At 63.0% G+C, this 56,463-nt stretch carries 58 protein-coding genes (2 of these 58 only partly in view); 37 read left to right on the forward strand and 21 right to left on the reverse strand.

Annotation, left to right across the window (positions count from 1 at the left end):
- Positions 1 to 404, forward strand: partial view of a hydroxyacylglutathione hydrolase gene (gene gloB / locus KIT79_09255; protein MCW5829487.1) — the 3' portion only. 373 nt of this gene lie to the left of the window's left edge; 404 of the gene's 777 nt are visible here — the last part of the coding sequence; its start codon lies off the left edge, out of view; it ends in the stop codon at positions 402 to 404.
- On the opposite strand, the gene KIT79_09260 is transcribed toward gloB, so the two are convergent.
- The gene (locus KIT79_09260) at positions 401 to 1,930 is read right to left on the reverse strand and encodes an NAD(P)/FAD-dependent oxidoreductase (protein ID MCW5829488.1); all 1,530 of its coding nucleotides are present in this window, start codon (positions 1,928 to 1,930) and stop codon (positions 401 to 403) included. The two genes, gloB and KIT79_09260, sit on opposite strands and share 4 nt — an antisense overlap.
- A 163-nt stretch (positions 1,931 to 2,093) precedes the next feature.
- Between KIT79_09260 and trxB the strand changes: the two genes are divergently transcribed.
- The 15 genes from trxB to KIT79_09335 all read left to right on the forward strand — a co-directional run bounded on the left by trxB (position 2,094) and on the right by KIT79_09335 (position 15,504).
- Positions 2,094 to 3,044 (forward strand): thioredoxin-disulfide reductase, encoded by a 951-nt coding sequence (trxB, locus tag KIT79_09265; protein ID MCW5829489.1) that lies wholly within the window; start codon positions 2,094 to 2,096, stop codon positions 3,042 to 3,044.
- Positions 3,045 to 3,287: 243 nt separating this feature from the next.
- Positions 3,288 to 3,749 (forward strand): hypothetical protein, encoded by a 462-nt coding sequence (locus tag KIT79_09270; protein ID MCW5829490.1) that lies wholly within the window; start codon positions 3,288 to 3,290, stop codon positions 3,747 to 3,749.
- A gap of 247 nt (positions 3,750 to 3,996) precedes the next feature.
- Positions 3,997 to 4,542, forward strand: a complete 546-nt coding sequence (locus KIT79_09275; protein ID MCW5829491.1) for a hypothetical protein — start codon at positions 3,997 to 3,999, stop codon at positions 4,540 to 4,542.
- A gap of 158 nt (positions 4,543 to 4,700) precedes the next feature.
- On the forward strand, positions 4,701 to 5,582 hold the full coding sequence (rfbA, locus tag KIT79_09280) for a glucose-1-phosphate thymidylyltransferase RfbA (protein ID MCW5829492.1): 882 nt from the start codon (positions 4,701 to 4,703) through the stop codon (positions 5,580 to 5,582).
- A complete protein-coding gene (rfbC, locus tag KIT79_09285) occupies positions 5,579 to 6,130 on the forward strand; it encodes a dTDP-4-dehydrorhamnose 3,5-epimerase (protein MCW5829493.1) in 552 nt (183 codons plus the stop codon). The genes rfbA and rfbC overlap by 4 nt, the downstream gene beginning before the upstream one ends.
- Before the next feature lie 65 nt (positions 6,131 to 6,195).
- Complete coding sequence (gene modA, locus KIT79_09290) at positions 6,196 to 7,017, forward strand: molybdate ABC transporter substrate-binding protein (GenBank protein ID MCW5829494.1); 822 nt, start codon at positions 6,196 to 6,198, stop codon at positions 7,015 to 7,017.
- Positions 7,014 to 7,682, forward strand: coding sequence for a molybdate ABC transporter permease subunit (gene modB, locus KIT79_09295; protein MCW5829495.1), 669 nt, complete (start codon positions 7,014 to 7,016; stop codon positions 7,680 to 7,682). The genes modA and modB overlap by 4 nt, the downstream gene beginning before the upstream one ends.
- On the forward strand, positions 7,675 to 8,397 hold the full coding sequence (locus KIT79_09300; protein ID MCW5829496.1) for an ATP-binding cassette domain-containing protein: 723 nt from the start codon (positions 7,675 to 7,677) through the stop codon (positions 8,395 to 8,397). Before modB ends, KIT79_09300 begins: the two co-directional genes overlap by 8 nt.
- A 5-nt stretch (positions 8,398 to 8,402) precedes the next feature.
- Positions 8,403 to 8,921, forward strand: a complete 519-nt coding sequence (locus KIT79_09305) for a hypothetical protein (protein MCW5829497.1) — start codon at positions 8,403 to 8,405, stop codon at positions 8,919 to 8,921.
- Positions 8,922 to 8,943: 22 nt separating this feature from the next.
- Entirely contained in the window at positions 8,944 to 10,350 is a 1,407-nt protein-coding gene (locus KIT79_09310) for a sigma 54-interacting transcriptional regulator (protein MCW5829498.1), read from the forward strand.
- Between the two features lie 193 nt (positions 10,351 to 10,543).
- The gene (locus KIT79_09315) at positions 10,544 to 11,977 is read left to right on the forward strand and encodes an MBL fold metallo-hydrolase (protein MCW5829499.1); all 1,434 of its coding nucleotides are present in this window, start codon (positions 10,544 to 10,546) and stop codon (positions 11,975 to 11,977) included.
- Positions 11,978 to 12,011: 34 nt separating this feature from the next.
- Positions 12,012 to 12,788, forward strand: coding sequence for a sulfite exporter TauE/SafE family protein (locus KIT79_09320; GenBank protein MCW5829500.1), 777 nt, complete (start codon positions 12,012 to 12,014; stop codon positions 12,786 to 12,788).
- Positions 12,785 to 13,264, forward strand: a complete 480-nt coding sequence (locus KIT79_09325) for a YeeE/YedE family protein (protein MCW5829501.1) — start codon at positions 12,785 to 12,787, stop codon at positions 13,262 to 13,264. Before KIT79_09320 ends, KIT79_09325 begins: the two co-directional genes overlap by 4 nt.
- Positions 13,265 to 13,285: 21 nt before the next feature.
- Positions 13,286 to 13,750, forward strand: coding sequence for a YeeE/YedE family protein (locus tag KIT79_09330; GenBank protein ID MCW5829502.1), 465 nt, complete (start codon positions 13,286 to 13,288; stop codon positions 13,748 to 13,750).
- Positions 13,751 to 13,839: 89 nt separating this feature from the next.
- A complete protein-coding gene (locus tag KIT79_09335; protein MCW5829503.1) occupies positions 13,840 to 15,504 on the forward strand; it encodes an NCS2 family permease in 1,665 nt (554 codons plus the stop codon).
- A gap of 27 nt (positions 15,505 to 15,531) precedes the next feature.
- On the opposite strand, the gene KIT79_09340 is transcribed toward KIT79_09335, so the two are convergent.
- Complete coding sequence (locus tag KIT79_09340) at positions 15,532 to 16,692, reverse strand: acyl-CoA dehydrogenase family protein (GenBank protein MCW5829504.1); 1,161 nt, start codon at positions 16,690 to 16,692, stop codon at positions 15,532 to 15,534.
- Between the two features lie 37 nt (positions 16,693 to 16,729).
- Entirely contained in the window at positions 16,730 to 17,914 is a 1,185-nt protein-coding gene (locus KIT79_09345; protein MCW5829505.1) for an acyl-CoA dehydrogenase family protein, read from the reverse strand.
- Between the two features lie 123 nt (positions 17,915 to 18,037).
- Here KIT79_09345 and KIT79_09350 point away from each other — a divergent pair, with 123 nt between their 5' ends.
- A complete protein-coding gene (locus tag KIT79_09350; protein MCW5829506.1) occupies positions 18,038 to 18,487 on the forward strand; it encodes a hypothetical protein in 450 nt (149 codons plus the stop codon).
- Positions 18,488 to 18,844: 357 nt separating this feature from the next.
- Here KIT79_09350 and KIT79_09355 read toward each other — a convergent pair whose 3' ends face one another.
- The 3 genes from KIT79_09355 to KIT79_09365 all read right to left on the reverse strand — a co-directional run bounded on the left by KIT79_09355 (position 18,845) and on the right by KIT79_09365 (position 22,108).
- Complete coding sequence (locus tag KIT79_09355; GenBank protein MCW5829507.1) at positions 18,845 to 19,852, reverse strand: RHS repeat-associated core domain-containing protein; 1,008 nt, start codon at positions 19,850 to 19,852, stop codon at positions 18,845 to 18,847.
- Positions 19,853 to 20,355: 503 nt separating this feature from the next.
- Positions 20,356 to 21,396, reverse strand: coding sequence for a ferritin-like domain-containing protein (locus tag KIT79_09360; protein ID MCW5829508.1), 1,041 nt, complete (start codon positions 21,394 to 21,396; stop codon positions 20,356 to 20,358).
- 19 nt (positions 21,397 to 21,415) lie between these two features.
- Entirely contained in the window at positions 21,416 to 22,108 is a 693-nt protein-coding gene (locus tag KIT79_09365) for a TetR/AcrR family transcriptional regulator (GenBank protein ID MCW5829509.1), read from the reverse strand.
- Between the two features lie 70 nt (positions 22,109 to 22,178).
- On the opposite strand from KIT79_09365, the gene KIT79_09370 reads away from it, so the two are divergent.
- From KIT79_09370 to KIT79_09385, 4 genes are all read left to right on the forward strand, one after another.
- Positions 22,179 to 23,153 carry a hypothetical protein gene (locus tag KIT79_09370; protein ID MCW5829510.1) on the forward strand — a complete coding sequence of 325 codons (975 nt, stop codon included), beginning with the start codon at positions 22,179 to 22,181 and terminating at the stop codon, positions 23,151 to 23,153.
- A gap of 68 nt (positions 23,154 to 23,221) precedes the next feature.
- Entirely contained in the window at positions 23,222 to 24,052 is an 831-nt protein-coding gene (locus KIT79_09375) for a uridine kinase (GenBank protein MCW5829511.1), read from the forward strand.
- A 3-nt stretch (positions 24,053 to 24,055) separates the two neighbouring features.
- Positions 24,056 to 24,901 carry a uridine kinase gene (locus KIT79_09380; GenBank protein MCW5829512.1) on the forward strand — a complete coding sequence of 282 codons (846 nt, stop codon included), beginning with the start codon at positions 24,056 to 24,058 and terminating at the stop codon, positions 24,899 to 24,901.
- A gap of 14 nt (positions 24,902 to 24,915) precedes the next feature.
- Complete coding sequence (locus tag KIT79_09385) at positions 24,916 to 25,296, forward strand: hypothetical protein (GenBank protein ID MCW5829513.1); 381 nt, start codon at positions 24,916 to 24,918, stop codon at positions 25,294 to 25,296.
- On the opposite strand, the gene KIT79_09390 is transcribed toward KIT79_09385, so the two are convergent.
- From KIT79_09390 to KIT79_09420, 7 genes are all read right to left on the reverse strand, one after another.
- Positions 25,287 to 25,532 (reverse strand): hypothetical protein, encoded by a 246-nt coding sequence (locus tag KIT79_09390; protein MCW5829514.1) that lies wholly within the window; start codon positions 25,530 to 25,532, stop codon positions 25,287 to 25,289. The genes KIT79_09385 and KIT79_09390 overlap by 10 nt on opposite strands.
- Before the next feature lie 45 nt (positions 25,533 to 25,577).
- The gene (locus tag KIT79_09395) at positions 25,578 to 25,844 is read right to left on the reverse strand and encodes a DUF167 domain-containing protein (GenBank protein MCW5829515.1); all 267 of its coding nucleotides are present in this window, start codon (positions 25,842 to 25,844) and stop codon (positions 25,578 to 25,580) included.
- A gap of 71 nt (positions 25,845 to 25,915) precedes the next feature.
- A complete protein-coding gene (locus tag KIT79_09400) occupies positions 25,916 to 26,428 on the reverse strand; it encodes a DivIVA domain-containing protein (GenBank protein ID MCW5829516.1) in 513 nt (170 codons plus the stop codon).
- The gene (gene proC, locus KIT79_09405) at positions 26,425 to 27,309 is read right to left on the reverse strand and encodes a pyrroline-5-carboxylate reductase (protein ID MCW5829517.1); all 885 of its coding nucleotides are present in this window, start codon (positions 27,307 to 27,309) and stop codon (positions 26,425 to 26,427) included. Before proC ends, KIT79_09400 begins: the two co-directional genes overlap by 4 nt.
- A 146-nt stretch (positions 27,310 to 27,455) precedes the next feature.
- Entirely contained in the window at positions 27,456 to 28,241 is a 786-nt protein-coding gene (locus KIT79_09410) for a YggS family pyridoxal phosphate-dependent enzyme (protein ID MCW5829518.1), read from the reverse strand.
- Positions 28,174 to 28,755: a septum formation inhibitor Maf gene (gene maf, locus KIT79_09415; protein ID MCW5829519.1), complete on the reverse strand. Its 582-nt coding sequence runs from the start codon at positions 28,753 to 28,755 to the stop codon at positions 28,174 to 28,176. Before maf ends, KIT79_09410 begins: the two co-directional genes overlap by 68 nt.
- 3 nt (positions 28,756 to 28,758) lie before the next feature.
- A complete protein-coding gene (locus KIT79_09420) occupies positions 28,759 to 29,979 on the reverse strand; it encodes a response regulator (protein MCW5829520.1) in 1,221 nt (406 codons plus the stop codon).
- Here KIT79_09420 and KIT79_09425 point away from each other — a divergent pair.
- The 6 genes from KIT79_09425 to KIT79_09450 all read left to right on the forward strand — a co-directional run bounded on the left by KIT79_09425 (position 29,978) and on the right by KIT79_09450 (position 36,856).
- Positions 29,978 to 31,777 carry a TldD/PmbA family protein gene (locus KIT79_09425; protein MCW5829521.1) on the forward strand — a complete coding sequence of 600 codons (1,800 nt, stop codon included), beginning with the start codon at positions 29,978 to 29,980 and terminating at the stop codon, positions 31,775 to 31,777. The genes KIT79_09420 and KIT79_09425 overlap by 2 nt on opposite strands.
- A 5-nt stretch (positions 31,778 to 31,782) precedes the next feature.
- A complete protein-coding gene (locus KIT79_09430) occupies positions 31,783 to 31,965 on the forward strand; it encodes a hypothetical protein (GenBank protein ID MCW5829522.1) in 183 nt (60 codons plus the stop codon).
- The gene (locus KIT79_09435) at positions 31,962 to 34,748 is read left to right on the forward strand and encodes a hypothetical protein (protein ID MCW5829523.1); all 2,787 of its coding nucleotides are present in this window, start codon (positions 31,962 to 31,964) and stop codon (positions 34,746 to 34,748) included. Before KIT79_09430 ends, KIT79_09435 begins: the two co-directional genes overlap by 4 nt.
- Positions 34,749 to 34,813: 65 nt before the next feature.
- Entirely contained in the window at positions 34,814 to 35,392 is a 579-nt protein-coding gene (locus tag KIT79_09440) for a LemA family protein (protein MCW5829524.1), read from the forward strand.
- Positions 35,393 to 35,401: 9 nt separating this feature from the next.
- Complete coding sequence (locus KIT79_09445) at positions 35,402 to 36,139, forward strand: TPM domain-containing protein (protein MCW5829525.1); 738 nt, start codon at positions 35,402 to 35,404, stop codon at positions 36,137 to 36,139.
- 9 nt (positions 36,140 to 36,148) lie between these two features.
- Entirely contained in the window at positions 36,149 to 36,856 is a 708-nt protein-coding gene (locus KIT79_09450; protein MCW5829526.1) for a TPM domain-containing protein, read from the forward strand.
- On the opposite strand, the gene KIT79_09455 is transcribed toward KIT79_09450, so the two are convergent.
- A complete protein-coding gene (locus KIT79_09455) occupies positions 36,853 to 39,213 on the reverse strand; it encodes an MMPL family transporter (GenBank protein MCW5829527.1) in 2,361 nt (786 codons plus the stop codon). The two genes, KIT79_09450 and KIT79_09455, sit on opposite strands and share 4 nt — an antisense overlap.
- Before the next feature lie 328 nt (positions 39,214 to 39,541).
- Between KIT79_09455 and KIT79_09460 the strand changes: the two genes are divergently transcribed.
- The 3 genes from KIT79_09460 to KIT79_09470 all read left to right on the forward strand — a co-directional run bounded on the left by KIT79_09460 (position 39,542) and on the right by KIT79_09470 (position 42,300).
- Positions 39,542 to 40,423 (forward strand): SDR family NAD(P)-dependent oxidoreductase, encoded by an 882-nt coding sequence (locus KIT79_09460; GenBank protein ID MCW5829528.1) that lies wholly within the window; start codon positions 39,542 to 39,544, stop codon positions 40,421 to 40,423.
- A 47-nt stretch (positions 40,424 to 40,470) separates the two neighbouring features.
- Positions 40,471 to 41,688 (forward strand): CapA family protein, encoded by a 1,218-nt coding sequence (locus tag KIT79_09465; protein ID MCW5829529.1) that lies wholly within the window; start codon positions 40,471 to 40,473, stop codon positions 41,686 to 41,688.
- 96 nt (positions 41,689 to 41,784) lie between these two features.
- Positions 41,785 to 42,300 (forward strand): 4Fe-4S binding protein, encoded by a 516-nt coding sequence (locus KIT79_09470; protein MCW5829530.1) that lies wholly within the window; start codon positions 41,785 to 41,787, stop codon positions 42,298 to 42,300.
- Between the two features lie 36 nt (positions 42,301 to 42,336).
- Here the strand turns inward: KIT79_09470 and KIT79_09475 are convergent, their stop codons facing one another.
- A complete protein-coding gene (locus KIT79_09475) occupies positions 42,337 to 43,542 on the reverse strand; it encodes a hypothetical protein (protein MCW5829531.1) in 1,206 nt (401 codons plus the stop codon).
- A 25-nt stretch (positions 43,543 to 43,567) separates the two neighbouring features.
- Between KIT79_09475 and KIT79_09480 the strand changes: the two genes are divergently transcribed.
- Entirely contained in the window at positions 43,568 to 44,401 is an 834-nt protein-coding gene (locus KIT79_09480; protein ID MCW5829532.1) for a hypothetical protein, read from the forward strand.
- Here the strand turns inward: KIT79_09480 and KIT79_09485 are convergent.
- The 4 genes from KIT79_09485 to KIT79_09500 all read right to left on the reverse strand — a co-directional run bounded on the left by KIT79_09485 (position 44,344) and on the right by KIT79_09500 (position 48,523).
- On the reverse strand, positions 44,344 to 45,342 hold the full coding sequence (locus KIT79_09485) for a TIGR02757 family protein (protein MCW5829533.1): 999 nt from the start codon (positions 45,340 to 45,342) through the stop codon (positions 44,344 to 44,346). The two genes, KIT79_09480 and KIT79_09485, sit on opposite strands and share 58 nt — an antisense overlap.
- Before the next feature lie 18 nt (positions 45,343 to 45,360).
- Positions 45,361 to 45,717 (reverse strand): hypothetical protein, encoded by a 357-nt coding sequence (locus KIT79_09490; protein MCW5829534.1) that lies wholly within the window; start codon positions 45,715 to 45,717, stop codon positions 45,361 to 45,363.
- A gap of 73 nt (positions 45,718 to 45,790) precedes the next feature.
- Positions 45,791 to 46,453, reverse strand: coding sequence for a class I SAM-dependent methyltransferase (locus KIT79_09495; protein MCW5829535.1), 663 nt, complete (start codon positions 46,451 to 46,453; stop codon positions 45,791 to 45,793).
- A gap of 12 nt (positions 46,454 to 46,465) precedes the next feature.
- Complete coding sequence (locus tag KIT79_09500) at positions 46,466 to 48,523, reverse strand: SurA N-terminal domain-containing protein (GenBank protein MCW5829536.1); 2,058 nt, start codon at positions 48,521 to 48,523, stop codon at positions 46,466 to 46,468.
- A 256-nt stretch (positions 48,524 to 48,779) separates the two neighbouring features.
- On the opposite strand from KIT79_09500, the gene mreC reads away from it, so the two are divergent.
- Genes mreC through rodA form a run of 4 tightly spaced genes read left to right on the forward strand, consistent with a single transcriptional unit; the run spans position 48,780 to position 53,307 of the window.
- On the forward strand, positions 48,780 to 49,658 hold the full coding sequence (mreC, locus tag KIT79_09505; protein ID MCW5829537.1) for a rod shape-determining protein MreC: 879 nt from the start codon (positions 48,780 to 48,782) through the stop codon (positions 49,656 to 49,658).
- The gene (locus KIT79_09510; protein ID MCW5829538.1) at positions 49,655 to 50,221 is read left to right on the forward strand and encodes a hypothetical protein; all 567 of its coding nucleotides are present in this window, start codon (positions 49,655 to 49,657) and stop codon (positions 50,219 to 50,221) included. The genes mreC and KIT79_09510 overlap by 4 nt, the downstream gene beginning before the upstream one ends.
- Before the next feature lie 3 nt (positions 50,222 to 50,224).
- Positions 50,225 to 52,186, forward strand: a complete 1,962-nt coding sequence (gene mrdA, locus KIT79_09515) for a penicillin-binding protein 2 (protein MCW5829539.1) — start codon at positions 50,225 to 50,227, stop codon at positions 52,184 to 52,186.
- Positions 52,183 to 53,307 carry a rod shape-determining protein RodA gene (gene rodA / locus KIT79_09520; GenBank protein MCW5829540.1) on the forward strand — a complete coding sequence of 375 codons (1,125 nt, stop codon included), beginning with the start codon at positions 52,183 to 52,185 and terminating at the stop codon, positions 53,305 to 53,307. Before mrdA ends, rodA begins: the two co-directional genes overlap by 4 nt.
- A gap of 21 nt (positions 53,308 to 53,328) precedes the next feature.
- On the opposite strand, the gene nth is transcribed toward rodA, so the two are convergent.
- Both nth and KIT79_09530 read right to left on the reverse strand, forming a co-directional pair.
- Positions 53,329 to 54,003, reverse strand: a complete 675-nt coding sequence (nth, locus tag KIT79_09525; protein ID MCW5829541.1) for an endonuclease III — start codon at positions 54,001 to 54,003, stop codon at positions 53,329 to 53,331.
- Complete coding sequence (locus KIT79_09530) at positions 53,996 to 55,108, reverse strand: pyridoxal-phosphate dependent enzyme (GenBank protein ID MCW5829542.1); 1,113 nt, start codon at positions 55,106 to 55,108, stop codon at positions 53,996 to 53,998. Before KIT79_09530 ends, nth begins: the two co-directional genes overlap by 8 nt.
- 45 nt (positions 55,109 to 55,153) lie before the next feature.
- Here KIT79_09530 and KIT79_09535 point away from each other — a divergent pair, with 45 nt between their 5' ends.
- Entirely contained in the window at positions 55,154 to 56,461 is a 1,308-nt protein-coding gene (locus KIT79_09535) for a UDP-glucose/GDP-mannose dehydrogenase family protein (protein ID MCW5829543.1), read from the forward strand.
- Positions 56,458 to 56,463 carry the beginning of an SDR family oxidoreductase gene (locus KIT79_09540; protein MCW5829544.1) on the forward strand. Its footprint extends 960 nt past the window's final position, so 6 of the gene's 966 nt are visible here — the first part of the coding sequence; its start codon is at positions 56,458 to 56,460; its stop codon lies beyond the right edge, outside the window. The genes KIT79_09535 and KIT79_09540 overlap by 4 nt, the downstream gene beginning before the upstream one ends.

A 56,463-nucleotide genomic window follows, 5' to 3' on the forward strand; every position in this document is an offset into this window, starting at 1 on the left:
GAGGCGACGTGTTCGTGGGCGATACGCTGTTCGCCGGTGGCTGCGGCCGGCTGTTCGAGGGCACGGCGGTCCAGATGCACCGGTCCCTCTCCCGGCTGGCCGCCCTGCCCGCCATTAGCCGCGTCTGGTGCGCCCATGAATACACGGAGAGCAATCTCCGGTTCGCCGTCACCATCGAACCTGGCAACAGGGCGCTTGCAGCCCGTTACCAGAAGGTCCGCGACCAGCGGACAAAAGGAGTCCCGACGGTCCCTTCCACCATCGGCGAGGAAAAGGAAACCAACGTCTTTCTCCGGTGGGATTCGCCCGAAATCATCGAAAGATGCCGGGAAACGGACCCCGGCTCCGCCGCCGACCCGGCGCAGCGGTTCGCCATCGTCAGGAAACTCAAGGACCGGTTCTAGATCAGGAAGTTCCGCCGCTCGTCGGCGATGAGATCGGCGCACTCCATCCCCGACTGGCAGGCGAGCTCGGTGCCGACGCCGCGTGAACCGGCGGCGTCTCCGCACATGTACAGGCCACGGATCGGAGTCCGGTGCCCCGGCCTGTTTTTACCCACCTGGTCGGGCGTCTGGCCCGTGGTCACGGCCGCGCCGCTCGACTTTCCGATCCAGCTCGCGATTGCCTGCACCGAGAAGGTGTCCTCGAACACCACCTGCTCCCTGGAACCCGGCACCATGTCGTAAACAGCCGTCAGCATGTTGTCGATCCACTTCTTCGGCCCGTCGTCCAGTTCCACGTCTGTCGTCGGGGCGACCGCGCAGGCGGTGAGAAGCTGCATTCCCGGCGGAGCGAGACCGGGATCGAAGTTCGTCGGGATCGGGCAGTAGATCGGCGTGAACGGCGCGACCTTTCCACTTTCAAGCTGCCGGAAGGTTTCAATCATCGTCTCGTGGTTCATCTGGTTCCGGTCAATCTTGCGCGGGTACCCCCCGCAAATGCACCCGGCGCGGGTCACACCCTTTTTGAGACCGATCTTCGCCTGCACCGCGATGTAGCTTCCCTTGATCGCCTGCACCCGTTTTGCATAGGCCTCGGAAAGATACTCCTTCCCCACCATGCGGAACATGGTGTCCTGCATGGATGAGGTGGAGATGACGACCGGGGCGCGGAACGTCCGGTTCCCGCGGGCGATGACGCCAGTGGCCTTGCCGTCCTCGACGAGGATTTTCTCGACACCGGCCATCGTCATCACCTGCGCGCCGTGTGCCTCGGCGCCCTTCAGGAACGTCTGCGGTATGATCGCCGAACCGCCTTTCGGATAGCTCAGGCTGTTGTCGCGGAGAAAATGCTGGAGGTTCCAGATCGACTCCCCCGCCGACGCCTGCCAGGTGGGCAGGATGAAGTAGAGCCCCAGAAGAAACCCGATCAGCGTGTGGACAAACGGGTCTTTCGTATAGACCGACATGAACTCGTCGATGGTCCGGGTGTCCCAGTATTCGATCCGGTCCTGCGGCATCGTCACGATATCACGGAACATGCGGATGATGGACGGCAGTGCCGTCAGCGGCAGCCCCGACTGGACCAGCACCTGCAGCGCGAATACCGGAAGCCGCCGGGGATCGGACGGCATCCGGGCGTCAATGTTGAACCCTCGCACCCAGGCGATGTCCCTCGTCCGCCGGAACTCGATCGGTGTCCCCATGCCGAGACGTTTCGTGCATACGCCGAACGGCCCCTTGTTCCCGCGGATGAACATGTGGGTTCCCATGTCGATCCGGAAGCCGTCCTTCTCGTACCAGGAACAGGACCCACCCACGCGGGGATTCTTTTCCAGTATCAGTGTCCTGAATCCATGCTTTGCCAGGATCGCGCCGCAGGCCGACCCGCCCATGCCGGTACCGATGACGATGGCATCGAAACTGTCTTCGGCAGCGCGGCTGGCGGACTTCTTCCGGCTCCGGGTGGCCGGGGCGGCAGTAGCTGGCATGGCGGATCCCCCTCAACTTCAAGACTGACACAGGTGTCAGTGAGTCCGGGACTACCACAGCCCGCCCCTGCTGAAAAGCCCCGCGGAACCGGCTGGCCCTCCCCCTTGTCACCACCTGCCGGATCGGAAAGGTTTAGGCCCCTCGCTGAAAGGAAACCCATCCATGTCCGAGCGCGAAAAGATTGTCATCATCGGAAGCGGACCTGCCGGCTATACGGCGGCCATTTATGCCGCCCGCGCCAACCTCAAGCCCCTGATAATCGAGGGGCTCCAGCCGGGCGGCCAGCTCACCATCACGACCGACGTGGAAAACTACCCCGGCTTTCCCAAGGGGGTCATGGGGCCGGACCTGATGCTGGAGTTCCGGGCCCAGGCCGAGCGGTTCGGAACCCGGATCATTAGCGCCACGGTGACGGCGGTCGAAAACGCCAAAGCACCCTTCAGGGTCGTCCATGACGGAGGCGAGCCGGTGGAAGCCGAGGCGGTCATCATCGCCACCGGGGCGAGCGCCAAGCTCCTCAACACGCCGAGCGAAAAGAAGCTGTTCGGCTATGGCATATCGGCCTGCGCCACCTGTGACGGGTTCTTCTACAAGGACAAGGACGTGATCGTCGTGGGCGGCGGCGACACGGCGATGGAAGAGGCCAACTACCTCACCAAGATGTGCAAGTCGGTCACGGTCGTCCACCGGCGGCAGGAGTTCCGGGCCTCGAAGATCATGGTCGAGCGGGCCCAGAAGAACCCCAGGATGCGGTGGGAGCTGGACTCCGAGGTGGACGAGTTCCTGGGCGAGGCCGGCCACGGAAAGCCCGGCCTCACCGGCGTCAGGCTGAAGCACATCCCGTCCGGCAAGACGAAAGAGGTCGCCGTGCACGGCGCGTTCATCGCCATCGGACACAAGCCCAACACCGATTTCCTCAAGGGAAAGCTCGACATGGACGAGAACGGCTACATCAGGGTGAAGCCGGGCACGACCTGGACGAACGTCGAGGGCATATTCGCCTCCGGCGATGCAGCCGACCACGTCTACCGGCAGGCGGTCACGGCCGCCGGCACGGGCTGCATGGCCGCCATTGACGCCGAGCGGTGGCTGGCCGGGCGGGGAATAGATTAAAAAATGGCCCCCCGGAACGGGGCGCCCACCCGCTCAATTTATTAATAAATCCGGCTTTTGAAAACGCCACGGCGTGACCAAAAACACATGCTAAGGCCGGTTTCGTGGATATTTGTGAACTCTGTGGATTCCTGGCGCCCAATTAAAAAAAGTCCTTGCATCGCTTCATAGAGAACAGTAGGCTCGCCTCCACAACGCCAGAATGGTTTTGGCGAACAACACACCTTAAGGGGTAATACTCACATGTTCTCAAGCAAGAAGTTTCTCTCTCTCATTGGGGCCGCTGGCCTCGCTTTCGGCGCTTCGGCCTGCAGCAGCAGCTCGGGCGGCGGCAGCATCACGGGCGTCTGCGTTGATGATATCGACTTCCTGGCGGCCGTGATTACGGCCACCTACTCGTTCATCGCGGGCGAAACCGAGATTCCGGATGAGGTCGTTGACCAGGACGTGCTGGATGAGTCTGCTCTCATCTCGATCTGCGCCGAAGTGGGCGTGACCGATGCCAACCCGACTGTTGAAGCCGATGCGGCAGCCCCGGCCGACATCGAAGGATCGGACCCCTCTGCCGAGTGCACCGGCATTCCGGTCGAGATCGACGAGACGACGTTCGAAGCGTCCGGCACCGCCGACATCACCGTCTACGGTGAAAACGACTTCAGCGAAGAAGACTGCGACGACCTGGAAGGCACCTACGACACTCTCTAAGAGAGTTTCGACTAGTTGCTGATCAAAACCGGACGGGCGTCCCCACTGGGGGCGCCCGTTCTGTTTTTGGGAACCAGAAGATTAAAAACAGCCCCGGCAAAGCGGGCTCCTCCACATTAGACCACCCAAAAACGCCCAAATCCACATTAAAAAGGTCTTGCAACGGCCCATGGAGAGCGGTAGGCTCGGTTTCACAGCACTAGAAGGGCTTTTGGTGAAAACACCGGGCCACAAGGGGTAAGAACACATGTTTTCAGGCAAGAAACTTCTCTCTTTCATTGGGGCAGCCGGGCTCATCATGGGCGTGGCGGCCTGCGGCGGCAGCGGCGGCGTGGCGGCCTGCGGCGGCAGCGGCGGCGTGGGTGGCACGATCACCATCGCCTGTGTGGACGGCACGGTAACGCTTTGCGCGAATGGCAGTGTCATCTATTCGCTCGTGACACCGGCGGGAGTCACGGTACCGCCCAGCTCCGGCCCGGTTGATTACACGGAAGTGGTCAATGCGCTGGCCTGTGGCGAGCTTGGCCTGTTCTACGATGATATCGACGAATGCGGCGATCCGGGTCTTGAGGACGAGGATGGCGGCGTCTGCTCGGTCACGATCTCGGACAACCCCGATTATGTGAACGAAACGTCGGCCTACTACTCGCTTGATGGCAGCGTTGATATCACCGCTGACGGCTCGCACGACTTCTTCCTGGACGAATGCGATGACCTCGACAATACCGAGGAACTGACGGAAGTGGATCCCTACGAGATCGCCACCGAGTGCGACGACTGCTCGGACGACTGATCCAGTCATCGTCCGAAAAGCCAGACGGGCGTCCCACCGGGGCGCCCGTTCTGTTTTGTACGCCACCGGATATCGACCTCGCCCCCCGCTCCTGCCATAATCCGCTTGAGTCATGATTTCCCGGCTGGCTTTTTAGGCAAGGAAGGCGGTTCGCGCTGGTGAAAGGTATTGTTCTGGCCGGCGGTTCGGGCACGCGCCTCTATCCGCTGACGATCGGCGTGAGCAAGCAGCTTCTGCCCGTTTATGACAAGCCGCTTGTCTACTATCCGCTGTCGGTCCTGATGCTGGCCGGGATCCGGGAGATCCTCGTCATCTCGACGCCGCAAGACCTGCCCCAGTTCGAACGGCTTCTGGGCGATGGTTCCCGGTGGGGGCTTTCCTTCAGCTATGCACAGCAGCCAAGGCCCGAGGGAATAGCGCAGGCGTTCATCATCGGGGAGAAGTTCATCGGCAGCGATCCGGTGGCGCTCGTCCTGGGTGACAACATCTTCTACGGCCACGGCCTCGCCCAGACGCTCCAGAAGGCGGCCCGCCAGGAGAAGGGAGCCACCGTATTCGGATATTACGTCCGCGACCCCGAGCGGTACGGCGTCGTGACCTTCGACAGCCAGGGTCGAGCCACTGATATTGAAGAAAAGCCCAAAAATCCCCGGTCACGCTATGCTGTCGTCGGCCTTTATTTCTACGACAACGACGTCGTTCCCGTCTCCAGAAACCTGAAGCCCTCGGGCCGTGGCGAACTGGAAATCACCGACGTCAACCGCGAATACCTGCGCCGGGGAACGCTCAAGGTGGAACTTCTCGGCCGGGGCACCGCCTGGCTCGACACCGGCACCCACGAATCCCTGCTGGCTGCCGCCAATTTCGTCGAGGTGGTCGAGGCCCGGCAGGGCCTCAAGGTCTCCTGCCCGGAGGAGATCGCCTACCGGATGGGTTACATCGACGCCGCCCAGCTGGAACGGCTGGCTGCTGATCTCTCGAAAAACAGCTACGGCCAGTATCTTCTGGATATCCTCAAGACGGGCAGACAGGTTCCGTGAAGATTACCGCCACCCCGCTCCCTGGTCTGCTCCTGATCGAACCCAGGGTGTTCGGCGACGACCGGGGATTCTTCCTGGAGAGTTTCCGCTCCGACCGGCTGGCCGAGGCGGGAGTTACGCTTCCGTTCGTCCAGGACAACCATTCCCGGTCCCGAAAGGGTGTTCTCCGGGGGCTGCATTTCCAGATCAAATACCCCCAGGGGAAACTGGTCCGGGTGACACAAGGCGAGGTGTTCGACGTTGCCGTCGATATCCGGCCCGGTTCTCCCTCATTCGGCAAATGGTACGGGGCGCGTCTCAGCGCCGAAAACCACCTGGAGCTCTGGATACCGCCCGGCTTCGCCCACGGCTTCGCCGTACTGACGGAAACCGCCGATTTCCTCTACAAGTGCACCGACTACTACCGCCCGGATGACGAGGGCGGGATCCTCTGGAATGACCCGGATATCGGGATCAACTGGCCACTGGCTGATCCGCAACTGTCCTCCAAGGACCGGGCCTACCCGTGCCTCAAGGATATACCCAAGGACCGGCTGCCGCAGGGCTGAAACCTGTCTTGCTTCGGTGTCTCCGGATGAAATAGATAGGCTCGCGCCCTGTCAAGGAGTCACAGATGAATCCTGCCCGTATCTTCAAGCCGTTCCTGTTCCTGCTGGCGGCGGCAGCCCTGACCGGCTGCCAGAAATCCCCGAATCCGCAGGCCCCGGCAAAGGCTCCGGAACCCGTGACGTTCAAGGTCGGCGCGGCGGCGGACCTGCACTTCGCATTCGAGGAACTGGGCTCGCTGTTTGAAAAACAGACCGGAAAGAAGCCGGTTTTCGTCTTTGGCTCCACGGGCCAGCTGGCCCAGCAGATCAACAACGGCGCACCGTTCGACCTGTTCGTGGCCGCCAATGAGTCGTTTGTCGATGACGTCATTGCCGCCGGTGTCTGCCTGCCCGATACCAAGGCCATGTATGCACGCGGGCGGATTGCCATCTGGACCCGGAAAGATTCCACCATCCCGGCGCCGGAGAAGATCGAGGCGCTGACCGGCGCGGCCTTCCAGAAGATCGCCATCGCCAATCCGGAGCACGCACCCTACGGAAAGGCGGCAAAACAGGCAATGGAATCGACCGGAACCTGGGAGGCCATCGAGCCGAAGCTGGTGTACGGCGAGAACGTCCGGCAGACGCTCCAGTTCGCCGAGTCCGGAAACGTCGAGGCCGCCGTCGTCGCCCTCTCGCTGGCCATTGTCACGCCCAATGGTGTCTGGGAACTGGTCCCCGAGGAACTTCACAAGCCGATCGACCAGGCACTTGCGGCCTGCACAGGTGGCGACAACGTGGAGACCGGCAAGGAGTTCGCCCGGTTCATCAACTCCCCTGAAGGGCGGGCGGTCATGAAGCGCTATGGTTTCGTGCTACCGGGAGAGCAGATCGCACACGCCCCATGATACAGTGGAGTCCGATCCTCCTCTCGCTGAAGGTTTCGGCCATTGCGACGCTCGTGGCAGCCGTGGTGGGGATCATTCTCGCCATCCTGCTGGCCACCCGGAAGTTTCCCGGCCGTGACCTGCTGGATGTCCTCTTCACCGTTCCGATGATTCTCCCGCCGACCGTGCTCGGCTACTACGTGCTGGTCGCCGTCGGACGGCGCAGTTTCATCGGCGGCGTCTGGGAAGACATTTTCGGCTCGCCCATCGTATTCACCCAGACCGGCGCCGTGCTCGCGGCCATGCTGGGCGCGCTGCCGTTCGTGGTGAAATCGTCCCGTACCGCATTCGAAGGCGTGCCGCCGGTGCTGGTACAGGCAGCCCGGACGCTCGGCGCAAACCGGCTGCGCGTCTTCTGGACCGTCCGGATTCCGCTCGCCTGGCCGGGAATCATGGCGGGGATCATGCTTGGCTTCGCCCGTGCGCTCGGGGATTTCGGCGCGACGCTCATGGTGGCGGGAAACATCCCCGGCAAGACCCAAACGGCCTCGCTCGCCATCTACGATGCCATTCAGGCGAACCGCGAGCGTGAGGCGCTCGCCATGATCGTGGTGCTGACGGCCGTTGCCGTTTTCATGCTGTATGCAGCCAACAAGCTGACCGGAAAACCGCATTCCCATGCCTGATACCCTTGCCGCAGTGCTGAACTATGCCGTCCCTGGCGATGGCGGGTTCACGCTGGATGTCGGCCTTGAAGTTCCGCCGGGGCTCACCGTGCTGTTCGGGCCATCCGGTTCAGGCAAAAGCACCGTGCTCGCACTCATCGCCGGACTCCGGCGTCCGGCGTCCGGCCGTGTGCAGCTCGGCTCAAACATCTGGTACGATTCCGGAACCGGAGCCGATACACCGGTCCACAAGCGGGGCATATCCTTCGTGTTCCAGTCGGCGGCGCTGTTTCCGCACCTGAGCGCGCTCGGCAACGTCGAATACGGGATCAGCCGCGAAATCGGCCGGAACGAGCGCCGCGACCGGGCCCTGCACATGCTGGAACGGATGAAGGTCCCCCATCTGGCGAAACGCAAGCCAGCGACATTTTCCGGTGGCGAGGCGCAGCGCGTGGCGCTCGCCCGCGCCTTCGCCCGGTCACCCTCGCTGGTCCTGCTGGACGAGGCGTTTTCGGCACTCGACCGGGAACTTCGCCGGTCACTGGGGGAAGACGTCCGCCAACTCATCGGCGAGGCCGGTATTCCGGGGCTTCTCGTCACCCATCACCGGATGGAGGCGCTCCAGCTCGCCACCCGTGCTATCCTGATCCGCAACGGCAGGATCGAGGGGACCGGAGCCATCGAGGAACTTCTGCCCGCCGGGGGCGGGTACTTTGATGACGAAAGCGGAGGATAAGGATCATGAAGCTGTATTACAGGGTTCTTCTGGTTCTTGCTTCCCTGTCGGCATGCAATACCGGCCCCCAGAACGAAGGGAAGATGATGCCTCGCCTGCCGGTTCCATCCGAGGCCCGTCCGATCACCACGCAGCCGGTGGAGATATTCTCCGGTGATGAAAAGCGGCAGTCACTCACCGGAGAAAAACTCGCCTCCACGCCGCCCGACTATTCCGATGACCAGCGCCGCGCCTGGCGGCTTGAAACCCTGACAGGCGCCGATCCGGCCACCGCCACTTATGAAATCACCGGCCGGCACGGGATCGTCGTGACGCTCAAGGCGGGGAAAGATACCGGCGCACTCATTCCGGCCCTCCTCCTGAACCAGAGGGGCGAGGCCCTGGTCGTCATGCTCGATCCCGCCAACCCGTTCCCCGAGTACCATGGACAGGGCGGGCGAATCGAACGGACCAACGATCCCTTCATCCGGATCCCGGCAGTGACGAGAATCCGTGTCATGACTGCGGAGCCCGCTGCGCCCTGAATCAGGAGCACGGACCTTCCGCATGGAACTGGATTTCCGTAAAGACCCCGCGATCCTCGCCGCCGTGGTGGACGCCATGGCCGATGGTGTCTTTACCGTGGATGCCAGCGGCAACTTCGCGGCCTGGAGCGAGGGCGCCGAGAGAATCACCGGCTACCGGAGCGAGGATGTGGTCGGCCGGCCCTGCACGATCCTGGAAGGCCCCAACTGCAAGGGTTTCGGCAACCTGCGGGAACTGATGAGCCAGCCGCCGCCGGTCCCCGCAGGAATCTGCAACCAGGAGTGCAAGGTCCTCTCCCGTGACGGACGGGAGCTGCATCTGCACGGCAATGTCCGTGTACTTACCGATTCCGCAGGCAAGGTGCAGGGGGCCGTCGGCACCTTCGCCGACATGACCTCCTTTGTCACGGCCAACGAGCGCATCGCCCTGCTGGAAGAGCAGTCCCGCTCCCGGCATGCGTTCGAGGGGATGGTCGGGAAAAGTGCCATCATGCAGGAGGTGTTCCGGCGCATCCGGCTGGCGGCGCAGAGCGACGTGACGGTGCTCGTCACCGGCGAATCCGGAACGGGAAAGGAACTGGCGGCTCGGGCCGTCCACTCCCTGAGCGACCGCAAGGATAAGCCGTTCATCGCCGTCAACTGCTCGGCCCTGCCGGAAACCCTGCTGGAGAGCGAGCTGTTCGGCCATGTGCGCGGAGCCTTTACCGGGGCGATCCGGGACAAGACGGGCGTATTCCAGGCTGCCGACGGGGGAACGCTGTTTCTGGACGAGATCGGCGACGTCAGCCCGCTACTCCAGCTCAAGCTTCTCCGGGCGCTGGAAACCCGCGAGATCCGCCGCGTCGGCGACGACCGGGCGACTACAGTCAATGTCCGGCTGGTCACGGCCACCAACCGCGACCTTGCCGGTCTTATTGCCGCCGGGACCATGCGGGAGGATTTCTACTACCGGATCCGCGTGTTCGAGATCCGTCTTCCCTCCCTGAGGGAACGCCGCGAGGATCTGCCGCTGCTGGTGAACCATTTTCTCGGCGAGGCGGCCAGGGGCCGCCCGCGCCCGGTGACCGGCATCAGCCACGACGCCCTGCAGAAGATGATGGACTACGGCTGGCCGGGAAACGTCCGCGAACTCCGCAATGCCATCGAGCATGCGCTGGTCACCGTCCAGGGCGAGCAGATCACCCTGTTCGACCTGCCTCCCGAACTGCGGACGGCAGAACCGCCGGCAGCTCATGCCGGGACAGCCAAACGCCACCGGGCACCGAAGGGCCCCGCCAGTTCTATGGCCGAACGGATGCGGGCGCTCGAAGCCCTCCGCCAGTCACACGGCAACCGGACCGAAGCAGCCCGTCTGCTGGGCATCAGCCGGGTCGCCCTCTGGAAGAAGCTCAAGCGGCTCGGCATAGATGCTGACACCGCCCCAGAGTGATAACCCTTACAGTTAACAATCTGGTTTACACTATGTTAACTTTTTAGGTTAGCATACCGGTATCATTCGCCTTTTAACATATCCGAAATACTGAGATAACTGACTGATAAAACTCATGATTTCCGGATTTCATCGCTGATACCCTGAGGGTGGCACACCGATTGATATAGCGGGGTGAGAAGGAGCCCAGATCATGATTCTCAAGCAGTATTACCTCGGCTGTCTCGCCCATGCCTCCTACCTCGTCGGGGACAGGGAAACCGGCGTGGCGGCGGTCATCGATCCGCAGCGGGACGTGGACCAGTACATCGCCGACGCCAAGGCCAATGGCCTCAAGATCAGGCATGTGTTCCTGACCCATTTCCATGCGGACTTTCTGGCGGGCCATCTGGAACTGAGGGACCGCGAAGGCGCGGCGATCTATCTTGGTGCGAGAGCAGGAGCGGAATACGCCCACACGCCCCTGAAAAACGGCGACGTGCTTGAGTTCGGCAAGGTGCGGCTCGAAATACTGGAAACCCCCGGCCATACGCCCGAGGGCATCTCCATCGTCGTGTATGACCTGGAAAAAGACGCCCGGAAGCCCCAGGCGGTCTTCACCGGCGATACCCTGTTCATCGGCGACGTGGGCCGTCCCGATCTGCTCGCCTCCATCGGCGTCACCGCCGACGAACTGGCCAGAATGCTTTACCATTCGCTCCACGAGCGCCTGATGAAGCTCCCTGACGAAACCATCGTCTACCCGGCCCACGGTGCGGGTTCCCTGTGCGGGAAGAACCTGAGCAGCGACACTTCATCCACGATCGGCATCCAGCGGAAGTTCAACTATGCGCTCCAGCCCATGAGCGAGGAGGAGTTCCGCAAGATCGTCACGGCGGACCAGCCCGATGCCCCCGCCTACTTCGTTCATGACGCCATTCTGAACCGGAAGGAACGCCAGACCCTCGACGAGGCGCTCGAAAAGGGCCTGAAAAAACTCGCCATCGATGATGTGCTCAGGCTCCAGAACGCCGGCGCGCAGGTGGTCGATGTGCGCGATCCGGCCGAGTTCGAGGCCGCGCACCTCAAGGGCTCTCTCAACATCGGGCTGGGCGGCAAATATGCCACCTGGGCGGGCACGCTGCTCGACAAGGAACGGCCCATCGTCATCATCGCCGAGCCCGGCCGGGAAAATGAGGCTGCGACACGGCTCGGACGGATCGGGTTCGACAACCTCGCCGGTTACCTCCACGCCTGCATGGAAGCCTGTCAGGCCCGCCCGGAACTGGTGGAAAAGACCGAGCGGATCACTGCCGGGAACCTCGCCGAGGCGATGGCCTCGAAAAACCCGCCGCTCGTGGTCGATATCCGCAGCGAGAAGGAATGGAGCGGACGCCGGATCGGGGGCAGTATCAACCTGCCGCTGAACCGGTTGCGCGAGCGGGCCGATGAGCTGTCCAGGGACCGCAGCATCGTGGTTCACTGCGCCAGCGGATACCGGTCAGCCATCGGCGCGAGTATCCTGCAGCAGATGGGGTACACAAAGGTGGCGGACCTCGTGGGCGGCATCGCCGCCTGGGAGGCATCCCGCGGGGAACCGGCAGCGGCGGCCAGCTGCTCCATCGCCGCCGGAAAACCCGCCGCCTGATCCGGACCAGCCGCTGCCAACGGAGGAAAGACCCTTGCTACTTGTCGCCGCCGCCCTCTCGCTGCTGATAGGCCTCTCCCTCGGGCTTCTGGGGGGCGGTGGGTCGATCCTCACCGTTCCGATCCTGATCTACGCGCTCGGCATGGCCGAGAAACCTGCCATCGCCACCTCCCTGCTGGTGGTATCAGTCACCAGCGCGGTGGCAGCCATCCAGCACCACCGGAACGGAAACGTCTGCTGGAAGAACGCCATTGCCTTCAGCCCGGCGGCGATGCTGGGCGCCTACGGAGGCGGCCGGGTAGCCCAGTTCATACCGGCCTGGATTCTCCTGCTTCTCTTTGCTGCCATCATGATCGCGACGGCGGCAGCCATGTGGTTTGGACGCGCCGAAACCGCCGAGCAGGCTGCCAATCCCTGCGGCGTCCTCGGCAGCGGAGGGAAACTGCCCTACGGCCGGATAGCGGCCGAGGGACTGGCGGTCGGCACCGTCACTGGTCTCGTGGGCGCGGGCGGCGGATTTCTTGTGGTCCCTGCGCTGGTGATGATGGGCGGCCTCATCATGAAGGCCGCCATCGGAACGTCGCTTGTGGTCATCGCCCTCAAGTCCGCTACCGGATTCGCTGGCTATATCAGCCACGTCACCATTGATTACCGGCTCGCGGCGGTCGTCACCGCCGCGGCAGCGGCCGGGTCGCTCATCGGCGCGCCACTGGGCAAGCGGATCAGCGCCCAGTCGCTCCGCAAGGGGTTTGCCGCGTTCGTTTTCGTAATGGCCCTGTTCATCATCTACAAGGAGGTTCCCAGACCATGATTGAAACCCTGTTCGTTGAGCGTTGGCCCTGGTGGGCCGGCGGGCTCGCCGTGGGACTGTTCGTCCTCGTATTCGTTCTTGGATCAGGCCACCTGCTCGGTGTCTCCACCGGATACGCCGACGCCTGCTCGGCCGTCTCCGATCCGAAAGTCCGCAAGTCCTGGCGGCTGCCGTTCATCGGCGGTATCGTCCTGGGCGGGCTCCTGTCGGTCCTCCTCGCCGGAAGCTACCACCCGACGGCACTGATGGGGCTGCTGGACGCCGAACTGGCGCCTCCCCTCTGGGCAAAGACCCTGATCTTCACCGGCGGCGGCATGCTGATCGGCTATGGCGCACGGCTCGCCGGAGGCTGCACGTCGGGCCACGCCATCGTCGGTGTCGCCCAGATCGCCCGCAGTTCCATCATCGCCACCATCGGCTTCATGATCGCTGGAATGGCCGTCACCAATATCATGTTCCGGCTGATTGCCGGATAACCTCGCGGAGGAACACCACATATGCGCACACTCAAACTGCTCGGATTCGGAATTCTGTTCGGCTTCATCCTGTCGAGAATCGGCGCCACCGACTACACGGCCATCGCCGAAATGTTCCTGCTCCGCGACTATCACCTGATGGGCGTGATGGGCACGGCCATCGTCACCGCCGGGATCGGACTCCGGCTCCTGCAGAAATCGGGAATCAGGACGGCTGAAGACAAGCCTGTGGAACTCTGCCCAAAGCCCGCCTCGCCGGGGAACCTCTGGGGCGGACTCCTGTTCGGAGCCGGGTGGGGTATCACCGGTACCTGTCCCGGCACGGCCTTGAGCCAGCTCGGCGAGGGAAAAGTCATGGCGGCCTTCACCGTGCTCGGCATCTTCCTCGGCACGATGCTCTACATCCGCACCGGCAAGGACGTGGAGAGCTGGCTGAAGGGCTCCGCCCGCCGCAGCGAATCTCCCCCAAAACCGGTCGCGGCATAAGCCCGCTCCCCTCCGTCCCGTTCCCCGGTTAGGCTCATCCCCGCTGGCGGCCCTGCTTCCGGAGCAGAAAGCCAGCGGGGAGAGTGTTCATGGGGACCGTGCAGGATTCCGCCGCCGGCAACGCGCAGCCGTGGTTTGTCAAGGGCGACATTGACGGGTTTTTCGGCCTCGCCATCGACAACCTCATCCAGTTCATCCTGATCCTGGGGCTTTGCACCGGAGTCCTCGGTTTTCCGGTGGAACTGGTGCTGGGCACGGTCATACCGGGCGCGGCTGTCTCGATCCTGGTCGGGAACCTCTACTATGCCTGGCAGGCCCGGCGGGTGTCGGCCGAAACCGGCCGCACGGGCGTTACCGCCCTCCCCTACGGGATCAATACCGTCTCGCTGTTTGCCTACGTGTTCCTCGTCATGCTGCCGGTGAAGCTCGCCGCACAGCACGGCGGCGCATCCACCGAAAGTGCCGCCCGGCTCGCCTGGCAGGTGGGCGTCGCCGCCTGCTTCGTGTCGGCGGTGTTCGAATCGGCCGGGGCCTTCGCCGGGGACTGGATCCGCCGGCACACGCCGAGGGCGGCGTTACTGTCCACCCTCGCCGGCATCGCCATCAGCTTCATCTCCATTGATTTCGCCATCCGGACGTTCCAGTCGCCGCTCGTGGCGATCCTGCCGCTCGGGGTGATCCTCACCACCTACTTCGCCCACACCCGGATGCCGCTCGGACTGCCCGGCGGTGCGTGGGCCGTGGGGCTGGGGACGCTCGCCGCCTGGCTGCTCCGGGGCCTGGGCCTCGAAACGCCGGTCGATCCCGCCCGCATCGGCGAGGCCGCCGCCCACGCCGGTTTCCACCTTCCCCTGCCGGTCATCGGGGATCTGCTGGCGGGCCTCACGAACCCGCTCATGCTGGAATACCTCGTCCCCGTGATGCTCCCGATGGGGCTCTTCAACGTGCTGGGGTCGCTGCAGAATCTCGAATCGGCCGAGGCCGCCGGGGACCGGTTCCCGACGCGGCCCTCCATGCTGGTGAACGGGCTCGGTTCCGGCGCCGCCGCCCTGTTCGGCTCCTGCTTTCCGACGACGATCTACATCGGCCATCCGGGCTGGAAACGGCTCGGCGCGACATCCGGCTATTCGGTCCTGAACGGCATATTTTTCACGGTCCTTGCGCTCTCGGGACTGACCTTCCTCGTCAATGCCTTCATCCCGATGGAAGCGGGCATGGCGATCGTCCTGTGGATCGGCATCATCATCACCGCGCAGGCATTTGAGGCGACCCCCCAGACCCACGCGCCCGCCGTCGCCGTGGGACTGTTCCCCGCCATCGCGGCCTGGGGACTTCTTGTTCTCACGCAGACGCTGGGAGCCGCCAGCTTCGCCACCGGGGATTCCGGACTCGCGGGCCGGGTGCTGGAAAACAGGGGCGCGTTCGCGGCGGCCGGACTGAACCTCGACGGCCTCACTGCCATCTCGCAGGGGTTCATGCTCACCTGCATGGTCTGGTCGGCCCTGAGCGCGGAGCTGATTGACCGGCGGTTCCGGCGCGCCGCGCTCTGGGCGTTTGCCGGCGGGGGGCTCGCGTTCTTCGGGTTCGTTCATGCCGGCGAGACCGGCCCGTCGGGCGGGATCTACCGTATCGGGTTTGGGACCGGCTGGCAGTGGGCGCTGGCCTATTTCGCCAGCGGCGGGTTTTTCCTGTCCATGGGACGCTGGGCAAAAGGCCAGCAAGACGACAGCGGGCAGGAAAAGCCGCCCGCCTGACCTTCAACTTCTCTGAAGCCTGGGGACTTAAGCGCTCTTCAGCGACCGCTCGAAGCTCGCCAGTTTCGAGAAGCGGCTTATGTGATGGTCGGCGTCGCCGAAAAGTCCCTGCAGGACGCGCACCCGCTTGAAGAAGAGACCGGCGTCCTGCTCGTCGGTGATTCCAATGCCGCCGTGGAGCTGGATCGCCTGCTTCTGCACGACCCATCCGCCCTCGGTCAGGTAGGCCTTCGCCGCCGAAATCTGCTCCTTGCGCTCGGTCTCGTCCGTCTCGTCGGCCTTGATCGCCGCGAGGATCATCATCGACTTGCACAATTCCACCTGGGCGAACATGTCGGCCGCCCGGTGCTGGAGCACCTGGAACGATCCGATGGGACGGCCGAACTGCTCGCGCTGCTTGAGGTACAGCACCGTCCGCTCGAACAGTTCCTGCAGGCAGCCCTGCGACTCGGCGCAGGCGGCGGCCGCCGCCCGGTCAACGAGCCGTTCCAGCACGGACAGGGCCTTTCCCGCCCCGCCCAGAAGCCGGTCCGCACCCACCTCGACACCCTTCAGCTTCAGCCAGCCGGTCTTGTGGCCGTCCATGCCACTGACCGCCGTCCGCTCAAGACCGGCGGCGTTGCCGTCCACGATGAAGAGCGAGAGGCCGTCCGCGTCGAACTGGCCGCCACTGGTGCGGGCCGCCACGACGATCTGGTCAGCCGCGTGGCCATTCAGCACCCACCGTTTCTCGCCGGTGATCTTCCAGCCGCTGCCGGACTTCTCGGCCTTCGTAAGGCAGTCGTTCAGGTTGTAGCGGCTCTGGTTTTCCGCATAGGCGAGCGCCAGCGACGTTGCGCCCTCGATCATCGGGGCGAGGAACTTCTCCTTCTGCTCCTTCGTGCCGGCCGAGGCGATGGCCTCGCCGCCCAGGATCACCGACGCGATGTAGGGCTCTGGCACCAGCCCGCGGCCGAACTGTTCCAGGATCAGCGCCGCGTCCACGAAGCTCCCGCCGAAGCCGCCGTCCGCCTCGGAGAAGGCGACGCCCATCCAGCCGTTGTCGCCCATCTTCTTCCATACGGCCTTGTCCCAGACGGCGGCGGTCGTCCGGGCCTTGCGGAACCGCTCGACGTTCGACTCGTTCTTGACGAACTTGCCGACCGCCGAAACGAGCATCTTCTGTTCATCGGTGAGATCGAAATTCATGGCACTGGCTCCTAACTTGTGGTGTCGCGTTGCCGGATCAGGCGCCCGGAAGCTGGAGAATCAGCTTGGCGATGATGTTCCGCTGGATCTCGTTCGATCCGCCGTAGATCGTCGTCGCCCGCAGGTAGTTGAACTGGGAGGCGACCCACTGCTCGTGCATCGGCAGGATCTCGCCCGAATCGAACCACCCCAGGGCGTTGTGACCCATGGCGTCCATCATCAGTTCGTAGCAGTACTGCTGGATCTCGGAGCCAACGATCTTGAGGATCGAGCTTTCCGGTCCCGGGGCGCGGCCGAGCTGCGCCGAGGCGAGCGTGCGGTAGTTGGCCATCATGAGCGCCCGGTGCCTGATCTCCAGCGCGGCGATCCGCGCCCGGAATGCCGGGTCTTCCAGCAGCGAACCGGTGCCCACCTTCGTGTCGCGGGCGATCCGCTTGATGAGGTTGATGTAGCGCCGGATCTCGCCCACCCCGGCGATGGTCGTCCGCTCGTGGCCGAGCAGCGCCTTCGCCATCGTCCAGCCGCCGTTTTCGGGGCCCACGCGGTTGGCCTGCGGAACACGGGCGTTCTCGAACCAGGTCTCCGAGAAGGCGAGCGTGCCGCCGGTGGTCATGAACGGCTTGACGGTGATGCCCGGCGTGTTCTTGACGTCGCACAGGAGGAAGGTGATCCCCTCCTGCTGCTTGCCGTCGAACTTTGTCCGGCAGAGGACGAAGATCCAGTCGGCATACTGGGCGTGGGTTGTCCAGGTCTTCTGGCCGTTCAGGACGTAGTTGTCTCCGTCCTTCTCGGCCTTGAGCTGGAGACTGGCGAGGTCCGAGCCGGAGTTCGGCTCCGAGTAGCCCTGGCACCACACCTCCTCGCCGGCGAGGATCTTCGGCAGGTAGCGGGTCTTCTGCTCCGGCGTGCCGAACTGGATGATGAGCGGGCCCACCATCGCCAGCCCGAAGGGCGAGAGCGGCGGCGCCGAGGCGCGGGACAGCTCCTCGTTGAAGATGAACCGCTGCGTGGCGTCCCAGCCGGTACCGCCCACCTCCTTCGGCCAATGCGGGGCGACCCAGCCCTTCTTGTACAGGGTCTTGTGCCACTCCATCTGCTCCTCGTGCTCGAAGTGGGCGCCGTTCTGGGCCTTCTTGCGGATCGGGGCCGGCATCGCCTGCTCGATCCACTGGCGGACCTCTTCCCTGAATCTGATCTGCTCGGGGGTAAACGACATGTCCATGACGGTACCGGTCTCCTGGTCGTGATGCTTATTTGGATGGGCGCGCCCGTGCGCGGCCCCTATGAGTAGCCCAAAGCCCCAAGGCCCGCCAACGGAAAACCGCCGTGAAAACTCCGATTTCTTTTGCCGTCAGGTGACAGCGGCGTCAGGGGCGAGCGGGCCTCTTTCTACGAGGAGAACTACCTCGCCAACCTCATCGCCTGGGACTGGCCGCGCATCTCGGAGAAGATCGCGCCCGTCCTCGTCCGGATGGTCCGCTACCTGCTCCTGATGCCCCACCGGCTGCTGCTGGGCTGGCTACTGGTGCTGCTCACGCTGCAGGCGGCACGGGAACTCGCCCGCCGGGACCCCGCCGCTCCTGCCTTCGCGCCCCACCGGCTGCTGCTCGCTTCCGCCTGGATGTATCTCGCGGCCGTTTACCTGATGTTTCTCGTCTCGCCCTGGTACGGCGACATGCAGGTCCGGGCCGCCTTCGACCGGATTCTCACGCATCTGGGGCCGGTGATGGGAGTGGCGGCTGTCCTTCAAAATAGCTGCACACCACCCTACTCGTCCCATTCATCCGGAAGCTGATACAATCCGCCTACGTCCCTGCAATGAGTTCGTGGATTTTGAAATTCAGGAAAGTAATAAAAATAAAAGTAAGACGCATATCTCTCATGGATTTTCGGGTAGGCATCATCCAATACACATCTACTAATAGCTCCCTTATTTGCACATTCGGCAGTTGAGAATTCACCATTCAACTGTGTTTCACAATCCTCACGAATTACATTTTCGCCGAAACTGAAATTTCCGTCGGCTCCAGACTCCAAAAATATATTCAAGCAGTAGTTTTCGACAGGAACATTGCACGAAACCCACTTAAAATCCGTATAATCACACCCAAAGATACAAAAGACCATTAGGGTGCCACACAATCGAAGACTTTCAGTACGGCCATTTCCCCCACGGCCACGACTCCTGATTGTGCCCAATGCCAAATTTTTCATGATGTCCTGCCTCCAGGGGGTTTGATCGACCATGCCAGTCTCCACTGAATACCAGGCTCGACAAACCTGTCGCTACATGCAGCGGGATGTAGGCATTTCCAAGCACGCCAACCTGGGATGCGAAATGAACAGACTCGTCGTACATCTTTCCGCCATAGGTATGGCGTGCTGGACTCCCCGCACGGCCCTTTGGGGATTTTATCAGTACCGCATGCCCCAAGGTCTGGGCTGGTGCATCGCCAAGCACGAATCCGGCGCCCGAGAATGCAATCACCCCGGTGCCATCGACAGATTCGGCATGGATGCCAACATGCTTCCCCTGCATCGCACCGACTGCAATCGCGGCAACGCCAGCCGTCAGTCCGAATAGTGTCGTTCGGGCCCCGGTCAGATATCCGTGGAACCCCACGCCCCCCTGCCGCTGGGTCGATGCGTAGGTTGCCGCGTCTGCACCGATCACAAATGGGTTTGCCGCCATCTGCCCAAGTATATCCCAGAACGCATCCGACAGCCCAAAGCCGGGCAAGGGAATGGGGAGAATTGCCATGAAGAGTGCCTGCATGACGATGCTGATCACGCTGGATAACACTTTCAGAACGAACTTCTTCACCCACTTCCAGAACCCGTACCCGTCCACATCCACCCGGTTCAGCGGGTTGTTGAGCACGTAGCTGAACCGGTTCAGATCCTGCGGCTCAAATGTCCGCCCCTGCCAGTCCTGCACCTGCTCCCGGATGCCGTCCGCAGGCGCGGCTCTGCCCGACTGGAACCCCCATTCGACAAGCCGCATCGCCTGAAGCGGAGCGGGTTCGAGTTGCCGGGGATCGGCGGAGATGAACCGGCCCACGAGGGGGTCGTAGTAACGGTTTTCGAAGTTCATGAGGCCAAGCGCGGCGTCCTGCCGCTTGCGGGTGAATGTCAGGTCATTGGCCGGTCCGGTATTCATCGCCAGTCCCACCATCTTGCGCCCAGTATATCACGGCCCCCTGATCCCCATAATCAGAACTGATTTCTGTTCTGGATAACCCTTTCCCGGCATTCCCAAGGGGCAAGACCGCCTGGCGGCCGCGCCTCACCTCAAACGAGGCGTGGTGAGCCGTGGTGAAGCGTGGTGGCTGTAATTAACTGTTTTCACTTACTATTTTGGCGTGATCTCCATCACCTTCTACCGGCCTGACCCATGGTGAGGTGTGGCGAAGCGTGGTGAGCCGTGGTGAGGCGTGGCGGCGGCCCGGTTCACCGGCCGGGCGCAACACGGCTAACAGCCTGAAAAGCAGGACACTAATTTCCTGAAACCGAAGCAATTTGCGAAACTTTCAAACCCCTTCAGGGCCGGGCCTGCTGCTTTTTCAATGGGGCGTGCGGACCCATGTCCGCCACCCATTATACCACGGGGGCCGGAACGGGCCGGTGAGGTGTCAGGCAGGGAGCAGGGCCTGGCGGCCCGGCTCAGGTGTTCGACAGGTCGCGCTCGGCGGGCGCGGTGCCGCCGTTCGCCAGCCGGATCTGGTGCGAGCTGTGGATGTCGAGGGCCGCGGGGTCGGCGGGCACCCGCTCGGTGGCGGCGGCAAGGGCGGCCTGGAACATGGCCACCCAGTCGTCCTTCGTCTCCTCGGTGGGAAACAGGAACTCGTTGGCGATGTTGAGCGCCATGATGGCGGGGCTGCGCTCCTCGTCGAGATCAATGCCGAGCACCTTGAAGGCCGCCTTCATCGCCATCACCTGCTTGGAGCGGCCCAGTTCCATTACCTTCCGGGGCTCGATGCCGAGGGTTTCGAAATCCTTCTCCAGCATCTTCGTCTCCCACATGGCCCAGAACAGGATCCGCGCCTGGAAGACCATCATCGCGCTCACCTCGGCCTTCGACATGCCCCGGATCATCTCCGGCAGATACTGCATGCCAAGGCCCACGTGCCGGGCCTCGTCGCGCTCATAGTATTTCATCAGCTCGGCGATGACCGGCTCGGCCTTCAGTTCCCGCACGGTCTGGAAGATCGTGAGCGCCATCGTCTCGATCATGAGCTGCATGCCGAGCAGCTTGTAGGCGAGGTTCGGCGTGTCGAGCACGAGGTCCAGGAGCGCCTGCGGCGGGCGGTCCATCCGCTTGGGGACGTAGCCCAGTTCCTTCAGGTAATCGTGCATCACGTAGAAGTGGCGGGCCTCGTCGAACGCCTGGCTCGTGGCGGCCATCTTCGCCTCCAGCGGCACCAGCCCGTCGGCGAGCTGGGCGCTGATCTTCCACGCGGCGAGTTCGCCCCACATGATGATGGCGAAGATGCGCGAGATGGCCTTGCGCTTGTCGTCGGGGATATTGATGCCGCCGTGCTCCCTGAGCAGCATCGGGAGGATATCCTTCCCGTCCCAGGCGAGATCCTGTCCCTTGTGGTAGATGTTCTCGCACCTGGCGAACCGGCGGGCCTGCTCGGCGTCGCGCTCCATGTCGAACATGTCGTAGCGAATCTGGGTCTTTCCGTATCCGGCAATGGCCATGATGGAATCTCCTTAAGCGTCAGGGTTTCAGGGCGACGGCCCCGCGGAACAGGACCTGCTTGATGTCCTCGAACATGAGGCGGGCTTCCTGCCCGTTCTCCATGAAGTTGCTGTGGACGACGAACCCGGCGATCACCGCCTGCACCAGCGCGGCCGCCCGGTCCAGGGGGAGCATCAGCCGGCCGGCGTCGGGGCCGAGCGCCGCCCGGATCGTCTCGCACACCAGCCGGTGCTGGAGGCGGTCGAACTCCCGTATCCGCTCCCGGAGGCGTTCGTTGAAGTTGGCCGTGGACCACATCTCCATGAGGAAGGCGACGCGCTCGCGGTTGGCGATCAGCAGGTCGAACAGGGCGTCAGCGGCCGTGAGCAGCCGCTCGACCGACGGGGCCTCGACACGCGAACGCTCCAGCACGCCCGCCGCGATCCCCTCGCTCATGCGCGTCACGGCGGCGATGAGGATCTCTTCCTTGGAGGCGAAGTGGTAGTGGAGAAGGCTTTTCGACACCCCCGCGGCGAGCGCGATCTCCTTGGTGGAGGCGCCTTCGTAGCCGTGGCGGGCGAAACACTGGATGGCCGCCTCGACGATGCGGTCCACCGATTCGGGAACAGAATCAGCACCCTGCGCCGGTCTGGCGGTTTCGGCATCGGTTTGGCGGGGGTTCGTGACCACGGATTTCTTATAAACTGGCCAGCCAGTCAGTGTCAACAACATTCATCCATAACAACCTTAATCCGTTGTAATTATTGGAATCTTCAGCCTCCGGTGCTACAGGCCACCCGCCATGAGTCGCCGCAAGAAACTGTTTGTTACTGCCGCCATCGTCCTGCTTGTTGCCCTGGGAATGATGCTGCTCCGCCAGCGCCCGGCACCCAAGACCCCGCGCCAACGGGAACGGGCAGCCGAATCCCGGCGGGATCCGGTCCGCGAGGCCAGGCCCCTCGCCAGCGCCAAGCCCCCCGAAGCCGGGGAAGAGGCGGAGGAGGAGGAAAAGCCCAGGTCCCGCTGCGGCAGGGGTGCCGGCCGGGAGATCCGGCTCCAGCGGCTCGATGAGGTCATCTGGATCAAGACCAACGACGAGCTCTTCGAACTGCCCGAGGCCTATAGCGGCGATCACCGGGTCCGGGCCACCGGCAAGGAACAGGAGCGCGAGCGCAAGCGCCCCAGGAAGGAACGGCGGATGATCCGCCTCCATTCGCTCATCCCCACCGGACAGGGGAGCATCGCGGCCATTGATCTCGTCCCCTGTTTCGGTGACGCCTGGCGGTTCCCCATGGCCGAACTGGACGAGAACCCCGACCGCTACGTCCTGATGCAGAACAAACGCGGGGTGCTGAAACTGACCGACCGGGTGAAGAACTCCCCGATGGTGGTGAAAAACCTCTATTCGATCGACCTCATTCCCTACGGCGACCCGCGCCTCGACGGCCCCCGGCCGGGGATCATCGAGAACGACGAAGAAGACCGGATGCACCTCGTCATCGACGCGCCGGGACAGGAACTGAAGACCCTCACCCGCGTGAAGATCCGCTCCTGCGGCGAGGAGGGATGCCCCATCACCGACTTCCTGCCGCCCGACGTTACCGAGGACTACTGCATCGAGAACAAGCCGGGCATGCGGCTCCGGATGCGGCCCGCGATCCTGACGAAAAGCCGCGTATGGATACCGGAGCGGGGGCCGGGCCTCCTGTTCTACCCCGGCGGGGTGAAGGGAGCCGCCGTGAACCAGCCGCTGTCCCTGGGGCCCTGCGATCCGTGAAACTTGCATCCCCCGGGATGGCCGTTATGCTCCGCCGCTTCCGGTAACGGGAAAAGGAAATCTCCCCAATGGCCGACATCATCAAGGAAGGCGAAAAGAACCGCACGCACATCGTCGGGCGGTTCATGCGCGAATCCCTGCTGAGCAAGGAACTGCTCGCCAGCACCGAACCCCAGCGCGAGGTCCGGCTCCTGCCGGAGGCGAACATCATCGGGGTGGGCGGCCACTCGATCATGGACCGCGGCAAGGCGGCCGTGCTGCCGCTCTGCGACGCGCTCGTCCGCGCCAAGGCGAAATACAAGATGATCGTCGGCGTGTCCGGCGGCACCCGCATGCGCCACACGATGAGCGTGGGGCTTGATCTGGGGCTTCCCACGGGCGGGCTCGCCCAGATCGCCGGGGCGGTTGAGGAACAGAACGCGGCGCTGCTGCAGGCCATCCTCTCGGCCCACGGCGGCGTTGCCATGTGCCGCGAGCATTTCCCCGAGCTTCCGATCTACCTGGAAGTGGGCATCCTGCCGATCGTGATCTGCATGCCGCCCTACCACTTCTGGGAGGAACCGCCCAGGAAGGGCCGCCTCCCGATGAACGGACCGGACGTGGGCCTCTACCTTACGGCCGACGTGGTGGGTGCCAGGAGCCTCATCTTCATCAAGGACCAGAAGGGCCTTTACACCGACAACCCGGATACCAACCCGAACGCGAAGTTCATCCCGGAAGCGACGTGCGACGAGATTCTCAGGGCCGACTACCCCGAACTCATCATCGAGGAAAAGGTACTGGAATACATGAAGAACGGCCGCCACATCCGCGAGATCCAGATCATCAACGGCCTGGAGCCGGGGAACCTGGAACGGGCCCTCAACGGCGAGCATGTGGGCACGATCATCCGCGCCTGATTCCTGACGCCCTGCTCCCACAGGCTGAAAACAGGCGACACCCAGCGAAGGAACCACCCAAACGTGAGCACGACCCCCGAGCGCAGAGTCATTGAATCCCTGATCGACGAGAAAAACGCGCCGGTCACGGCCATCCTGCCCAATACGAAGGTCATCAAGATCGGCGGCCAGTCGGTGATGGACCGGGGCCGGTCCGCGCTGTTTCCACTGGTGGACGAAATCGCCCAGTGCGCTAAAGACGGCTTCCACCTCCTGCTCGGCGCTGGTGGCGGCACCCGTGCGCGGCACGCCTACCAGATCGGCCTCGACCTGGAGGTACCCACCGGCGTGATGGCCCGTATCGGCTGCGCCGTGCCCCGGCAGAACGCCCGGATGCTCCAGATGCTGCTCGCCAAGCACGGCGGCGTCTACATCATGCCCGATGACTTCGAGAAGCTGCCCCTCTATTTCCGGCTGGGCTGCATCCCGGTCATGTCCGGCATGCCCCCGCACGAATACTGGGAGAAACCGAGCCCCGGCACCCGTATCCCGCCGAACCGGACGGACGCGGGTGTATACCTCGCCGCTGAGGCCCTTGGCGCCCCCATGTGCTTTTTTGCCAAGGACGAGGAAGGACTCTTCACCGATGATCCGAAGAAGAACCCCAAGGCCGAGTTCATTCCGAAAATCCATGTACGCGAACTGATGAAACGCGATCTTGATGACCTGGTGGTCGAACGGAGCGTGCTCACCTATCTGGACCGCGCCCAGTCCTGCAAGCAGATCCAGATCTTCAACTCGCTCAAGCCCGGCAATCTCACCCGCGCTCTCAAGGGCGAGCACGTGGGAACGATCATTTACGCCGACTGAAGGTGGACGGGCTCATGCGTAGCCGCCATTCGCTTCCACTTGCCGCCGCCTTCCTTGTTTCCTGCGGCGCCAGGACTGCGCCACAACCGGAAACACCCAGCCTCCGGTGCCCGGAGATATCGGTGTTCGTCCGGGAGGGGTGCCCCCACTGCACGGCGGCCAAGGCCTATCTGGCGGAGTTCGCCGCCCGCGAACCCGGCCTCAAGGTCAGCTATCTCGATGTCCGCGCCAATCCGGCAAACCGGGACCGGCTGAAGACGCTCGCTGGCGAGCACGGGATCGAAACCATCGGCGTGCCGTCGTTCCTCATCTGCGGGGACTTTCTGGTGGGATTCAGTGAAACGGCCACACCGGCCGAGATCGAGCGGCGGGTGAAACAGCCCGCCTACCCCTGATAGTCGGGCGAACCGGGAGCCGGTTCATACCCGTCGTTGTTCTCACGACATATCTTGCAGAGAATCATGCTGGTGGGACCGGCTTTGGCCGGGTTGGTGCAGCGGAAAATCATCGCCGACATCCGGTCATTGTGCGAGGTGCCTTCTGGCAGCGCCGCCACGGCCGCCTCGTCGCGCACCTTGTAGACGCACTTTCGCAGGTCATGTCCGGAGCCCTTGGGACGCAGTTCAGCCATGGGACCAGTATATGCTTGCCGGATACGGCAGGGGCAAACATCCCCCTACCAAGCCAGCCGTTCGGCGTCGGCTGCGGCAATACCGGCAATCCGGAGCCGCTTGTCACGGGATTTGTGGCCGCTCTCCAGCGTGACCTGTGAACTCCGGATCCCCAGCACTCCGGCGATCAGATCAGCCAGCTCATCATTTGCACGGCCTTCCAGGGGCGGCGAAGTCAGGGCCACCTTCAGTACCGGACCTGACGGCATCTGGTGGATACCCTGCACCCCTGCTCTCCGGGCGCGGGGCTGGACATGAACGTGGAGGAAAATTCCGCCCGCCGGATCATCCGTCCATGGCGCGGAGCGGGTGCTGGTCACGAGTTCCCTGGGTGCAAAGACGGTCAGCCCGCCTGCTCGCCCTTCTTGATGAAGGCGACCTTCTTTTCGATCTGCGCCCGCTCGGCCTCGCTGGACGACTGGGCCTCAAGCAGCTTCTGGTGGAGTTCCAGCTCGGCGCGCAGGTGTGTTTCAAACTGGAGACGGAGCCGCTTCAGTTCCTGTATCTGCCCCTGAAGATCGGCCATGCGGTTATGCGCGTCCTTGACCAGCGCGTCGGCCTTCAGTTCGGCTTCGGCAACAGTGAGCTCGGCCTGTTTCTGGGCATTGCGGCGCATCTCCTCAACGGCCCGCTGCGCGGTCACAAGCGTGTCCTTCAGCGTCTGCTCACGGGTGCGGTGCTGCAGGATTTCCTGCTCCTGGCGGGCGATCGTCTCCCGCATGGTATTGTTCTCGCGCACCACGTCGGCATAGGCGCTCGCCACGGCCTCCAGGAAGTTTTTCACTTCCTGCTCGTTGAAACCGCGGAATGACCGGTTGAATATTTTCTGCTGAATCTCCATCGGAGAGAGTTTCATCGCCCACCACCTTTGCGTGCCGTCCGCCGTTTCGGGGCGGATGACGCCTTGTTAACCTTCTTGCGCTGCATTGTACCCGCTGTTGCCGCAGACCCCAACTGGCGCGACCGCTCCGTGGCTGCCTTCACGGCAGCTATGAACGCAGACCGCATGCCGTGCCGTTCCAGCTCGGCGCATCCGGCAATGGTCGTCCCGCCAGGGGAAGTCACCTGATCCTTGAGCTGGGCCGGATGCCGGCCGGTCGCAATGACCATCCGGGCCGCGCCGAGAACGGTCTGCGCGGCCAGCTTCAAGGCAACATCGCGGGGAAGGCCCGCCAGCACGCCGCCATCGGAGAGTGCCTCGATCATCTCGAATACGTAGGCGGGGCCAGACCCGGAGAGACCGGTCACAGCGTCCAGATCGGATTCCTTTGCCACTTCCACCACTTCGCCCACGGCAGCTAGCCACTTGCGGATTCGTTCCCGCTCCGGAACAGCGACTTCAGAAAAACAGATGCCGGACGCGCCCTCGCCCACCAGTGCCGGTGTATTGGGCATCACCCGGGCAATGCCTCCCGAAAACCAGGTGCGGAGCGTGGCGATGGTCGAACCCGCAAGTATCGAGATCACGGTCTTGCGCGCAAACCCCTTTGCATAGGCGGGCCCCGCCTCCGGCAAGGTCTGGGGCTTGACGGCGAGCAGCAGCACCTCGGCCCGGAACGAATCCGCCGGACGGCCACTCACCTGCACCTTGAGATCATGCCTGAGCTCATCGCGCCGCGTTGCCAATGGCTCAATAATGATGATCTCGGATGCCTTCAGCGTGCCGGCGCGAACAAGCCCGGATGCCAGGGCTCCGCCCATGGCTCCGCCGCCCGCTATGGCCAGTTTCAGTGACACCTGACAGATCCTGCTTCCTTAGTATCCGGCACCTGCGGAGCACCGCTCCCCGCCATCAACAAGCCGATGGCGGATACACGGTACAGACGAGGGCCGTCACTGTCGTTCGTGGGTGGGGCAGAAGGAACCGAAGGACCGGAGGAAACTCAGGCGGGTTCACGGTCCGGCCGGGAGCCAAAGATGGCGGTCCCGATCCGTATGTGCGTTGCGCCTTCAGCGATAGCCACCTGGTAGTCATCCGACATGCCCATTGAGAGCACCGGGGGACCGTCGCCAGCTGACATATTGAACCTTCCGGACAGTTCTTTCAAGCGACGGAATACCGGGCGGGCCTCGTCCGGGCTTCCCCCAAGTGGCCCCATGCACATCAGTCCCCTCAGATCGACAGCCGCTTTCTGGCTTTGCGCCGCCTCCATAAGTGCGGGCAGATCCGGCTCCCGTGCCCCGGTTTTGCCCGCATCGCCTGAAAGGTTCAGTTCGAGAAGTATGGGCTGGCGAATCTGCCGGCTTTCAGCGACGCGGGCAATTTCGTCTATGAGGCGTACCGAATCGACCGAGTGGATCAGTGCTGTCCGGCCCACCAGGTATTTCACCTTGTTCGTCTGCAGGTGGCCGATGAAATGCCACCGCACCGGCGCATCCGCGAGTTCGTCCGCCTTTTTCCGCCACTCCTGAACGTAGCTTTCGCCGATATCGGACAGGCCGGCAGAAACCGCCTCCCGCACCGCCGATGCCGGATGGAACTTGGAAACGCCGATGAGCGTGATCTCCGACGGACTGCGCCCACAGGACCGGCAATGGGCGGCAATTTCCTCGCGGACAAGGGCAATGCGGCGGGCGATACCGGTCACGGCTGCGCCGCCCTCACCCGGGAAGCACGCCAAATGCGGCGAGCATCCGGGCGGTCTCCGCCATCGGCAGGCCAATGACATTGGTATAGGAGCCGCTGATCTTCTCTATGAGAAAGGCCCCGGCACCCTGGATTGCATAGCCTCCGGCCTTGTCCATCGGCTCTCCGGTCAGGACGTATTTTTCGATTACCGGACGGGAATGGCTGAAGAACCTCACCCGGGTCCGGACGGAGCGGACTTTTTCCCTGACGCCGTCCGTGACGGCGATGGCAGTAAAAACCTCATGCTCGCAGCCCGAAAGCTGGCGCAGCAGACGGACCGCGTGGTCATTGGAGGCCGGCTTTCCCAGAATCTGCCCGTCCAGAACGACCGTGGTGTCTGCAGCAAGCACCACATGGCCTGTTGCGTTGTATTTCGCGATCACCGCCCTTGCCTTCTCACGGGCAAGGCGCCTCACCATGTCCACCGGAGTTTCCGTGCGACGAAAAGTTTCGTCAATGGCAGGAACGAGAACCCGGAACCGGTAACCGGCTCCCGACAGCAGTTCCCGGCGGCGGGGAGACGAGGAAGCGAGGAGAAACAGCGGCGATTTCAAGCGTCAGGGTCCTTTCCGCCTGGTGGCCACCGCAATGGCCTCCAGAAACCGGTCCGTATCATAGGGCTTCATCATCCGGATCACGCCATCGTCGGCAGTGCTGCCGGTAACATCGTCACCCGTGATGAGAATCGCCGGGAAAGCCGGCTGTTCCTTGCGCACGATCGAGATTACCTCCGTGCCCGTGAGCCCAGGCATGTTTTCATCCACAATGATGAGGTCGAAACTCCCGGCTTGCGACTGGAATATCTGTACCGTTTCAAGTCCGTCGCGGGCGAGGGTCACCTTGTGGCCGAACTTTTCCAGCAACCGGGAACCAAGGAGACGGTTGGGTTCATCGTCGTCGGCCAGGAGGATTCGTACCGGGCCGCCCGGCGCCTTCAGCGGGGCTGATCCAGCGGGTGCGGCCGGGGCGGTTTCACCCGAAGCCGCAACCAGCGGCAGCTCAATATGAAAAGTTGCGCCTCGCAGGGGTTGCCGGGGCGCAAGCCTGAGCCGCCCGTTCTGGTCATGGGCGAGACGCCAGGCATGGCTGAGACCGGGACCGGATATCTTCCCGCCGGTCCGGGCCGAATAAAAGGGATCGAATATCCGGGGGCGGTCGGCTGCAGGGATGGCGGGGCCGGTATCAGTCACAGCGATTCGCACAACTCCGGAACCGGCCGGCTGCTCCAGGGAGAAGACTATTTTTCCTTCTCCCCCCATCGCCTCCGCGGCACTCAATGCCAGTTCCGAGAGCATTTGTACAAACAGCAGTTCATCCACCCGGACACCCGCGACGCCAGGACTTTCCGTGGCCATCACGGTATCAACCGTCACCTTCGGGGGCATCCGTTTCCGGACGGCGGTGGTGGCGCTCTCCAGCAGTGTCCATGCATCCAGGGCCCGAAACTGCGGCCTCACCGGCCGGGAAAAGCCGGTCAGCGCAGCGGTGAGCTCCGCTCCACGTCGTGTGGACTGGTCGATCAGATTGACCAGTTCCGCGGCGTCTGGCGGCAGGCCGCCCTGGATTTTCAGAAGCGCCGCCGTGTTCATGATGCTGTTGATGACGTTGTTGAACTCATGGGCAAGCCGCCCCGCAAATGCGCCAAGGGCGTCAAGACGGGCATCCAGATCGCCGGCTTCCTCCGGGCAGTCCGGTCCGCTTCCCATTCCCACCGGCGGATCTTTTTCATCGGCACTCATGGCGAACTTCCCGCTTTTCTTCTCTATACTGCCGCCCATGTGGACTGTTCAACCGGGCTGGCCCCGCCGCCTGTTCGCCCTGATATCTCTCGCCCTCACCTTCCTGCCGTTTGCCGGATGCAAACCGGCACCGGTAGCGGCCCCGCGGTCCGAGCCCGCTGCCGCGCAGGCAGCCTCTGACGAAGGGGAAACCTGGCTTCTCGACCGCGAGACCTACCCGGCCGTTCTTGCCGCCATGCGGCAGGAACTGGACCGCTCGCGCACCCAGCTCAAGGCGAAGGATTTTCCGGCTCCGTACTTCACTGCCTACCGGATCAACGATCTCCGGCAGGTAAATATCGCCGGACGCGCCGGTGGCCTGCATACCGACAGCTCGACCCGTCAGCGCGGACTTTATACGGAGGTCCGCGTGGGGGACTATGGCTTCGACAACACCGGAGGCAGCCGGTACCAGTCGGGCGGCGGTTTCGGTTTCATGGGCTGGAGCCGCCCGCCGCTCCTGTCACTGGACGCCGACGTACAGGCGATCCGTTTCGACCTGTGGTCAGGAACCGACCAGGCATACAAACAGGCCGTCTCGCAGTTCTTCCAGCGGCGGGCGAGTCATGTCAGCCGGGTGGACCGGTACAAAACGGGGAGTTTCGCCCGTGCCCAGCCGGTGCAGTTCGAGGGCGAACCGGTGCGGTTCGATCCGGACGCCGCCCGCTGGCGGGACCGGGTACGGCGGCTGTCGGCCAGGCTGCGGGAGACGCCCGAAGTACTGGACGCCGACGTACGGTACACGGCCTATGGCGTTGAGCGTTATTTCGTGAACAGCGAGGGAACGGCCATCGCCGAGGCCTTCACCAACTATTCCATTTTCATCATCGCCCAGGGACGTGCCGACGACGGCCAGCAGGTGGAAACCGTTCGGCCCTACTACGGACGCACACAGGAAGATCTGCCTTCATTCGATCAGCTTCTCAAGGATGTGGAATCAGCCGCCCAGGAACTTGTGCAGATACGTAACGCCCCGGTCCAGACGCCCTATACGGGTCCGGTCATTCTCTCTCCATCGGCGGCGGGCGTCTATTTCCATGAGGCGGTCGGGCACCGGCTCGAGGGAGAACGCCAGGATGATGATGAGGGCGGCCAGACGTTCGCCGACAAGCTGGACATGGAAATCATTCCCACGTTCATCGATGTTTTTGACGATCCCACCCAGGACCGGGAGAGCGGCATCACGCTCAACGGCCATTACCGTTATGACGATGAAGGGGTTCCCGCACAACGGGTCGAGCTGGTGCGATCCGGGGTTCTGAAGGATTTTCTCCTGTCGCGATCGCCCATCCGCAATCGTGACCGGTCGAACGGGCACGGCCGGGCCGGCGTCTTTTCGGCACCGATGGCACGCATGGGGAACCTCATCGTCCGCTCCAGCCACACGCTGCCCAAGGACAGGCTGTTCGAGGAGCTCCGAGCCGAGGCCACGCGGCAGGGCAAGCCTTATGGTCTCTATGTCGAGGAGGTGGACGGCGGCGAGACGAACACGAGCCGCTGGGGGGTCCAGTCGTTCAAAGGGGTCGCCCGCAAGCTCTACCAGGTGGACGCCGCCACCGGGAAACTCACCCTCGTACGGGGGGCCGATATCGTCGGCACACCGCTGGCATCCATCCGCAAGATCACCGTCACCGGTGATGACTACCATGTGTTCAACGGCTTCTGCGGGGCCGAAAGCGGCTATATCCCCGTCGCGGCCGTGGCACCGAGCGTGCTGGTGACGGAAGTCGAGCTCCAGCGCCGGAGCGAGGAGCCGCTCACCCAGCCAATCCTGAAACCACCCACGGTCACGCGCTGATTCCAATGCGATTCTGGGCCGGCAAGCTGATTGAGGTGTTCGGGATCGGGCTGGTGGGGTTCGGTCTTGTGCAGGGCTTTTTCGAGCGCGACATGTACACCGAGCTCGGAATGCTGATCGCCGGGGGGACCGTGTTTTACATCGGCTACATCATCGAAGGCGGCGGCAGGGGAAACTCCGCGGGATGAGCCGTGCCGAAACAGTCGCTGGGTTTTCCCCCCGTTACGGGCGGTGGGCCGAATCGAACACGGAACGGGCCGCCAGCATCGCCGCCGATCCGCCTGCAGTAACGCCGGAATATCTCGAAACCCGTTTCGCCGGGATGAGCGGCGGACCATCGAACTCCCGGGACGATTTCTGCCGTAACCTTCGCACCCTCAAATACGAGGCGATGTATTCCATCTGCGTGCAGGACTTCTGCGGTCTGGTGACGCTTGGGGACTACTCCAGAATCCTCGCCCAGATCACCGCCACCGGAGAGTTTGCCGTCGATGCCGCGACACGCTGGGCACTGGCGGAAGCGGAACGGCAATGGGGCCCGCCCGTCTATCCCGGTTTCGACGGGAAATCCGCCACGGCGCAGTTCGCCGTACTTGGCCTGGGAAAACTTGGCGCCGGCGAACTCAACTTCAGCTCCGACGTGGATCTCATCTTTCTCCACTCGACCGTGACCGGCGAACCGGAAAAGGGTGCAACGGCGCTGCCACCGGCCGACTACTTCAGCCGTGTGGGGCAGATGCTGTCACGGGCGCTTTCGGACCGGACCGGCGACGGTTTTGTATTCCGCGTGGACCTCAATCTGCGGCCCGAGGGCAAGGCTGGCCCGCTGGTGCTGCCGCTTGAGGCGATGGCGAACTACTACGAGATGTTCGCGGCCGCCTGGGAGAAATCGGCGCTCGCCAAGGCCCGGCCCGTGGGCGGCAGCCGTGCACTGGGCGGACTGTTCCTGAAGCAGATGGAGCCGGTGATCTACCGGCGCTATCTGGATTTCGCGGCGGTGAGTTCGATCAGGTCCATGAAGGGACTGATCGAGGACCGGGAGAGCCAGAAAAAGCAGGGGACCATTTCCGTCAAGCTGGGCGAGGGCGGCATACGCGATCTCGAGTTTTTCGTGCAGGCGCTGTGCCTGCTTTACGGCGGGAAGATCCCTGACCTGCGCACCCGCTCGGCAATAGAGGGATTACGGCAGCTCCGGCTGAACCGGCTCCTGAGCCAGGTGGAACACGACCGGCTGCTGGAGGCGTATTTGTTCCTCCGGCGCACGGAAAACCATATCCAGATGGCCGAGGAAGAGCAGGCCTATGACCTCCCCGCCCATCCGGAAGCGCTGGAGAACCTCGCCCGGTCGATGGGATTCACTGGTGGCGCCACTGCCGCCACGGAGCCGTTCCTGGAAGAACTCACCGACCACATGAAGACGGTCCGGCAGAGCTTCGACGCATTTTTCTCCGAAAGCAGGGACAGCCGGATCGGACAGCGGCTCCGTTCCCAGTTCAACCTGGCAGCGCTGTCCAGGGACATCGAGGAACAGCTTGACGCCATTGCGCGCCGCCTAGAGGGCGAAATCAGCCGTACTGCCGACGCCGAGATGGCCCATACGAACCTTGAGCTTCTCATGGATACCATAGGCCGGAGGATGAGCTTCTGGGGGACGCTCCTGGACAATCCCGCCCTGTGCGAACGGCTGGTATCGGTACTGGGCTCCAGCGATTTCCTGTCGAAAATCCTGGTTCGCAACTGGCGCATGCTGGACCGGATACTGTCCGCGGATTCGGCCGACGCATCGGCTTCGATCGGGACACTGCGCGAATCGTTCGCCGGCATCCGTGCAGGGTGCGCACCGGATGCAGGTGCAACGGAAGTGGCCGAAGAGGAGATCAACTGTCTCCGCACCTTCCGGAACCTGCATACGCTGGAGGTCGGCTTGCTGGATCTGGCGGGCGACATCGACACGCCCGAGGCCTCCCGGCGGCTGACATGGATCGCACGGGTTTGCCTCGAAGAGGCACTGAAACTGGCCCTTAAGGATTCCCTCCACCGGCATGGCGAACCTGTCGACGAGGAAACCGGCAAGCCCGCCCGGTTCGCCATCATCGGGATGGGGAAGCTCGGCGCCGGAGAGATGAGCTACGGGTCGGACCTCGACGTGATCTTCCTTTTTTCCGGTGCCGGGGAAACCCGGACCACCCGCGAGGGGCAGAAGCAGCTGGCCAACATCGAGTTCTTCATACGTGTGGCGCAACGGCTCATTTCGTACCTGACAGTGAAGACGGCCGAGGGCTCCTGTTACGAAGTGGATGCCCGCCTGCGGCCCTCCGGCAACGCGGGGCTTCTGGTGACGAGTTTCCGCCAGTTCTGCACCTACCACGAAAAGAGCGCCCAGACCTGGGAAAAGCAGGCGCTCCTTAAGGGCCGGTTCGCCGCCGGTGACGAGCCGTTCGGGTCAGAAATCGAAAAGGCCATCCGCCACATACTCATAGAGGCGCCTACAGGCAGTATCGCTTCCGAGATAGCCCATTTGCGGTCACGGATGGAAAAGGAACTCGCAAAAGAGGACATTCGCCACAAGAACCCCAAGACGGGCAGAGGCGGAATCGTCGATATCGAATACACGGTGCAGTATCTCCAGCTCCGGCACTTCCGGCAGCACCCGGACCGGCTCTGGCTGGCCTCCACGCTGGACGCGATCCGCGAGCTGAACGGACTGAAACTTCTGCCTGACGAAGACGCTCAAGTGCTTCTGGACGGTTACACATTCATCCAGAGGCTGAGCAGCCGCATGCGGATCGTGCAGGACCGGCCGATGAAGGACATAGATCTGGAACCCACCGAACTCGACGCCCTCGCCTACCGGATGGGCTACTCGGGTGGAGGCCGCACAGAAGCCCGCCGCCGTCTCATGGATGACTACCGGCGCCATACCGAGGCGGTACGTGACGTCTATCTCCGTACGCTCGGTATCCGGGAGTAGCGGCTCCCCCCCTTGCCCCATCCGCCACGAATGGCCATGTAGTCAGCGGAGGTTTTCCATCCATGATGAAAAGGATTTCACTGCTCGCGGCAACGCTGGTCCTCCTGACCGGCTGCGGCACCTACAACGATATTGTCGCCAGGGACGAAGGTGTAACAAAGGCGGCTGCTGACGTGGAAGCCCAGCTCCAGCGGCGAAGCGATCTCGTGCCCGGACTGATCGCCTCCGTGCAGAAGGTTGCCGACCAGGAAAAGGACGTCCTTACCGCTGTCACCGAAGCCCGGGCGAGGGCCTCCCAGATGCAGTTCTCCGGCGACGTGCTGACCGATCCGAATGCCATGAAGGCGTTCCGCGAGAATGTGGCGGCCCTGCGCGGCGCACTCTCCCGCCTCCTCGTCACAGTCGAAAAGTATCCCGATCTCAAGTCGAGCGAGGCATTCATGAGCTTCAATGCGCAGCTGGAGGGAACCGAGAACCGCATCGCCGTTGCCCGCACCCGGTACAACGAGGCGGTTGCCGCGTACAATACCCGTATCCGCCAGATACCGGGCAACCTTTTGGCAGGGTGGTTCGACTTCAAGCCCAAGGTGGCCTTCGAAGCGGATGAGGCTGCAAAAACCGCCCCCAAGGTGGAGTTCCGGTAGCAGGCGCCGGTGAAGATCTTGCGACCGGGCTGGTTCATTGCCGCACTGCTGGCGGGCATTCCTGCTTCCGCCCTGGCCCGGTTCGAACCGCCGCCCCCTCCGAAAACGTATGTCCATGACGGCGCAAAAATGCTCGATGACGGGACACGTACCCGCATCGAATCGCTCCTGGAGGAGCTGAACCAGCGTCGGAAGATCCAGTTCGTCGTGGCAACCTTTCCGTCGCTCGCGGGAGACTCCCTGGAGGAAGCAAGCCTCCGCACCGCGGAGAACTGGAAAATCGGGCACAAGGGAGTTGATTCGGGACTCCTGCTCGTCATTTTCCGCGACGACCGGCAGTTGCGGTTTGAAACGGGCTACGGCCTTGAGGGTGTCTTTACCGATTTTGCCGCCGACCAGATCATCCGCAAGGTGATCGTGCCGAGATTCCGCGAAGGCGATTTCTCCGGTGGCATCAGCGCCGGAGTCCATGCCGCTGCCGATGTGCTCATCACGGGCAAGGTGGATTTCGGACCTGACGAACGGGATACGGCCGGCAGTCCGGCTGCCATCGACACCATCATTTCGCTGCTGATCATGGGGTTCATCCTGTGGAGCATTTTCGCCGCTCCGCGCCGCCGCTATCCGTATTACGGGGGCGGCTTCGGGAGAGGCGGCGGCTTCGGGGGTGGTTTTGGCGGGGGCGGAGGCGGATTTGGCGGCGGGGGCGGTGGTTTCGGTGGAGGCGGCGCCAGTGGCCGCTGGTAGGAAACAGTCGTGAACGAACTGCTCGACATGATGGTTCAGACAGACCGCCCGACAGCAGCCGGGATCATTCTGCTCGCGGCACTGCTTGTCCAGCCGGTCTGGTTCGCCGCTGAAAGGCTCCGTGACCGGCCCCTGTGGCAGCGGCTCGGCATGGGAATCGCCATCGCCGGTACAGCCGCAGGTCTGATCTGGATTCCCGGAGCCGGGTTCTATTCACTCGGACCGCTCATGGCGCTGAACCTTTACCTCTGGCTCAGGCACCGCCGCTACGAAAAGGAATCCCGGGCCATCGAGGAGGAAATCGAGAAGGGGTTCCTGAGCCGGTCCGGCCGCGAGGACATCGAGGCGATGATCCGGGATGTGGAAAAGGCCTCCAGCGCCGAACTGCGCGTGCTGGTGGAACTGGATCATGAAGGCGATCCGGCAGAACGCGCCCGCGATCTCTACCACCGGCTTGGAATGGACCGGACCCGCGACGGGACCGGTGTCCTGTTCTATTTCGAGGTCCGCCAGCGGCGGTTCGCCATCTGGGGATCGCTGCCGGACTCACTGGCCGCCCGTGCCGTGCAGCTCGGTGAGGAGGCATTCCGTCAGGAACGGTTTGCCGACGGGATCGTTTCCATGATCGGCGAACTGCTGGACCATCTGGCGAAACAGTTTCCACCGCGGGCGGACAATTTCAACGAACTGCCGGACCATGTGATCGTGATACGCTAGGCTTGCTTGCCCTTGTGCGTGCGGGCGATGGCCCCTGCGTAGCGTGCCTCCAGATCCTTCTTCCCCGGCTTGAATATCCAGATCAGCGCCTGATGCATGCTGAGGTCTCCGATCAGGGAACCGATGATCGTCGAAACCGTGAGTATCCCGAAATGATAAACCGGGATGAGGTCCGAGATGAGAAGGACTGAAAATCCGCCGATGAGAATTGCCGACGAATAGAGGAACGCCTTGCCACGGGTGTTGGTCGTGTAGTCGATCGCCTCTTCGTAGGTATGGCCGTCCTCCATCGACTGGTTGAAGCCGATCAGATAGTGGATCGTGTTATCCACGAGCCCGATCGCGATGGACGGCGACATGCAGGTGGCAAGGTCCAGCGGAATCCCCAGTGCACCCATGACCCCGAAGGTGAACATGACCGGAAGGATATTCGGGATGAACGCCACAACCGCCCGTGAAAAGCTCCGGAGCACGATCCAGAACTGGAGCAGCATGAACAGGGCCGACACGGACAGGGAATTGATCTGCGACGAAGTCACCTTGTCGATCATGTTCGACATGAGCCGGACGACACCCGACACCTTCCCCACGAAGTCGGGCTTGAGCTGGTCATTGATGTAGATTTCGGTGGCGCGGATCAGGTCGGTCAGTTCGTTCGATGTCAGCGCCTTTACCCGGGAGGTGATCCTGCCGGCCGAGCCGTCGGACGCGATGAAGCGCGTCAGCAGGGGCTCCCGCCTCCGGGCGTGCGGCATCAGGCGGAGCACGCCGTCTACCTCTTCTTCCCGGGTCGGCAGCGTCCGGCCGCCGCCAAACAGGGCCCGTTTGCCTTCAGCCATGATGTCGGATGGCCCCAGCACGCCCGTGATCTCCTCGCGGCGATCAAGGAAGTTGGCGATCTTGTCCATCTCCCAGTAGTGCGTGACCTTGTTCAGCCGGCCCCCGGGTTCCCTGGATTCGATAAACACCTCGAACGGCATGGTGCCGCCCAGGTTTTCCTCGAAAAACCGGTAGTTGCGCGTGAACTCGGTACGCTCGGCGAAGAACTTGATCGGGTTTGTTTCCACCGTGATCCAGGTGGCGCCCCACAGCGAAACGCCGAGGAACACGAACGAGGCGATGACAACCGGCCAGGGACGGGTCCGGTTCAGCCTGGAGACCGACCGGAGGAACCGGTCCACCCACCCGCTCTCGACGCTCGCCCGGACTTCAGGGCGCGGGGGCCGGGTGAGCAGCAGCAGGACCGGCGTCAGCGTGATGGCCGAGAAGAATGCGGCCAAGATGGCGACTGCCGTCAGGATGCCGGTCTGGACCACCGGCAGCACGTCGGCGGTCGCCAGCGCCAGGAAGCCGATGGATGTCGTGAGGCTGGAGAAGAAGCAGGGGCGAATCATCCGGCCCATCGTGACGATGACGGCCTCCTCCTTGTCCGGGTGCTCTTCAAGGGTGTGGTAGTAGTGCGTTACGATATGCACGGCATCGTTGACGCCGATGACGAGAATCACCGGGATGACAATCGAGCTGGCGATCGTGAGCGGCGCACCCGCTGCGGCAAAGAGGCCGAGCAGCCAGATGCTCGATACGATCATGGTCAGCGCCGGGATCAGCACGCCGATGAGATTCCGGAATGTCAGCATCAGCACGATTACCGTGAACGCCAGCACTATCGGCGTCAGCAGCACCATGTCCCGCAGGACGGACCGGTACAGCTCCGACGCATAAACAGGCGTCCCGGCCAGCCGCACAAGTCCCGGTGCCTCTCCGGCAGCATCGCGGGCCTGCTCCATGAGCCTGGTGATTTCCAGCCGGTGACTGGGGTTGTCCGGATCGCCCTCAATCACAACGTAAACGAAGGCGGTCTTCAGGTCCGGCGAAACCAGGAGATTCCGGTAGACGTTCGTGCCATTCAGCTTGGCCAGCACATAGCGCCGGTCGGCCTCGGAAAGCTGCGTCTTCTTGACGATCGGTTCGCCCATTTTCGGGATCGAACCGGACAGGTCGATCGAATCGAGATCGGTCGCCGTCGCCGCCGAGATTGCGGCTATGACACCGGGCTTTCTCCGTATCTCGCTCACGAGGCGGGTGATGTATTCGAGCGACGGCTGGCCGAGCGCATCACCATCGGTATGCGAGAAGATGACGAATTCATCAGTGCCAAACTTCTTCTGGAGCGCCTGGTAGGCCTGGAGGTCAGGATCACTCTGGAGGAAAAAATACTCCAGTTCCGTCACGATCCGGAGCCGCGACACCGCCACGCTCAGGCAGGCAGCCGTAATGGCGATCTGGATCGCCAGCACCCAGGTCCGCTTGCCAAGGAACCAGCGCGCCATGCGCTCATACACATTCCGGTCGGTCACAGGGAAACAGCCTCCACCGGCGCCCGGATTCATCGGGCGCGGAAACCCCCTGAAAATCAGGTGTTCTGCTGTTTTTCACAGGTGGAAGCGGAAGGCAACAGCCTTCCGGTAACGTCCAGAGTACCGGACGTGAATGGATGTTAACGGTAACATGCGGGAGCTTCCGGGGCCGCCACGGTTTCCAGGGAAGCCTCCAGCGGGCGTATCCCTCTTGCCCTTCCCTGCCGGAGCCCATACGGTTGGCTCCGCCGGAATGGCTGCGGCAGGCCGCAGCCATTCCGGATATCTGTCGATAACGCTTACGATAAGGAAGAAGAGGAACGGTTCCATGAATCTGCTCAAGGGAAAAACAGTGGCAATTACAGGTGCAGGCGGCGGTATCGGACGCGCCCATGCGCTACTGGCGGCCAAGGAAGGCGCGCAGGTGGTCGTGAACGATCTGGGCGGTTCACGCGATGGCACCGGTTCGGGGACGACGATGGCCGAAAAGGTGTGCGAGGAAATCCGGGCCATGGGAGGCAAGGCGGCGGCCAACTATGGAAACGTCGCCACGGCCGAGGGGGCCAACTCCATCGTTGAGACGGCGGTCAAGGAGTTCGGCAAGCTGGACGCCATGATCTGCAATGCAGGCATCCTGCGTGACAAGTCCTTCAAGAACATGAACGACGAGCTGTGGGATCCGGTGATGGCGGTCCACCTGAAGGGCACCTACTACTGCGCCAAGGCGGCGTGGATGCACTTCCTCGACAAGCAGATCAAGGGACGGCTCGTGTTCACCAGTTCCACTTCGGGACTTTTTGGCAACTTCGGCCAGACGAACTACGGCGCGGCCAAGGCCGGAATCTGGGGGCTGATGAACTGCCTGTGGCGCGAAGGCGAAAAGGCGGGAATTACCGTCAATGCCATCTGCCCGGTGGCACTCACCCGCCTCACCGAGGATCTGGCCGGTTTCAAGGGCGATAGCGCCCCCATGGCCGAACTGAAACCCGAGCACATATCGCCAACCGTCATCTGGCTCTGTTCCGACCAGGCGGCAGGCGTCAGCGGCCGGACGTTCCTTGTGAAAGGCGCCGAGGTGGAACTCCTGACGCTGATCCGTGAACCCGGAGCCAAGACCAGCAGCAAGGATCCGTGGGATCCTTCCGAACTGGGACCGCGCCTTGCCGACGCGGTCAGGAAATCGCAGTTCAAGGCGAGCTGGTCATCCTGATCCAGCCCTTCTTGCCCCAGTTCCCGTTCCGGCGCTACGAAGTACGGATGCAACGCTTCCGCCACTTCGTAGCGCCGGTCCTGCTTCTTCTGGCCGCCTGCGCCGCCAAGCCGGAAAGTCCGCCTGCGGGCCCTGCCCCCCAATCCGGGGCTATTCCGGAAATTCATGACGAAACCGAACAGCCTGTCCCGGTGACAGTCTTGCCAGTGGAACCGGAATCCGCCGCACGGCATGGAGCGGTCACCATTGCCGCCGCCGGAGACGTGACGCTTGGAAACCATTTCAAGGTATTTGACCCGGAACTGAAGCAGAAGCGCGGGCTCACCGGCGACGATATCCTCGACTACCCGTTCCTGCATGTTCGCAAGTGGTTCAGGGAGGCTGATATCGCCATCGTGAACTACGAGGGCACATTCACCACCTCCACCGAGAAAACGGTCAAGAACTTCACCTTCAAGGCAGATCCGCACGAAGTGGACAAGCTGAAACGTGCCGGAATCGATGTGGTGTCTCTGGCCAACAATCACGCCTCCGACTTCGGGGAAACCGGCCTCAGGGATACGGCCCGGACGCTCGACCAAGCCGGTATTCTCCACTTCGGAGCGGGGGAAAACCTCGCCGCCGCCCGCCGCCCGGCACGGCTGGAAGCGAACGGGCTTGGTGTCTGCTTTACCGGTTACCTTTATCTGGGGCTCCACTCCATCGAGCCGGACGTGGTCTGGGCGGGAGAGGCCAAATCCGGTGTTGCCGGCGTGCCGAGCTACGAGGGCAACGAGGCAGACATGGCGGCGATGCTCACCGAAGACCTCGCCGCCATGGGTAACCGCAGGGATTGCGACTTCCGGGTGGTGTTTTTCCACTGGGGACGCGAGGGAACCCACGAACTGATGCCCTACCAGCGGGAACTGGCGACAATTGCGGTCCAGCACGGGGCCGATGCCGTGCTGGGCGCACACCCCCATGTCCTGCAGGCGGTGGAATACCTGGAGGGCCCTGCGGGACTGGTGCCCGTTATCTATTCGATGGGGAACTTCGTTTTCGCCGGGAACTGGAACCCGAAACGGAAGGATTCCGTGATCGCGCTTCTCCTTCTGGAAATCACCCCGGAGGGCCGCCGCCGGACGATGGAGTTCGTCCCGGTCTACTCCGACCGGTACCCCGAGTTTCCCTTCCAGCCCTGGCCGCAGGCCCCCGAAAAGGCCGAAAAAACTGTCCAGCGGATGCTTTGCTGGGCCCAGGCCGCCACGGTGGAGGAGTGCGAATAGGTATCCCTCTTGCCTCTTGCCAGGGGCGGCGGGTATCCGTTAGGTAACGTCCGCGCCGGAAACCGGCGTCAAAACGGCCCAAGAGGTTTGCCCCGGATGGCCCACTTCATCACCGACAAATGCACCGGCTGCACCATGTGCATTCGCGTCTGCCCGACCGGGGCCATTACCGGCGACAAGCGGGACATCCACCTCATCGATCCGGACCTGTGCATCGACTGCTCGACTTGCGGGATTTACTGCCCCTATGACGCCATCGAGGACGGTCTTGGCGTGATTGTCCCGAAGATCAAGCCCAAGGATATCCCCAAGGCCTATGTGGTCGACGAACTGTGCTCGGGATGTGTTTTCTGCGTGGACGCCTGCCCCTTCGACTGCATCGAAATGGTGGACAAGCAGGTTCCGGGCGAGGCCGGCAACTTCAAGATTGCCTGGGTTGACCAGAAGAAATGTGTTTCCTGCAAACTTTGCGCGCAGGTCTGCATCAAGGACGCGATCCGCGTCGAGCGCCCTACTGTCTTCCAGAACGAGAGCTACCAGGGGTTCCAGCGCCCCGAGGAGCACATGATCTCCCTGAAGAAAATGATGCAGGTTCCTGGCACTGCCGCCTGAGCGTACCGCTTCCCGCTGACCAGCCCGACCTGTGATCTACTGCCGCTGTACTGACGGCTTTGTCCGCTTGCGCCCCGGTTTCGCCTTCTTGCTGCCGAAATCACGGCGGAGCCGCTCATGCTCGGCGACGGCGGCGTCAGCCAGCGGGCCGGAATCGGCGAAATAGACATTTTCGTCGTTCAGCTCGTTCGCCGGCCGCGTGTAGTTGAAGCTTCCCGTGGCGAGCCGGCGGCCGTCAACGACCAGAAACTTGTGATGCAGTTTGCCCGGTGGCGGACTCCGGAGCACCTCGCATCCGGCCTCCTCAATCCGCTCATCGGGGCTCCACGACTGGCCTGCCTGGCCCGCGTCAAACAGTCCGATGCACCGGACCCCTCTCCGGGCCGCCCGGATCACGGCATCGGTGAGAGCCGAGCTTTCCGAAAAGGTGAAGATCGCAAACCGCACTTCCTCAGTGGCACCGTCAACCATCGCCACCAGTTCACTCTCGGCGTCGGAGGCTGGGGTAAAGAGCACACGGTTGCGGCTTCCGCCCGAAAGCTCCACCCACCCGGGCAGCTTTGGTTGCCGTTTCACCCGGCGGCCAAAGGCTCCGCTCCATGCTTCCATGAACTTTGTCCGGTAGGCCCTGACGATCTGCGGTCCGGTGATGATGACCGCGTTGTTGAAGTTCACGCGCGCATCAGTCCTCGTGAAATTCATTGATCCGGTCCAGACCGCCTCGTTCTTCAGCCCGTAGTCACGCACCACGAACTTGTGATGGAAGATTGCCGGATTGTAGTCCGGCCGGATGTCTATCCCGGCACGCCAGAAGTCGGAGATGATCTGGCGGTTCACGTCCAGCGAATCGGGCAGCACTTCGGGGCCGATACCAGCGGTCACACCGGGCCTGCTTCCGCCCGTCTCCGGCAGGGGGGCTTTTGCCAGCAGGTAGTCCATTTCCACCACCACGCGAACCTTGAGCCGCCGCCGGTGGGTCGAAAGCCCCCGCACCCGGTCAATGAGTGCGCGGGCCAGTTCCGGGTGATCCCATTCCTGCACGAGGATATCGAGACTGCAGCAGGCGTCTGCGAGAAAGGCCGTCAGCTCGCTCTCCAGATCGTCCGGAGCCCCGCGGGATTTCGGTCCGGCGAGAAACCGGACCGTGCCATCTGCCGCATGGACAGCCGCCCCCGCCCCGTGCAAGGCTATGGCCAGCACGATGAACAGCCGGAAATCACAAAGGTTCTTACGCAGGCTCATGGTCCTCGCAGTATTGCTTACCGGTATGTCAGGACGTGACACACCGGTCCGGGCGGCCAGTGATCCGGTCCGGATCGAAACGGGCGTTCATCTCCTGTCGGTCGGGCCCATCGAACGCGATTCCTACTACGCCGACTACTATCTCTGGTTCCGGTGGGAAGGTGATCCACGTCTCAACTCCTTCGAGATTATCAACGGCATTTCGGCGGGCAACAACTTCCAGAGTGTACCAGTTGAAATCCGCACGACCAGCGATGGCTGGAACGTCGAGGTCTATCGCCTTTCGGGACTGTTCAAGCGGTATTCGGACTCGAGGAAGATCGTGCTCCAGATCGAGAACACGGTGAACGAGATCGACACGGTGGTCTATGCGGGGCATCCTCCGACACTGGAACCGACTGTCGGAGCGTCCGGATGGACGCTGACCCGGCCGTCGTGGATCGAGAAAATACATACTTATCCGACCGCCTTCGGCGATGGTCCCGGGCCGCCCACCGAATCAAGTTATTCGCGCCTTGAGCTGGACATCCGGCTCATACCCCGAATGGATGCTTTCCGTGGTCTGGGCCTCGTGGGCTCCATCCTCGCCTTCGTGCTCATCGCGCTTACGGGGCTTCCCCGGTTTGATGTATCGGCAGCGGACCTTTCAATCGGCGCCGGTGGCGTGTCGCTCCTGGTGGGGCTCTCCGGACTTGCCGGTTCGACGGGGGCCCTGTGGGCAGGGGTCGTGGGGCTGGCTGCCGCCGCCTGCGCCGGAGCTGCCCGCCGGTTCGGGGCGCGGGACGTACAGGCGCTCGTTCTTTATATCGGCTCGCTGGGCCTGGCCGCGTATGCGGTAGTGCTCGCCTCCCTCTTCTGACCGGACCTTCCCTTGCGAAGGCGGGTGCGGCTTGTCCCGGCCCGGCACACCGGCAGCAGCATGCAACTGGCGCAAGTCACGCGGTCCGGCTTGGCCGGACAGTCGCCCAAGATACCCAGCCGGCAGAGGGCGAAGTCGTAACGGAGCGGGTCATCTGGGTCCAGCAGCCTGAGCGAGGCAGTGGCCTCCTGGGCAGCCGCCCATCCGTTGGTCGCCCGGTCCGTAAGTCCCAGGTAGCGGACGATGCGTGAGAGGTGCGCGTCGAGCGGCAGCACAAGCTGGGACGGCTGGATAAAATCCCAGAGCCCGACGTCCAGCTCATCCCGCCGGACCATCCAGCGCAGAAAGAGGTTCATCCGCTTGCAGGCCGATCCGTCCGCTGGGTCGGAAAGCAGGAAACGGGCCGACGCCGGACCCGGCAGCAGCCCGTCCGCGTATACCGGCGTGCAGTCGCTCGCCAGCATGCTCCGCACCCAGCCGGACAGGGCCGGGCCGATGTCAGAGTCGCCGGTCTTATAGAACTGCCGGAAATGCTCACCAAGCCTCCCCCACCGGGCGAGCGAAAGCCCCGTCCAGTGCAGCAGCAACAGGACGTCATCCCCCGAATTGAACCGGTGGCGAAAGGGCGCCAGACGGCGACGGACTTCGTTCCGGTCGAAATCGCGCAGGAAGGCCGCAGGGGACGGGCCCAGAATCTCCAGCACCCGCTCGATTGAACCGAAAATCGTCCGGACATTGCCGTAGGCAAGAGCGGCCGACAGCAGCGCAACGGTTTCGCGGTCTTCTGGGAGCCGGTAACGGTGCACATACCGAAGCGGATCGGTTTCGAGGAAACCGGCATGGTGATACCGGATGAACAGCGGCTCCAGAAACGACTTGAGTTTCGCGGCACGGGCCGCTGTGAGACGGCTTCGGGGTGGATTTTCCAGGCCGGAGGCCATGACGAAAGGGCCGCCGCGCTATTGCGGTGCCCCGGCTGGTCCGGCCGGCTCGACCGGTATGGACGTTGCTTCCGGCAGGCGGCGGGCACCCTTGCGCTCCAGCTGGAAAATAACGGGAGTCTTGATTTCAGCCCGGTCCACCTCATCCACAACGATACCGCGGAAGGTGTCGTCCGTTCCCTTTTGCGAGTTCAGCACCGGCCGGTGAACGATAGCGCGAACGGTAGTGCGGCGGTGCTTGCCCTTCACATTGGTGAAAACCAGCCGGTCACCCACCGTCAGCGGCTGCTCCGGCATCAAACCGATAACAAGGACTCCCTTGTCGTCCAGGGTATAGGCATGGAGCCCTTCAAAAAACAGTTCGCCGTCACTCATGACTCGTGTTCCTGCCAGTTCGCCGGTATTCGCCCTCTTGCGGTTTCCATACTGCCTTCAGCCTGCCGGGAGGTCAACGCGCCGCCCTCCGGCAGACGACACGGACGGCATTTTCCCGGTGGCGGCGGGGTTCCAGCCTCACGACCGATTCGATTTTCCACTCCGGGGCCGATGCTGCCAGTTCGGCCCGTTCAGATGCCTCAAACGCCGGCCCCCGGATGAACAGGGCCCTGCCGTCAGGGCCCAGGAGCTCACCGGCGAGGTTCAGGACAAACGCCGGAGTACCCAGTGCCTGCGCCGTCAGGCGCGAGAACGAGCCGGGTTTGCCGAACAGTCCCTCCTTCACTGATTGCGGCGTAATCCGTATGGCGAACGCCCGGTAGTTGTCCAGCCCCAGAAGGCGGGCGGCATGCTCCTGGAAGGTGACCTTTTTCTGGCGGGCTTCGATACTGATGACACGGACGGAGGGGATCGCCCAGGCGATGACGAGCCCCGGGAACCCGGCCCCCGATCCCACATCGGCCACCGTGGAGCCGGCCGGAATCTCCTGTGCAATATCGAGTGCGTCCAGAACGAGGGCTTCGAGAATGGCCTCTTCATCCGGCAGGGCCGTGAGCCGTACCGTCCGGTTCCATTTCAGGAGTTCGCGGGCGAGATCCGCAAGCGGACCAGGCCCGGTGCGCGGTGAACCGGCGGCGGCCAGCCGCTCTGCAACGCGCCGGTTGAGCGCATCCATGCGCCCGCCACCTCAGGAGGCCGCGTCGGCTTCGTCCCCGCCGATCAGCTTGTCCACATCCATCTTGTAGTCGACGGTGGTTTCAGCCTTGATCTTGTCCAGAAGCTGCTGCTGGATTTCGTTCCGCATATGGCGGGTGATCTCCTCGCGAAGCTCCGACATCTGCGCTTCCTTCTGGGCAGGATCGGGATCCTGCCGGGACTTGAGGCGAATCAGCACGAGCTTGTCCTCCACCTCGAAGGGACCGGCCGTTTCACCGGGTGTCTTGAGATTGAATGCCGCCAGCTTTAGCGCGCCGGACTTTCCGATCTGGTTCACCACATCACGGCCGGAGGCACCAGCGGCCGAACCGGAATCGCTGCGCGAGAAGACACCCGTATCGCCCGAGGCCGCTCCCTTGAGAAGCCTGGCCGCACGCTCGGCCGATCCACCGGGCCCGCTCATTGCCTTCCGGGCCTTGTCGAGGTCCGCGGCGATCCGCTCCCGGGCAAGCTGCTTTTTCACCCGCTCGGTAATCTGTTCACGGACCTCTTCCAGCGGACTCGGTGCAGGCGGCATCACATCCTTGAGCTGATAAACAATGACCCGGTTGCCGATCCGGGCCATCCGGGGAGCATCTCCCGGCTTCAGTGTTCCAAAAATTGCCTCTTCGTCGTCCTGGCCCAGCCTTCCGATTCCGGCGAGTGCTTCGCCACGGGAGAACGGCGGCGAGACGATGATTTCGGGCGCGCCATCACCGCCCGTCGCGGGCAGGCCGCTGGACCGGACCTTGTCAAGAAAGGCGGCCGATTCGATATCCACCACTGCCTGCGCCCGCTGGTTGGCAAGCTTGCGCCGGATCGCATCCTTCTGGTCATCGAATGGCTTTCGCGCACCAGTAGCGAACTTCTCCGAGACGTGAATAAACCGGTATGCACCCATCGACTCGAAGATTTCCGATGTATCGCCGAGGGCAAGCGTCTTGGCCTTCCCGACGATATCCTTGTTGAAGTACTTGTCGCTGATGAGTCCCAGGTCACCGCCACGCTTGAGCAGCTTCTCGCGGCGGTCGGTGCTCACCTCATTGGCCACGGCGGCGAAATCCTCACCCCCACGGACACGGGCGAGAGCCTTTTCAATGATGTCCCCGGCCTTGGCCTTCTTCTCGTCCGCAGAAAGCTTCTTCAGCGCCTCGTCTTCGGGGTTGCCGAGGTCAAACCCGACGACCATTTCCCGCACCCGGAAGTTTTCCTCCGCGAACGTGAACTCCTCTGCATTCTGGTCATAGTAGGCGCGAATATCCGCATCGGAGATATTCTTCACGTTGTCGCGGTCACGGACTTCCTTGCTGGCCGGATTGAAGTCGGCATAACGGACCACCCGGCGCTCGGGCCGGAAAAACTCGACCTGGTTCTGGTTGTAATAATTGCGGATTTGCTCCTCGGTGGGCTTCATCGAGGAGGCCAGTTCAGCAATTCCGGTGCTGACGAACTCAAGCGCAATCTTGGTATTGCGGTCCAGCCATTCCTGCTCCACATGAGCCCGGCTCGGCCGGACTCCATCGTAGAAGAGATTCGTCAGCTTCTGCCGGATCAGATCCTCGCGCAGCTCATTCTCGAACTTTTCGGCCGTGGTCCGCCGCCGCTGCAGCCATTCCTGGTAGTTCTGGAGCCGGAATACGCCTTTCTCATCATGAAAAGCGGGGGTTTCGCGCACCATGCGCCTGATTTCCTCGTCGCTCACATTGAGTCCCAGCTCGCGGGCCCGGTCGAGCGCCCCATACCGGAATATCAGCCGGTCTATCGAGAAGCTCTTTACCTGGGGAAGGAAGTAGGACTTGAGCTGTTCCCACTGGTCGCCATACTGCTCCTGAAACCGGTATTCCATCTGGCGGTAGGCTTCGAGGAACTCCCTGACCGTAATCTTGTGCTTGCCATTGATGACGGCGAAAGTTTGCTCTGCGCCCTCGCGGCTGCTCCGCCCGACATTGGGTACGACCATGAACCCGATGAAAAAAGACCCCGCCAGAAGCCAGAGGAGGATCTTGGAACCCAGTGACTTGAAACGCTGCGATACGGTCTGCTTGGCCATTTGAACCTTAACCTGACAAAAACAGCCAAAAGGCTGGAATTTCCACGGGATAGGGCGGGGCTCCACCAGCCTGAATCCACCAAACCCGGGACCCCTCTAGTGGCCGGGAGAGCGGCCCCTTGTCAATCCCGCCCTTTGCCCCTTCAGGACACTGGCGCTCTGCCGCTGGACCGGTAATAAACATGCAGAAGGCCAAGGGCAGGGAACCGGAGAGCTTCACCGCCCGGTTAAGGAAAGGACTCGCTTCCGGCCATCCATGTTCGCACTCTGGAACCGCCCTGCTCCCCGCCTGATATTTCTGACGCTTGTTGCGATGGGAGCCTTTGCCACGAGCGTCTCCCGGCAGAACCAGATCGGCCCCATCCCGGCACTGGTACTGGACGCTTTCTCCCTCCTGCAGATGACGGCCGCAAAGACAGTCAGCCTCACTGGCGAAGCAGGCAGCCGCTACGTGTATCTTGTCGGTGTGCAGAAACGCCTGGACCAGCTGGAAACGGAACGCGGCCACCTTCTTGCCGAACGGGCCGCGCTCGTCGAACTGGCGCGGGAAAATACCCGGCTCCGCGAACTGATCGGTCTCAAGGAAAAACTCGGCGGCGATCTCGTTGCCGCCCGCGTCATCGGGATCGCCGACGAGGAAAAGGCGACACTTACCATCGACCGTGGTTCGCTCTCGGGAATCCAGCCAGGACAGGCCGTTCTCGCCAACGGCGGCGTGATCGGGCAGATCTGGTACGCCGGACGGCTTACATCCACTGTGCTGCTGCTGGAAGATCCCCGAAGCCGGGTGCCTGTCTACAATGCCCGTTCACGGGCCCGGAGCATCGTGACGGGCGGTGGAGCAGGCGATCCGCTGGAAGTAAACCGCGTCCGCCGTACCGATGACGTTCAGCCGGGCGACCTGCTCATTTCGGCCGGGTCAGGGCTGATCTTTCCCCGTGGCCTCCCTGTGGCGATGGTAACTGCCGTGGGAAATCCCGGCGTCGGCCTTACGCTGCCCGTGACGGCTGTTCCGGCAGCCAGTGTCAGGCATCTGGATGAGGTGCTGGTGGTACGGGCGCGGGCCGAGGCCGGAGACGAAACGGAGGAAACCCCGGCTGATATCCAGCCACCTGCCGAAGGAAACCCGCCATGATTGATCCGAATGCCGATCCGGTGTGGCGCGGGTTTTTCCTGTACGTGCTGGCGGGCGCCATCTGCCTGATCCTCCAGCAGACAGTCCTCATACCGTTCCTGCCGTGGCTCACCATCCAGCCGCTGGTGGTACTCACTGTCCATGCCGGCTTCCGCCGGGGTCCATTCGAGGCAGGCTGGATCGCTACCGTGCTGGGCATCCTGTGGGATGTGACAGGGAGCGGCCTGTTCGGTGCCTGCTGGCTGCGGCTGATGTTCGTCCTCCTGGCGGTCCATTTTGGCCGCCGTTTCCTGCGGGACACACTCCCTTTTCTGCTGTTTGCCGTCGTTCTGGCCACGGTGATCGAACGGGCGGCGATCATACTGCAATATACCGGGTTCGCCGGCTTGCCATCCGGTCCCGCCGGAAGCCTGTCAAACCTGCCGGCGTCCGTGTTTTTCAACCTGATCCTCACCGTAGTCCTCTCGGCGCTGATCGAATGGGCCTTCCGGATCCGTCCATTCCGGCTGTCGGAGGCTGGCATCTCGGTAACCGGCCCAGGCGGTTTCGGGCGCGAAAGGTAGGAAATGGCTTCCTACCTCGACACTAGCGAAATCCTGAAACGCCTGCAGGGTCGGGTTACGTTTCTGGTGATCCTGTTCGCCATTCCGCTCCTGCTGCTGGTGGCGCGCCTGTTCGTGCTGCAGATCGTACACCACGAGTTCTACGCGGGGCTGAGCCGGGACAACAAGCTCATCAGTGAGCGGATTGCCGGATATCGCGGCATTGTGAAGGACCGCCACGGAATCACTCTGGCGGAATCGCGGGCGGGGTTCTCTCTCGTGCTGCTGCCGGACCAGTTCCGGGCGCCCCGGCACGACAAAATCCGCAGGGCAGAGATAGATGCCGTCATCACCCAGATCGCCGGACTGCTGGAGGATGAGCCGGAGAATATCCGCCGTTTCATCGCCTCATGGAAGGGCCGGGACCGGTTCTTTTACCAGCCTTACCGGCGCGATCTCACCTGGGACCAGATGTCCCGGATCGAGGAAGCGCATCTTCCGCCTGCCTATGCCGATGTCGTTACCGATCCGGTACGGGACTACCCGTTCGGACGAAACCTGTCGCACGTGCTTGGTTACGTGGGCGAGGTAAACGAAACGGAACTGGCGCAACTCCGCGAGGCCCACCCCGGCAAGGACTACCGGCAGGGTGACTGGATCGGGAAAGCCGGTCTGGAGCTCACCTTTGAACAGGATCTCCGGGGCCAGCCGGGATACCGCGAACGGGTAGCCAATGCCCGTGGCGAACTGGTGGAGCCCGAGGATCTCGCGGAATTCGGCATCTCCGGCGAATACATCCCGGCACAGGCGGGGAACTCGCTCGTGCTCACCATCGACGCCGAACTGCAGACGTACGCCTGGGAACGGATGCTCGGCACCCGTGAAGGCGCACTGATCGCACTCGATCCGCGGAACGGCGAAATCCTGGCCATGATCGACAAGCCGGGCTTTGACCCCAACCAGTTCTCGATCGGAATATCCGGTGCCGCGTTCAGCGCGCTGCTGAACGATCCCGACCGTCCGCTTTTTTCCCGCGCCATACAGGGACGCTACCCGCCCGGCTCGACCTACAAGATCGTCACCCAGGCCGCCGCCCTCCAGGAAGGCGTCATCGGCCCGCACACGTCCTGGCTGTGCACCGGCAAGAAAAAGTTCGGGAACCGCGACTTCGGGTGCTGGAAGAAGGAAGGACACAGCACCATGGCGGCGCACGATGCGATGAAGCACAGCTGTGACGTCTACTTCTACAGCGCCGGGGCCCTGCTCGGCATCGACAAGCTGGCCTACTGGTCGGGGCACTTCGGCCTCGGCAAGCCCACCGGAATCGAACTCCCACGCGAAACTGCCGGTGTGAACCCCAGTCCCGAATGGAAACAGCGGACAATGAAGGAACCCTGGTACTGGGGCGAGGTTATCAGTTCAGCCATCGGACAGGGTTACACACTGATGAGCCCCCTCCAGGTGGCCAAGATGACATCCGTCATCGCGGCAGGCGGGCGGGTCTTCCGTCCGCATCTGGTCCGCCAGGTCCAGTCCCCAACCGGAAAACTCATCCGCACCATTCCCGTGGATCCCGAAATCGTCCTCCCTCTCCGGCCGGAAGTCATCGATACGGTAGCCGACGGAATGCGGGCCGTCGTGAACGAGCCCGGCGGAACGGCCTACCGCGTTCACAGCAAGGAAATCGTGATCGCCGGGAAGACCGGAACCGCGCAGGTCACAACCATGGACGTCCAGCGCCAGTACAAGGAGCAGAAGCTGCCTCTGCCCTACGAGCTTGAGGATCACGCCTGGTTTACCGCCTTCGCTCCGGCCGGGCCGTACGAAACGCCGGAGATCGTCGTCGCCGCGCTCATCGGCCATGGCGGATCAGGAAGCCGTACGGCTGCGCCGGTCGTGGCCGATGTCATCGCGGAATGGAAGCGGCTGAAGGAGCGCCGGCAGCTTGAGGCAAGCGCCGCTGGTGCCGGGGGCGGACACCGATGACGGGAAGGACCGGACCCTCGCGCCTGGACGGCTGGATCATCTGGCCGCTCGCCATGATTTCCGTCGCGTCGGTGATCAATCTCGTGAGCGCAGGACAGACCATCGCCGGCAGGCCCGTCTGGATTTCGCAGGTGGTTGCCATCGCGGTTGGTGCGGTGATCTTCGGGATCGTTTCGCTGGTGGACCTGAAGTCCATCGAGCGGTGGGCCTACTGGCTGTATGCGACTGGCATCCTGGTGCTCGCCTCAGTGCATTTCGTGGGATACAGCGCTGGCGGTGCAAAAAGCTGGCTCAGGCTGGGTCCGGTGGGGCTTCAGCCGTCAGAGCCGATGAAAATCATCCTCATCATCACGCTGGCACGATTGCTGGTCCGGCAGGGACTGGAACGGCCCGTGGGACTGAGCTCCCTGCCCAAGATACTGGCACTTGCATTACCGCCTCTCGCACTGATCCTGAAGGAGCCGGACGTCGGGACAGCGGTGATTTATGCCACCATGATCGGAACGCTGATCCTCTTCGCAGGGATCGACACGACGCTGAAACGTCTTGCAGCCGGTTCGATGATCCTCGTTATCGGTGGCCTGTCCTTCTATGTCTTCATTCTGGATCGCGACCCGCTCCAGCACCTGAAGGCACACCACCGGAAGCGGCTCGTCGCACTTGTCGATCTTGAATCCGATCCCAAAGGTGTCGGCTACCAGCAGATCCAGGCCAAGATCGCCATCGGCTCAGGTGGCACAGGGGGCCTTGGATGGATGCGCGGCAGGCAGAGCCAGTTTGCCTACGTGCCCAAGCAGCATACCGATTTCGCCTTCTGTGTGCTGGCCGAGGAGTGGGGATTCACCGGAGCGCTCGCCGTGATCACCTGCTTCTGGATCCTGATACTCCGGGGGGCCGCAGCCGCCCGCGAATCCCGCGACCCGTTCGGGACGCTCCTCTGCGTGGGGGTCGTGTCCCTTCTTTTCTGGCACATGGTCATCAACCTGGGAATGAATCTCGCCGTCATGCCGGTCATCGGCATTCCGCTGCCGGTCATATCCGCTGGAGGAAGCTCCGTGCTGACACTGTTCGCCGGAATGGGCATCATCGCGGCGGTTTACCGGGACCGGTTCCATTTCTAGCCGTAGTGCGGATGGCCGGCTCTACTTGAGCCCCGGCCCGCTTTTCACACCGACGCGGGGGCAGATATCCGCCAGGATGCAGCCCTCGCAGCGGGGCTTCCGTGCCGCACAGGTGTCCCGGCCGAGAAAGATCAGACGGTGGGAAAAATTGGTCCACTCGTCTTCCGGCAACAGGCCCATCAGCTCGAACTCCACCTTGACGGGATCCGTGTGACGGGTGAGACCCAGGCGGCGGGAGAGCCGTCCCACATGCGTATCCACCACGAGTCCGGGAATATCGAAGGCGTTGCCGCGTACCACGTTGGCTGTCTTGCGGCCGACACCGCGAAGCGAAATGAGGGCGTCCAGTTCCACCGGTACCCTGCCACCGAACCTTTCAACGATATCCCGGCAGGCCTCCTGTATTGATTTCGCCTTTGAACGGAAGAAACCGGTCGAGCGGATCAGCTTCTCGATTTCCCCGATATCGGCACGGGCGAATGCCTCTGCCGTGGGGAACCGGGCAAACAGGGCTGGTGTCACCATGTTGACCCGCACATCCGTACACTGGGCCGACAGGATTGTTGCCACGAGCAGCTGGAGCGGCCCCTCATGGACAAGCGCGCACTCGGGATCCCTGTACCGGCGCTTGAGACGCCGGACCACTTCCAGGGCACGGGTCCGCCTGGCCACGGCTGTTTCACGGGATTTAGCCATTACCAGGCCCCGCTTGAGCGAACAGGGAGCGTACCGGATCCGGAAGCGCCGTCTCTGGTACCGCTGCAAGCCCTCCCGACATGTCCGCACTGCTGTAGGTGTTCCAGAACATCGCCGGCCCCTTGCAGCCACGCGCACGGTGCAGCAGCGCCGCAAGAGTTTTCCCCGTATAAGTGGTTTCGAGACTCAACCCTTCGCTCTCCCCGGCCCGGCGGACCGCCTCGCGTGACGCCGCCGTCGGGTCGCCATAGCAGCGGCCCAGATAGCCGGTCTCGAACCGCAGCCGTGCACGGGAAACGGGAGGTAACGGACGGCCCGTGAGCGACTGGAGCTTTCGGTGACCGGCTTCGGCCAGCAGCCAGACAACGTATGGGTTGCTCAGGGGCCGCTCCACAACCTGCACGGCTCGAACATTCACGTCTGCTTCCGCCAGATGAAACCCGAGCAGCAATCCTGCTGCCGTTCCGCCAGAACCCGCCGCGACAAAAACATCGGACGGGAGGGGACATTCCCCCGCTTTCGCCTGACCGACCAGTTCCAGTGCCGCTCCGGCATAGGCCAGCACGGTAAGCGGTGTCGAACCGCCCGGAACCAGGACATACGTCCGGTTACCAGGCAGGAATGTACGGCCCGCTTCCGCCGCGATCCGCGCCGCCATTTCTGCCGGGCCGGATACGGGCACGATGTCCGCCCCGAAGGAGTGCAAAAGGCGCTGAACCTCCACCACATGCGGCGTCAGCGGCTGGGGCATCACATAACCAGTGGTCCCGATCCCGAAGCTCCGGGCAAAAGCCGCCGTGGCCAGCACATGATGGGAGCCCCAGCCTCCACCTGTGACAATCCGTTTCAACCCGCGGCGGAAAACTTCCGGGAAAACCAGTTCCAGCTTCCGGACCTTGTTGCCGCCATAGAGGCCAGAACTGGTATCGTCGCACTTGAGCCATATCTCCGCCCCCGTTTCACGCGACAAACCCCCTGCCCGTTTTACTGGCGTCGGAAAGCGCCCAAGCGGTTCGGCGGGCAATCGGCCAGCGAGCTCCGGAGCAAAGCGGTACAAGGCGTCGGGCGGCATCAGCAGGAAAGGTAGCATGGAGCCGGGCGTCATTGGCGAAATCCCGTTCGGGACCGTCTACAATCATCGCCAGAGCCTATGCGGATAGCAGTTATCGGAGCCGGTTATGTGGGTCTTGTGACGGGGACGTGTCTCGCCGAGACGGGAAACGACGTGGTTCTGGTGGACACGGACCCGGAGAAGATCAAAGTCCTGCGGCGTGGCGAGTGCCCCATCTACGAGGCAGGCCTGGAGCGCCTGATCCAGAGAAACGTGAAGGGCGACCGGCTCGCCTTTACCACGGATACGGCTTCCGCCGTGAAGGGCCGGCAGGTGGTATTCATCTGCGTTTCGACCCCGCCGGGCGAAAACGGCCAGTGCGATACCCGGAACATTGAATCGGCTGCCCGCGCACTGGCACCCGCACTGGCAGCAAATACCATCGTAGCCCTGAAAAGTACCGCTCCTGTAGGAACGACAGCGAAAATACGCGAGTGGATTTCTGCCGGAACACAAACCCCGTTCCATGTGGCGTCAAACCCCGAGTTCCTCAAGGAAGGAACGGCGGTCAATGATTTCCTCAAGCCCGACCGGATCATCATCGGTTCCGACAATCCGGTGGTGTTCGAAACACTGGAGGCACTCTACGCGCCATTTGTGCGTACCAACAAACCCATACTGCGGATGGATATCGCCAGCAGCGAACTCTCCAAATATGCCGCAAACGCCTACCTCGCCATGCGTATTTCGTACGTGAATGAACTGGCGTTGCTTACTGGCCGGGTTGGAGCCGATATCTCCGCCGTTCGTCGCGCCATCGGCAGCGATCCGCGCATCGGCGAAGGGTTTCTGTTCCCCGGGCCGGGCTATGGCGGATCGTGTTTCCCAAAAGACGTCCTGGCCTACCGGGAGCTTGGCCGGTCGGCGGGACTCACACTGGAGCTGGCCGAAGCAACCCACCGCGTAAATGAGCGCCAGAAGCAATACGTGCTGGAACGGACTATCGAAGCACTCGGTGGCCAGCCGAAGGGGAAGCGTGCAGCTATCTGGGGGCTTTCGTTCAAGGCCGGAACCGACGACTGCCGGGATTCAGCTTCGCTCACCGTGATTGAGGGGTTGCATTCGGCAGGCGTTCTGGTCACCGGCTACGACCCTGAGGCCCGCGAACGGAATCTGGGCGACGTGGCCCGCCATGTCCGTCTGGTGCAGAAACCGTACGACGCGCTTGAGGATGCCGACGTGCTTGTGATTCTGACCGAGTGGAACGAATTCCGCGAGCCGGACTTTGAGCGGATGAAGTCGCTGCTGAAGTCGCCCGTTGTCGTTGATGGCCGGAACCTGTACCGGAAGAACCGGATCGAATCACTCGGTTTCCGCTACTTTGGTATCGGGGGCCACCGTACGTGACT

The sequence above is a fragment of the Deltaproteobacteria bacterium genome (genome assembly GCA_026129095.1).
Taxonomy (GTDB): domain Bacteria; phylum JAGRBM01; class JAGRBM01; order JAGRBM01; family JAHCIT01; genus JAHCIT01.

Bases quoted from the DNA above. Each gene is read 5' to 3' on its own strand.
- KIT79_09460 (MCW5829528.1), top strand. From the start codon at position 39,542: ATGAATCTGCTCAAGGGAAAAACAGTGGCAATTACAGGTGCAGGCGGC.
- mreC (MCW5829537.1), top strand. From the start codon at position 48,780: ATGTTCGCACTCTGGAACCGCCCTGCTCCCCGCCTGATATTTCTGACG.
- KIT79_09270 (MCW5829490.1), top strand. From the start codon at position 3,288: ATGTTCTCAAGCAAGAAGTTTCTCTCTCTCATTGGGGCCGCTGGCCTC.
- KIT79_09300 (MCW5829496.1), top strand. From the start codon at position 7,675: ATGCCTGATACCCTTGCCGCAGTGCTGAACTATGCCGTCCCTGGCGAT.
- KIT79_09390 (MCW5829514.1), bottom strand. From the start codon at position 25,532: ATGGCTGAACTGCGTCCCAAGGGCTCCGGACATGACCTGCGAAAGTGC.
- KIT79_09425 (MCW5829521.1), top strand. From the start codon at position 29,978: ATGTGGACTGTTCAACCGGGCTGGCCCCGCCGCCTGTTCGCCCTGATA.
- KIT79_09465 (MCW5829529.1), top strand. From the start codon at position 40,471: ATGCAACGCTTCCGCCACTTCGTAGCGCCGGTCCTGCTTCTTCTGGCC.
- KIT79_09315 (MCW5829499.1), top strand. From the start codon at position 10,544: ATGATTCTCAAGCAGTATTACCTCGGCTGTCTCGCCCATGCCTCCTAC.
- KIT79_09420 (MCW5829520.1), bottom strand. From the start codon at position 29,979: ATGGGCGGCAGTATAGAGAAGAAAAGCGGGAAGTTCGCCATGAGTGCC.
- KIT79_09485 (MCW5829533.1), bottom strand. From the start codon at position 45,342: ATGGCCTCCGGCCTGGAAAATCCACCCCGAAGCCGTCTCACAGCGGCC.
- KIT79_09475 (MCW5829531.1), bottom strand. From the start codon at position 43,542: ATGAGCCTGCGTAAGAACCTTTGTGATTTCCGGCTGTTCATCGTGCTG.
- KIT79_09360 (MCW5829508.1), bottom strand. From the start codon at position 21,396: ATGGCCATTGCCGGATACGGAAAGACCCAGATTCGCTACGACATGTTC.
- trxB (MCW5829489.1), top strand. From the start codon at position 2,094: ATGTCCGAGCGCGAAAAGATTGTCATCATCGGAAGCGGACCTGCCGGC.
- KIT79_09260 (MCW5829488.1), bottom strand. From the start codon at position 1,930: ATGCCAGCTACTGCCGCCCCGGCCACCCGGAGCCGGAAGAAGTCCGCC.
- KIT79_09310 (MCW5829498.1), top strand. From the start codon at position 8,944: ATGGAACTGGATTTCCGTAAAGACCCCGCGATCCTCGCCGCCGTGGTG.
- KIT79_09345 (MCW5829505.1), bottom strand. From the start codon at position 17,914: ATGGACATGTCGTTTACCCCCGAGCAGATCAGATTCAGGGAAGAGGTC.
- KIT79_09370 (MCW5829510.1), top strand. From the start codon at position 22,179: ATGAGTCGCCGCAAGAAACTGTTTGTTACTGCCGCCATCGTCCTGCTT.
- KIT79_09325 (MCW5829501.1), top strand. From the start codon at position 12,785: ATGATTGAAACCCTGTTCGTTGAGCGTTGGCCCTGGTGGGCCGGCGGG.
- KIT79_09435 (MCW5829523.1), top strand. From the start codon at position 31,962: ATGAGCCGTGCCGAAACAGTCGCTGGGTTTTCCCCCCGTTACGGGCGG.
- KIT79_09410 (MCW5829518.1), bottom strand. From the start codon at position 28,241: ATGTCATTGGCCTGCCGATGGCGGAGACCGCCCGGATGCTCGCCGCAT.
- KIT79_09330 (MCW5829502.1), top strand. From the start codon at position 13,286: ATGCGCACACTCAAACTGCTCGGATTCGGAATTCTGTTCGGCTTCATC.
- KIT79_09385 (MCW5829513.1), top strand. From the start codon at position 24,916: ATGCGTAGCCGCCATTCGCTTCCACTTGCCGCCGCCTTCCTTGTTTCC.
- KIT79_09340 (MCW5829504.1), bottom strand. From the start codon at position 16,692: ATGAATTTCGATCTCACCGATGAACAGAAGATGCTCGTTTCGGCGGTC.
- rodA (MCW5829540.1), top strand. From the start codon at position 52,183: ATGACGGGAAGGACCGGACCCTCGCGCCTGGACGGCTGGATCATCTGG.
- KIT79_09530 (MCW5829542.1), bottom strand. From the start codon at position 55,108: ATGACGCCCGGCTCCATGCTACCTTTCCTGCTGATGCCGCCCGACGCC.
- KIT79_09430 (MCW5829522.1), top strand. From the start codon at position 31,783: ATGCGATTCTGGGCCGGCAAGCTGATTGAGGTGTTCGGGATCGGGCTG.
- KIT79_09355 (MCW5829507.1), bottom strand. From the start codon at position 19,852: ATGAATACCGGACCGGCCAATGACCTGACATTCACCCGCAAGCGGCAG.
- KIT79_09480 (MCW5829532.1), top strand. From the start codon at position 43,568: ATGTCAGGACGTGACACACCGGTCCGGGCGGCCAGTGATCCGGTCCGG.
- KIT79_09375 (MCW5829511.1), top strand. From the start codon at position 23,222: ATGGCCGACATCATCAAGGAAGGCGAAAAGAACCGCACGCACATCGTC.
- KIT79_09510 (MCW5829538.1), top strand. From the start codon at position 49,655: ATGATTGATCCGAATGCCGATCCGGTGTGGCGCGGGTTTTTCCTGTAC.
- KIT79_09365 (MCW5829509.1), bottom strand. From the start codon at position 22,108: ATGTTGTTGACACTGACTGGCTGGCCAGTTTATAAGAAATCCGTGGTC.
- KIT79_09535 (MCW5829543.1), top strand. From the start codon at position 55,154: ATGCGGATAGCAGTTATCGGAGCCGGTTATGTGGGTCTTGTGACGGGG.
- KIT79_09490 (MCW5829534.1), bottom strand. From the start codon at position 45,717: ATGAGTGACGGCGAACTGTTTTTTGAAGGGCTCCATGCCTATACCCTG.
- KIT79_09470 (MCW5829530.1), top strand. From the start codon at position 41,785: ATGGCCCACTTCATCACCGACAAATGCACCGGCTGCACCATGTGCATT.
- KIT79_09335 (MCW5829503.1), top strand. From the start codon at position 13,840: ATGGGGACCGTGCAGGATTCCGCCGCCGGCAACGCGCAGCCGTGGTTT.
- KIT79_09500 (MCW5829536.1), bottom strand. From the start codon at position 48,523: ATGGCCAAGCAGACCGTATCGCAGCGTTTCAAGTCACTGGGTTCCAAG.
- KIT79_09440 (MCW5829524.1), top strand. From the start codon at position 34,814: ATGAAAAGGATTTCACTGCTCGCGGCAACGCTGGTCCTCCTGACCGGC.
- nth (MCW5829541.1), bottom strand. From the start codon at position 54,003: ATGGCTAAATCCCGTGAAACAGCCGTGGCCAGGCGGACCCGTGCCCTG.
- KIT79_09400 (MCW5829516.1), bottom strand. From the start codon at position 26,428: ATGAAACTCTCTCCGATGGAGATTCAGCAGAAAATATTCAACCGGTCA.
- modA (MCW5829494.1), top strand. From the start codon at position 6,196: ATGAATCCTGCCCGTATCTTCAAGCCGTTCCTGTTCCTGCTGGCGGCG.
- mrdA (MCW5829539.1), top strand. From the start codon at position 50,225: ATGGCTTCCTACCTCGACACTAGCGAAATCCTGAAACGCCTGCAGGGT.
- KIT79_09275 (MCW5829491.1), top strand. From the start codon at position 3,997: ATGTTTTCAGGCAAGAAACTTCTCTCTTTCATTGGGGCAGCCGGGCTC.
- KIT79_09305 (MCW5829497.1), top strand. From the start codon at position 8,403: ATGAAGCTGTATTACAGGGTTCTTCTGGTTCTTGCTTCCCTGTCGGCA.
- KIT79_09495 (MCW5829535.1), bottom strand. From the start codon at position 46,453: ATGGATGCGCTCAACCGGCGCGTTGCAGAGCGGCTGGCCGCCGCCGGT.
- modB (MCW5829495.1), top strand. From the start codon at position 7,014: ATGATACAGTGGAGTCCGATCCTCCTCTCGCTGAAGGTTTCGGCCATT.